The following is a 57,671-nucleotide window of genomic DNA, read 5'->3' on the forward strand; positions in this document are numbered from 1 at the left end:
TCCCTCACACGTGATTTTTCCATTAAGTGTTTCTGCATCGAGACGATCTGCAATAATTTGCTTGCAATGAATCGTCCCATTTGCTGCTTCGGCTTCTATCTGCTCCGCTTGACAATGTTGCATCGTCAGCTTCCCGTTTCCTGTCTTCACTTGTAGCTTGTTTGCTACTAAGTGTTCTCCGAAAAAGCTCCCGTTAACCAACTTCCCTCGAATCACTTCATACGATTGTGACGGAACGTGAAGAACAGCCTTTACTTTTATCAACTTAGGCTGAGTCGCTAAGCGTAACATTCCTTTGTGAACGTTACACTCCGTCTCTTTCAAGAAGGTTTTCTTCGCTTCTTCAGGATTATCGGCGCGGTAAACAGTCGCTTCACAACGGACTTGTGCATAAGGCTCATCCCAAGGTCGGATTTCGACTGAACCGTACGTAACGTCTACGTGAATCTCATCAATGGGCGCTTCCTCTAATAGAAACACATGGGAGATTTTTTCATACTTCGTCACCTCATGCTCAATGTCCTTTACCTTTTGGATCGCTTGGTTTAGAAAACTTGATAATCGTTCTTTTCGGGATCCGTCCTGTTCCTTTTTCTTGTGATCCTCTCCATTTGACAGAAACCATGTATCAAGTGAATCATCGTTTTCTTCTATGTGTTGAAGTTGATCCATCGCCTCTTCGACTGAAAGCTTTCCTTCTTGGACTAGACGCAAAATTCGTCTTCTCTCAGATGTTGACACGTGCAGTCCTCCCTTTAACGTTAAAATACTCCTCCATTTTCTTGTAGAACTTGAATTCCTTTTATCACGTTCCAAATGAGTATAATGAAATCGACGATAACCATGATGATGATAAACAAGACTCCTCCAAAAGCAAAAGCATCTGTACCAGCTATCGCCCCGCTAATCACAATGGCTATACCAATTATAAATAAAATAAAGGGTAGCAAATGTGATAAGAAAGCCGCCTTAGCATGGCGCTTCACATATTCACTCGATGTAATAAAGTACACGACGATCGGAAAGAGAAAGCCAGCAAAGAACAAACTAAAGTAGCAAAGTGACGCCAAAATTTGCCCTGTTCGTTCTGTTTTTGACATAAAACACCCTCCCTTCCTGTTCCTCTTTCACTATACGCGAAGGACAGGCGAAAGGTTTCATACCTGAATCAATTTCATAATTGCTCTTTTTAAAAATACACAGACCAGCAGAATAGTAGTTACTTAAAAATTTTCTTGATTCGTACCGCTTGAACAAGGTTGTTGATTTCCGCTACAGGCGGACGCTTTCCGGAGCGATACTTAGCAACATGAATTTGCATTACGTCGCATCATATAGCTACTGTGTAATGAGATTTCATTAATAAAGCAACAATCTTTTAGAAAACAGCCTTTATTTTTAAACATAGGGTCACAGTGTCACTTTTTCAGCAATCCGTGTCTTCATTCGTTCTTGATCTCGTTCTAGGACCGGTTTTAAGTAACGTCCCGTATAAGAGGCAGGGTTTTCAGCCACTTGTTCTGGTGTGCCAGTCGCGACAATCATCCCCCCTTTATCTCCTCCTTCAGGTCCGAGGTCCACAAGATAATCGGCAGTTTTGATTACATCTAGGTTATGCTCGATGACAAGCACTGTATCACCATTTTCCACGAGACGTTGCAAGACGACGAGCAATCGAGAAATATCGTCAACATGCAATCCTGTTGTCGGTTCGTCCAAAATATAAAGTGATCTCCCAGTCGATCTTCTATGCAATTCTGACGCTAACTTAACCCGCTGTGCCTCGCCACCAGAAAGTGTCGTCGCGGGCTGTCCAAGTCGAATGTACCCAAGACCGACATCAGCAAGCGTTTGCAGTTTGCGCTGAATGCGTGGAATGTTCTCGAAAAATTCAAGTGCATCCTCTACGGTCATCCCGAGCACGTCAGCAATTGTTTTTCCTTTGTACGTGACGTCAAGTGTTTCACGGTTGTACCTTTTTCCGTGGCACACCTCACACGGAACGTACACGTCAGGAAGAAAGTGCATCTCGATTTTAATAATACCGTCCCCACGGCATGCCTCACAGCGTCCACCTTTCACATTAAAGCTAAAACGTCCTTTTTTGTAGCCACGCACTTTTGCCTCATTCGTTTGGGCAAACACATCCCGAACATCGTCAAACAGACCCGTGTACGTGGCTGGGTTGGAACGAGGTGTTCTTCCGATTGGCGACTGATCAATGTCGATCACCTTTTCAAGATCGTCAAGTCCATCAATAGCTCTGTGCTGACCGGGTTTCGCCTTAGCTCTATTCAGTTTTTGGGCAAGTGCCTTGTGTAGGATTTCGTTCACTAACGTACTCTTACCAGAACCGGAGACACCTGTTACGGCAAGGAATAGACCAAGCGGAAATTGAGCAGTGACGTTTTGCAAATTGTTCTCCACTGCACCTTTAACTGTCACCATCCGTTTTTTATCGGGCTTTCGGCGTTTTTCTGGAATCGGGATGAACCTTTTCCCTGAAAGATACTGACCAGTTAACGATCCAGCATCGTCCATGACCTCTTGCGGAGTACCTGCCGAAACAATATCACCACCGTGTACACCAGCTCCTGGACCGACATCAATTAAGTAATCGGCAGCAAGCATCGTATCTTCATCGTGCTCAACAACGATTAGCGTGTTTCCGATATCTCTCATATTTTGCAACGTTTGAATGAGCCTGTCGTTGTCGCGTTGATGCAACCCGATGGAAGGCTCATCCAAAATATACAAAACTCCTGTGAGACGTGAGCCAATTTGTGTCGCAAGTCGAATACGCTGCGCCTCACCACCTGACAACGTGCCGGCGGACCTGCGCAACGTCAAATAGTCCAGTCCGACGTTACGAAGAAAGCCAAGTCGTTCGTCAATTTCCCTCAGAATGAGGCGAGCTATCTGTTGGTCTTTTTCAGAGAGTTCCAGCTGATGAAAGAACTCATACGCCTCAGTAATTGATAGCTCCGTTACTTGCCCAACGTGTCTCCCCCCTACTTTCACCGCCAACGTTTCGGGACGTAGCCGATGACCTTCACAAGTAGGACACGGTTGTTGCGCCATGTATTTCTCCATTTGCTCACGAATATAGTCAGAGCTTGTTTCCCGGTATCTACGCTCGACATTCGGAACAACGCCTTCAAACGCAATGTACTGCTCGCGAATTTGACCGAAGTCATTTTCGTAACGAAAGTAAATGTCTTCTTCCTTTGATCCATACAACAACATGTCGAGCTGCGACGTAGTTAGTTGGTGTAGCGGAACAGTGCGATCGATACCATGATGATCACATACTGCCTCTAGCATTCGCGGGTAATATTGAGAGCTTGTCGGTTCCCACGGTGCAAACGCATGCTTCTCAATAGAGACATCTTTATTAGGTATCACTAAATCGACATCAACTTCCAGCTTAGAACCGAGTCCATCACACTCAGGACAGGCACCAAAAGGAGAGTTGAACGAGAACATACGTGGCTCTAACTCACTTATCGAAAACCCGCAATGAGGACAAGAATGATGCTCGCTGAATAACAGCTCCTCTTCTCCAATAACGTCGATGACTACTTTACCGTCGGCCAGTCGCAGGGCTGTTTCTAATGAATCTGCTAGACGTGACTCTACTCCCTCTTTTACGACAATCCGATCGACAACTACTTCAATTGAATGCTTTTTATTCTTTTCTAGAGTAATTTCTTCTTCTAAATCCATCATCTCACCGTTCACACGAACGCGGACATAGCCTTGCTTTTTAATATCCTCTAGCACTTTAACATGAGTTCCTTTTCGACCTGAAACGATCGGCGCCAATACTTGAAACTTTGTGCGCTCAGGAAACTCTAAAATCCGGTCTGTCATTTGCTCAATTGTTTGGGATGTAATTTCGACACCATGAATCGGACAAATTGGTTTTCCAATTCGTGCAAATAACAATCGCAAATAATCATAGATTTCTGTAACCGTTCCTACCGTAGAACGCGGATTACGACTGGTCGTTTTTTGATCAATAGAGATCGCTGGGGACAATCCTTCGATCGCATCGACATCTGGTTTGTCCATTTGACCTAAAAATTGACGCGCATACGCAGACAACGATTCAACGTATCGGCGTTGTCCTTCTGCATAAATCGTGTCAAAAGCTAAAGAAGACTTCCCAGACCCAGACAATCCCGTCAACACGACGAGCTTGTCTCTCGGTATATCTATATCAATGTTTTTTAAATTGTGCGCGCGCGCTCCTCGTACGGAAATCGATGTTTGTACCACGATTGCCTCACCTCTCTGCCTTCAATTCCAATAACAAGTCTCGCAGTTCAGCTGCCCGCTCAAACTGCAAATCCTTCGCTGCTTGCTTCATTTCTTGCTCGATCTGTTCGATCATCTTCTCGCGTTCTTTCTTCGTCATCTTCGCAGGATTCGGTGCCGCCGGATACGCTTCCTCCACCTCGGCCACTTGGGTCGCCCGAATCACGTCACGAATTTCTTTCCGAATCGTTTGTGGCGTAATACCATGCTTCTCATTAAAAGCTTGCTGCGTTTCGCGTCGACGTCTCGTTTCATCAATCGCATAACGCATGGAATCTGTCATCTTATCTGCGTACATAATGACCTGTCCATTCGCATTCCGTGCCGCTCTACCCATCGTTTGTATAAGAGAACGATGCGAGCGTAAAAACCCTTCTTTATCGGCGTCCAAGATCGCAACGAGAGACACTTCCGGAATATCCAACCCTTCTCGTAACAGGTTAATTCCTACTAATACATCAAATGTTCCCATCCGCAAATCACGAATAATTTCGATTCGTTCTAATGTTTTAATCTCAGAGTGCAAGTAGTTCACCTTCACGCCTGCTTCCTTCAAATAAGCAGTCAAATCCTCAGACATCTTTTTCGTCAATGTCGTGATAAGCACGCGCTCGTTACGACTTACGCGATCTTGAATTTCCCCAAGTAGATCATCAATTTGACCTTCAATGGGTCTGACATCAATTGTAGGATCTAACAACCCTGTAGGACGAATGATTTGTTCGACCATTTCAGGAGTATGCTCGATTTCGAAAGGTCCCGGTGTTGCGGATACGTACAAGCTTTGATACACCTTTTCTTCAAATTCCCCAAATTGAAGCGGACGGTTGTCCATTGCAGACGGTAAACGGAAGCCGTGATCGACCAATACCTTTTTCCGTGCTTGGTCACCATTATACATACCGCGTATTTGTGGAAGCGTCACATGTGATTCATCCACGACGAGCAAAAAGTCCTCTGGAAAATAGTCTAACAACGTATACGGAGTTGCCCCCGCTGATCGTAATGTTAAATGGCGCGAGTAGTTCTCAATCCCCGAACAAAATCCCATTTCCCGCATCATTTCAAGATCGTATTGAGTTCTTTGCTCAAGGCGTTGAGCCTCTAACAATTTGTCCTCATCGCGCAATGCTTTCAGCTGTTCCTCAAGTTCTGCCTCAATATTCACGATCGCCTTTCTCATCTTTTCTTCTCGCGTAACGAAGTGAGATGCAGGGAAAATGGCGACATGATCGCGGTCTCCAAGAATCTCTCCTGTTAATGCATCCACTTCTCTTATCCGGTCAATTTCGTCGCCGAAAAACTCAATGCGAATACATTGTTCGTCGCGAGAAGCTGGAAATAACTCCACGACATCTCCGCGCACTCGAAACGTACCGCGTTTAAAATCAATATCATTCCGTTGATACTGTACATCTACCAGTCTTCTGAGCAACTGATTTCGCTCAATTTCCATTCCTACGCGCAAACTAACAACGAGATCCCGGTATTCTTCCGGCGAACCGAGACCGTAAATACAAGAGACACTCGCAATAATGATGACGTCTTTTCGTTCAAATAGAGAGGACGTTGCTGAGTGCCGTAGTTTGTCAATTTCGTCGTTAATGCTAGCATCCTTCTCGATATAAGTATCCGTCTGCGGTACGTACGCTTCCGGCTGATAGTAATCATAGTAACTAACAAAATACTCCACGGCGTTATTTGGGAAAAACTCTTTAAACTCGCTATAAAGCTGTCCCGCCAACGTCTTGTTATGCGCGATAACCAAAGTCGGCTTATTTACTTGCTGAATGACATTCGAAACTGTGAACGTTTTTCCAGTTCCAGTTGCCCCAAGAAGTGTTTGATGCTTTTTACCTTCTTGAACTCCTTGGACTAACTTTCGAATCGCTTCAGGCTGATCACCCTGCGGCTCGTACTGTGATTGCAAATGAAACGTATCCACCGACATACACCCAACTCCCTCCTACTCCGCTACACTCTTTCGTTATTATTAGTTTACCACAATGTTTTCCAATCTAACCACTAAAAACCGAACAAACATTCGATTTTATTGTAGCATACTGATTATGTTTTGCGAAAATAGTATGGCTTAAATGGACGATGGCATTTTGTGGCTTCTGTTTAGTTTAGGATTTTTTCGCATAATGTGTTGCTATTGACATGTACTGCGACATAATATACGCTCCGGAAATTCACTACGCTTTTTGAGAGTCACTATTCCATTATAAAAAGGTGTTTTCTAAAAGATTGTTGCTTTTTTAATGAAGTCCCATTACACAGTAGCTATATGATGCGACGTAATGCAAATCATATTGCTAAATATCGCTCCGGAAATACACTTCGCTTTCCGCGGGCTCGAGTCGAGCCTCCTCGCTCGCAAAGAACGCTCCCTGTGGAGGCCCACAGGACGTGGGTCAGAAAGGCGTTGCCACAGGACGTGGCGCTCTTAGCCTTTCCTCCTTTTCAGCGTCTTCGCTTTCCCGCAGGAGTCTACGTGTATTTCCTCCGCTAGTTTTGAACTTACATTGTACGAAGAAAATGCTGAGTTCATTCTTAAGGAGTGCACGTGTATTGTCTCGCTAGTATTAAACTTACTTACTTAATAAGGGAAGTTTTGTAATCGCTATCCATTCGTTGATTGCAGCGGAAATCAACATAGCATTACGTCGCATCATGAGATTACTGTATAGTAAAAACAACAAAGGATACGAAAAGAGCCTTATAAAAAAAAGCGTACAAGTCTCTAAAGAAGAGGACCTGTACGCTGTTATGATCTATATAGACGACTCCGCTTTCTCTTGCTGTAACTTCCATCGTCTCGCAAAATAAAACCCCACGGTTAACGACAGAGCATCTACCCAAACGAGTCCCCCACCATGTGTGTATCCTTTATAGGCTGAAGCACTGATAAGCGCGAGCGTGATGAGGAGACCTACGTAATGATTGTACGTAATCCGTGTAAAGAAGAAGACGAGTAACCCAGGAAGAAAAAAAGCAGCCATCGTTTTGTCCATCATGGTCATACGCCTCACCTACCTCCACATATTTTTTAGCTATTTACGAGGCCCGTTCCCGAACACGTCCTAACGCTACAGTAAAAATGCCGAGCTCGTGATGCTCCCCTTTATATAGAGCACGTTGCGCAAAACGAAGCTCACCGTTCACGTCTTGTACTTCTAGTTTACAGTACGTTCGATTATGCTGCAAAGCTTCATAAAATTCTTGATCATTTTTAACCGGTACTCCATTGGCTTTGAGGATGACTTCCCCAATTTCAAGTCCCATCTTTTCGGCAGGAGAATCTGGCAAAGTATCGAGAATTAATAGACCTCTGTCCCGTTCCGTAAAGTATGGTGTCTTTTGTTGATCTGCAACGCGCACCCTTGCTGTCGCTAATTCTCTACCTATTAATGCAAAGCTCACCGCTGCAATCGCTAAAGCAGGAATCCAAAACGATCCGATGGCAAGTACCAGGACTAAGCCAGCCACTCCGACGATTTGTTTACCTAATAACAGAATCCCTGCTGCCGGGAGCAATGTTTGGAAGCGTTGTTTAGCTCCTAGCAAAAACGGCACACAGATGAGTGTGAACGACTCTTCTCCTACAGTTAATATGGGCCAGCCATCAATCGGTATTTGTACAAGTCCACTAGGAAGTAATAAAAAGGCAGGCACAAGACCGATTTGGGCAAAGTGATGCGTACCGATAAACTTTCCACGCTTTCCCTTTGTAATCATCGGTGTAGTCACTCGATGCTGCTGTCGTTTGACCCAGAATCCTTCTATTAATAGAAGAAGTCCTACAAGACCTGCAACTGACGTCAACGCAACATCTGAAGGCATGTCCACCGTACCTAGCCATGGCAACTCAATTTCAAGAGCGGCTAAGCCTAGTACCAGAAACGTCGCCATTCCAATTGAGTAGGCACTCGATGCTAACCTTTGTCCGAACAGGACGAGAGACAATAATGCGATCACCCCATACAGAGCGAGCCAAGCGGTCGTGAAAGAAGCACCTAAGCCAATAAGTACGACTGACACCAGCACCGTCCCTAGTAAACTCCCTTTCCATAACTGACGCCATTCATGAAGTACATCATACGCTGCACTTTGGAAGGAAAAGCGCTCTCTCCTCACACGAATCCATCCCGTCGCTATGACAAACACCACAGCTACCCAGGTCAATGGGTGTATAAAAAACAACCCGATCGCTTGAGCAATCTCCCAAAACCACTCCGTACCCGTCAATTGTCTCACCGCCCTTCTGTTGTCTTCCTTCTATTCTAGCAAAAAGCATGGAAAACGGCTCGTCTATTTTAAAAATTCCCTCTATAGTCTCCGTTACTTAGGGAAATTTGCATAGATGCACGTGTTTCTCAAAGAACCGTCCGCTGGCTTCATACTGTCTGCTTTCATAATTCCTTCCAACTCATATCCGCATGCCTCTGCAACGTGACGACTATTTACATTTTCCTCGTCGCATTGAATCTCCACTCGCCTCATGCCCAATTTTGCAAATGCAAATTCAGTTAACACCCGGACAGCTTCAGAAATATATCCGTTTCCTGCGTACTGTTGGTGTGCCCAATACCCAATTTCACATTTCGGTATATCCCACCTCACATAGTGAAACCCTGTTGAACCAACAAACTGGGCATCCTCTTTACGGTAAATATGTAACCGAAAGTCTTCTCTCTTCACAAACTTTGCATAGCTCTCCCGAATATTCGCTTCTACTTCGTCTAACACAGGACGTTCTTTCGCAAACGGCATCCACTCATGCAAAGCATCAAATGAATCCTCAATTGCCGCGTATACCTCCTCCCCATCCCCTGGCAAACACGGTCTAATATATAGTCTCTCAGTCTCAATTCGTTCTGGAAAGTCACGCAAAATAGGGCGCATGTACACTTCCTCCTTTAGTAGATTGTGAAAATTCTGGTTATCTTCATAATGTAGTCTAAGATATTAAATTTCAACTATTCTATCATAAGCAGTAAGAGACAGGAATAGGTGGATTCCATCAAATTGAAAAAGCCACTTTCGAATAAGAAAGTGGCCTCACTATCTATTTATTAGACGATAGTCTTTTCAAAGCCATTTGCAAAGGCAAATCATACGTTGGATCTTCCATTCGTTTCACAACTGTTTCCTGTAATACCTGTACTGTCTCCGCATCCAGTTCCCCTGTCTCTGTCAACTTATTCGCCGCTTGAAACGCTTTGACAGCTAGACTGGTTCCTTCATCGAAATATCCATCTTCGCGTCCTGGAGCAAACCCTAAACTTTTCAGAAGAAATTGCGCACGGGCGACTTGTTCGTTGTTCATGTCTTGCGTTAACGTTTTCTCCGCTTGGACGGGTTGAGCTTGGAAGATGTCATGAGCCTTCACCTGCACATCTGGTTCTATTCCTTCACTGTGAATCCAGTTCCCGTCCGGGGTGAGCCATTTATAGAGAGTTAGTTTAATATTGCTACCATCTCCCATCGGCACAGCTTGCTGTACAGTCCCTTTTCCAAATGTTTTTTCGCCGATGAGAGTATAATCTCCCGTCTCCTTTAAAGCCCCTGCAAGTATTTCGGATGCAGAAGCACTTCCTTCGTCTATTAAAAGAGAAATTGGATACGGCTTAGCCTCTTCATTGTCCGAGAAGTACTGCATCGTTTTGCCACTGCGCTCTTCGATTTGAACATAGGGCTTCTCATCCGTAACAAGCTCGTCTAAAATCTCTTGTACGCTAGACAACAGGCCTCCCGGATTTCCTCTAACGTCTAGAATCAGTCCGTCCATTCCACTGTCTTCTAAGTTCTTCAATGCGGCTGTGAAATCTTCTCCTGTTTTCTCAGAAAACGATGTGACCTCAAGGTATCCAATGGTTTTGCCATCTTCTTGGAACGTTTTTGAGTAAACTGTCTCAATCGGAATTTCATCGCGTTTTACTGAAAACGACAAATTCTCTTTGACACCTTCCCGCTCAATTGTTAGTTCGACATCTGTTCCCTGTTCACCACGAATTTTTGAAGTCACATCATACAAATCTTGCCCGGTCACGTCTTCTCCGTCTACCTTAACAATGCGGTCATTCGGCTTTAACCCTGCCTCTTCAGCTGGAGAATTTTTAAAAGGAGAGACAATGACGATATCCCCGTTTATCTCACTTACTTCAGCACCAATTCCCTCAAAGGAAGATTCTAACGTATTCGAAAATTGCTCTGCTGTCTCCTCGTTCATATAGACAGAATAAGGATCCTCCAGCTCCGTGAGCATTCCTTGAATGGCACCTTCAACTAATTTATCATTACCCACTTCGTTTACGTACCGATCATGGATTAAGTCATATGCTTGGGCAATTTTTTGTAGCTCTTGGTTATGATCTTCACCACTGGAAGCTTGCTCATTGTTTTCGTTTCCTTGCCCCGTATTAAGAGACCCTCCTCCAATAGAGTTCCCAGCATACCAGCCCCCAGAGCCTGCCAATACGGTGGCTGCTATGGTCGTTAGTGCCCACTGTTTTGTCTTCACATTGAAGCCCTCCTTCGTCCTATAGGCACTATATGAGGACGGGCCCTGGTTTATGCGGTTGGAAGAGGACTAAGTGTGCCAATCTAGAAGTATCTTAATTCGCCTAGATGAAACACTTATATTGTCATGTCTACATATAGTGAGGAATCTGAATTCTATTACATCTATTTGAAGAACTCTCCTGCATTAAAACACTAACGCATTCGCAGCCGGCACTCTACCATCAACTCGTGCTGCCTCCTTCTCAAAACCACCAAGTATCGGATACAATCTCGTAAACGGTAGTGCCGACTTCCATTCCTCTGCTCCTGCCGGCGTTGCATAGAGTACATACAGCTTCCACTGCTCTCCCTCTGCTTTCGGAACAAGCGTACCGCTTCGCAAATAGGGCGCTGGTAGTGACGGCCCGTGTGGTAAGAAGAGGGCGTATGGTCTAGCTGTCTCTACTTTATTTTCTTTTGGAACCGGTGGTGATGGCACGGCATCCTTTGGCAACTGAAGTACGTTAGTCAAATCTTCGACCATTGCGCTCGCCGTTGGATCACCGCCAGCTCCTGGTCCACGTAGTAGCAATGATCCTACTAAACTACCTTGTACCCTGACCGCGTTGTCCACCCCATCAATCCCATAAAAAGGATGATCCTCAAAAATGGCGCTTACAACAACTTCTCCTTGAATGCCTGTTTGGGTCGGCAACAGCTTACCTACGTGACGAAGCCGCAATCCGAGTGTAGCTGCTAGTTCGTGCTGCTCAGCGTCAATCTTTGTAATGCCTTCTCGTTCTACTTGCGACCAAACTGGCTGTTCGCCAAAGACCGTTTCCGAAAGAATCATTAGCTTATAAAACGCATCGTATCCTTCCACGTCATTCGTTGGGTCGGCCTCTGCATATCCTTTTTCTTGTGCTTCTCTAAGTACCGAGGTAAAGGACGAACCGTTTGTCCGCATCTCGCTTAGGATGAAGTTGGATGTTCCGTTTAGGATGCCTTCGAGCTCAATTACCTCATTGACACGAAGCAGTTCTCGTAACGTGCGCATTACCGGAATTCCCCCAGCAACGCTTGCCTCATACCCAACGTATACACCTTTTTCCTCAGCAAGAGTACGTAGCGCCCTCCCTTTTGGCGCAAACATCACTTTGTTCGCCGTAACTACGTGGCATCCGTGCTCGATCGCTCGTTTCAAATACGTGTAGGCTGGTTCTTCTCCGACGATCGCTTCCATCACAACATCCACGTCCCGCTCTTTTAAGACCCGCTCCAAGTCGTGCGTCACTAAAACGCCTGCATGTACACGCCGTTCAATGTGAGGCTGGCGCACGACGATCGCAACGACGCGTACGGGACGACCGAAATGGGCTCGCAGGCGATCTTGGTGTTTATATATAGACCGGTAAATTCCTTGTCCGACGGTGCCAAACCCGAGCAAGGCAATTTGTAATGGTTTCATCTGCGCTCTCCTCCTTGTCTAGTGTGTACTCTCTTTTAAAGATGACTAATTAAGCTGTTATCGATCAAATCAACGTTTTTACACATCAAACCAGCTTGTTCGTCCATTATATTTCCATCTCCATCCAATAAATCTATCTTTTCCGCGTCATTCAGCCACTAAGCTGGTTCTCCTCTTTACACACACTTTTCTCCAAGGCTTCCGACACAAAATGGCCCCATCTCTCAAACTCTACAAGAAATCCGTCGTGTCCAAAAACAGTGTCTACTAAGTGAAACGTTCCATGATCGACTGCTTCCGCAAATGCCTGTATTTCTTCTGGTGGGTAAACAAGATCTTGCGTGTAACCTACGCATATGACGTTTGCGGTGATGAGAGTCGCGGCCTCTTGCCATCCGCCGCGTTCGCGTCCGATGTCATGGCTGTTCATCGTGTCTAACAATCGTACATAGCTGTTGGCATCGAATCGTTTTTGTAGTTTGTTGCCTTGGTATTCCAAATAGGATTCAACCGCATAAAACGGGAGTCCCTCATCATTCGCTTCTTCTTGCAAATGGCGCTGAAACCGTTCTTGAAAAAGAGCTCCTGATCGATACGTCACCATCCCAAGCTGTCTCGCAATAGAGAGGCCTCGCAAATTTTCATTGCCTTCATACTCGCCACCTCGAAATGCTGGATCAAGAAGAATTGCTTCCTTTGCCAAATGGTTAAAAGCGATGCCGTATGCAGAGAAGGCGGGTGTCGACGCCAACAACACCAATCGTTCTACAGTAGTAGGATACATAGTCGCCCACTCCACAGCCTGCATGCCTCCGAGTGAGCCACCGATGACCGCATGAAGCGTTTCAATCCCGAGTTTTTGCAATGCTCGTTTTTGCGTATGAACAAGGTCGCGAACCGTCACGTTAGGGAAATTGCCTCGATATGGAGTCCCTTGAGGAGATTGCGACGTAGGACCCGTCGAGCCTGCACAGCCCCCAAGTACGTTAAAGGTAATCACCTCATATTTTGTAAGATCAATAGATTTCCCTTCCCCGATCAAACCGCTCCACCAACCCGGCTCTTCACTAGTCCCGACCGTCTGATGCGTACCTGTCAGCGCATGACAAACGAGGACAACCGGAGCACCCTCACGTCCCACTCGCTCATAAGCTAACGTAACGTCAGGAAGGGTAGCGCCATTTTCTAGTACGATCTCTCCTATCGAAACCATTCCCTCAACGTTGTAACGAAAGTTTTTCAAGCTCAAGTCGCTTCAACTCTCTTCGCAAAATTTTCCCACTAATTTTCGTTTTCGGGAGAGACGACACGATTTGAATTTCTCGTGGTGCTGCGTGCCCGGCGAGGTGAGTTTTCACGTATCGATAGAGCTCTTCCTTCAAGCTTTCTGATTCTTCGTAGCCGTTTCGCAATACTAGAAACGCTTTGACGATTTCGCCACGAACAGGATCAGGCTTGCCGATCACACCAGCTTCTGCGACAGCAGGATGGGAGATGAGTGTACTCTCGACCTCAAATGGGCCAATTCGTTCTCCGGAAGAGTTGATCATGTCATCGCTTCGTCCTTGGAAGAACACGTACCCATCATCGTCTTGTCGTGCCAAATCTCCAGACACATACCAACCTTCAAATGGAAAATACGATTGGAATTTTTCTTCGTTTCGCCATACTTCCTTCATTAGAGCAGGCCAAGGAGCTTGAACGGCGAGGTGCCCGATCTCCCCTCTTGGCAATTCGTTCCCTTCGTCGTCTAATACAGCAACAGTAATGCCAGGAATCGCCCTACCCATCGAACCAGGCTTAATGGGTTGGGATGGTAAATTGGCTACGAGCTGAGCACCTGTTTCTGTCATCCACCACGTGTCATGAATGCGTAGGTTAAACGCCTTTTGTCCCCAGTAAATCACTTCAGGATTGAGGGGCTCTCCGACGCTCATAATGTGCCGAAGTGAGCTCAAGTCAAATTGATTTGTCAGCTCAGCACCTTGTGCCATTAGCATCCGGAACGCGGTCGGTGCTGAGTACCAAACCGTGACGCCAGTCTTCTCCAACGCCTGATACCAGCCTTCCGCAGTAAACCTTCCACTAACGATGACAATTTCCACACCGTGTAGCAAAGGAGCAAACACGCCGTACACCGTTCCTGTCACCCAGCCTGGATGTGCTGTGCACCAGTACACGTCATCTTCTCGTAAGTCCAACACCCATTTGCCTGTTTGGTATTGCTGAATCATCACTCGGTGTGCGTGGACGATCCCCTTTGGTTTGCCTGTTGATCCGCTTGTGTAATGAATGTTCAGACCAGAATCTAAAGACACCCAGCGCAAAATGTGAGGGTCTCTTTCCCCAGCTGCCAGTTCGCTCGGTAGCGAGAAAATTCCTTCCGCCTCGTTCGTCTTCTTACCATCTGTTAAAAATACGTGAGACAAGGCAGGTAATTCACCACGAGGCACACGCTTATAGAATGCCTCATTTGTAATTAAATACTTCCCTTCACAGTCGTTCATCCGATCGCGTACACCGTCCTCCATAAATGCCTCGAACAAAGGGGCTACGACTGCACCTAGCTTGATAGCAGCTAGCATCGCTACATATACACTTGGTTCTTTCGGTAGAAATACGAAAACAAAGTCGCCTTCTTGCACTCCGCGATGAGCCAAAACCGTCGCAAGATGATCTGTTTCCTCTTTTAATTGTGCATACGTTGTCGTTGTTTCTCGACCATCATCAGCAAGAAATCGCAAAGCAATGCGGTCTCCTTTTCCGTTTTCCACGTGTCGATCCACGCATTCGTGTGCCATGTTCACGTTCCCGGTAGAATACCAATTGAATTGCGTATGCACGTCCTCCCAGCGAAACGTCTCGCGAGTGTTCTCGTAATCTTGTAGTTGGAATTGTCCAGCTAATGGTGGGATAGATGTCGTCATCGTTACTTACTCTCCTTTTGCAAACGAAGCGTCGCTAAGATGTAGGCTTTTTGTTTTGCAAGTTCTTCACTACTACGAACCCGTGGTCTTTTTTGGTTGACCCGAATTTCTTCGTACAATGTTCCCGGCTGCCCTTGAAGAATGAAAATACGATCACACAAATAAAGAGCTTCATCAATATCGTGTGTCACAAGCACCATCGTCGTTTCACGTTCCTGCCAAATGTCTAACAGTAAATCTTGGAGCTGCATTTTTGTAAACGCGTCGAGTGCACTAAATGGTTCGTCTAACAATAATAGGTTCGGTTTTGTGATTAGGGCTCTAGCAATAGCAACACGTTGTGCCATACCACCAGATAAGTCTTTCGGGTAGTGCCCTTCAAAGCCTTCTAGTTGAACGATGCGTAGCAATTGCTGAACACGTTCTTTCACATCAGGTGTCGCTTTTAGTCCAAACGCCACATTATCAAATACCGTTAACCACGGCATAAGTCTTGGTTCCTGAAAGATCATGCCGATTTCTGGTGAGACAGTTCGATGAGGCTTACCAAGTAGGGTCATCTCACCTTCAAAGGCTGGATCAAGACCTGAAAGAACACGCAACAGCGTGCTCTTTCCACATCCACTTGTGCCAAGTATGCCAATGATCTCTCCTGTACCTGCAGAGAAGCGAACATTCATAAAACCTGCAGCGCCATCTGAAAAAGTACGCGATACGTTGTTGATGGTGAGCATAACCGTGTCCCCTTTCTACCTTTGATACTCGTAGCGGTCTTGCCAATGAAGAGCTCGATATTCTAGCAATTTTAATAGAGAGTCCGTAATCTTTCCTAATAGCGCAAACAAGACAATAGATGCAATAACCGTCTCAGGAGAATACGTATTTTGACCGAAAACAAGCAAGTACCCGAGTCCTTCACTAGCTCCCATCAGTTCTGCCGCTACGACGAACATCCAACCTAGACCTAAACCGCTTCGGATCCCGACTAGAAACATCGGTAGCGCTGCTGGCAATACAACATTCTTTGTCATTTGAAATTTTGAAAATCCGTACATTTTTCCGACCTCAATGAGCTTTCGATCAACGCCTTGAACACCAGAGACGATATTTAAGTACACCGGGAAGAATACACCAACAGCGATAAGTGTCACTTTAGACGGTTCACCAATTCCCATCCATAAGATGAAGAGGGGAACCCATGCTAATGATGGAATAGATCGGAAGGCTTGAATGAGCGGGTCCACAGCCTGTTCCACAATCTTCACTGTTCCGACGATCGAGCCTATAACTACTGCGCCTATAACACCGAGTACGAATCCTACGATGACTCGGTACATTGTAATCCAAGTGTGCCCCCATAAAGTGCCATCCTGTGCCATTTCCACCGTTTTTTCTACTACTGTAGTTGGCGCCGGTAACTGGTATTCGGGGAGTATTCCTAATGACGAACTCCCTTGCCAAAGCGCTATAAGAACAACAGGAAGAATCCAACCAATCCAAGATGAGGAGCGTGAAGACTTTTGTTTTTCGACCGTTTTTGTTTTCTTTAGTTCGCGTGCAACTTGCACCCGTTCGGTTTTACTCAACATCGTTTCGCCCTCCCCTCTACTGTCCTACAATGTCTTCAGTGAAGGAAGGATCGAGTAATTCATCTACTGTCTCTCCTACATTCACATCCGCTGGGATAACCTCTTGTGCTTGCAACACGTCACCTGCTGCTAACAGTGCTTGTCGTACATCATCATTTGGAACGATATTCGAAAAGTCGTTTCGCTCCATACTTTTGTTCGCAACTTCCACACTTAAATCAGCCGACTCTGCAAGGATACTAGCCGCTTCTTCAGGGTTTTCAAGTGTCCACGTTCGAGCTTGCTCATATGCCGCAAGTACTACATCCACGTAGTCTGGATAGGCTTCTTTGAATTCATCCGCTACGTTTAATGTTCCATACGTGTTAAATTCCGTGTTTCGATAAAATAGTTTGCCATTGGAATCCAATTCCACACGAGCCATGTGCGGGTCAAGTCCTGCCCACGCATCCACTTGATCATTTAGCAATGCTTGTGCGCCGTCACTATGCTGCAAGTTCACAATCTCAACATCACTAGCAGACAATCCAGCTTCTTGTAGTGCCTGTAATAGGAAGATATACGGATCCGTTCCTAATGTTGCGGCTACTTTAGCACCTTTCAAATCTTCTACAGACGAAATCTCACTGTCTTCTGTTGTGACCAACGCTGTCCACTCAGGCTTTGAATACAAGTACACGCTGGAGATGGGAGCTCCTTGCGCTTTTGCCATAAGGGCTGCCGCGCCTGCTGTTGAACCGAAATCGACGGAGTTAGAATTTAAGAATTCGAGTGCTTTATTGCTTCCCTGACTGAGCACCCACTCAACTTCAATCCCCTCATCTGCTAGGGCATCCTCTAAGTACCCTTTCTCTTTTAACACGAGACTTGTTGGTGAGTAATACGCATAATCCATTGTGATTTTGTCTGGTTTTCCGTCTCCACTAGCTTCACCGGAGCAACCTGCTAAAGTAATAAGCAAGAGAATAAATCCGATTCCTAAACCAAAACGTTTCATCATGATTCCCCCTTGTTTGCAATTCATGGATATAAGGCTAAAATCGTGACGTCCTAGTAATGAATCTCTACTAAAACCGTTCCGTCCATGGCGCAACCTCGAGCCACTCACGTCCGTGGGCGAACGCCTTTTTGACCCACATCGTGTGGGCCTAAAGATAGAGTCCTCCTCTATTAAAGGAGGACTCTTCCCATCTAATCATTACAGTTCACAAGCAAATGTAATAATCGATCCTCTGAGTCTTTGTGCTTCTTTATATGTGCAACGGTTATGCACGACATCAAGTCCTGCTGATTTTGCAATTTTTGCTGCTTCTGGAGAAATAACTCCTTCTTGTAACCAAAAGATTTTTGGCTTGACTTCCGCCGCTTCCTTCGCAATTTCAATCGCCGCCTCCGGACTGCGGAATACTTGCACGATATCAATTGAAAATGGAATGGAGCGCAAATCCGGGTAGGCTGTTTCTCCGAGTACTTCTGTTTCTCTCGGATTGACTGGAACCACTTTGTAACCGAGTCGCTGCATTTTTCGTGCCAGTCGGTGACTTGGACGTGAAGGATTGCTGCTAAGTCCCACGATCGCTAACGTTTTTTGGCGTTGAACTTCTTCACCATCGTGTACTTCTCGCTCAGTAGGGGATTGAAGTGCCCAGCGAATGACTCCTTCATCGTTGACAACCACTTCACCTTTCGTTTCACCTGTTACCGAAGTTCCTGTTGCCTCAAAAATGGCGCGGTCCAAATCGTTTTGTAAGTCTTCTACAGATTCAATGCCTACAGACAGACGAATGAGTTCTTCTGTGACGCCTGTTAACGTTAACTCTTCAGCACTTAGTTGTTGGTGAGTAGTGGACGCGGGGTGAATAATGAGTGACTTCGCATCCCCCACATTCGCGACGTGTGACCAGAGCGCAACGTTATCAATAAGCTTGCGACCGGCTTCCCTTCCGCCCTTAATTCCAAAGTTGACAATCGATCCGTAACCGTTTTGCAAATATTTATCAGCAAGCGCTTTAGACGGATGATCTTCTAATCCTGCATAATTGACCCACTCCACTGCCGGATGGTCAACGAGGTATTGTGCTAACTCTTTTGCATTGTCATTATGCTTTTGTACTCTTAAATGCAAGGTCTCAATCCCTTGTAAAAGAAGGAATGCATTTTGTGGACTTAAACAAGCTCCAAAATCACGTAACAGCTGCACGCGAAGTTTCGTACTAAAAGCTAAAGTACCAAAGTCTACCGCGTACCGAAGACCGTTGTAGCTTCTATCTGGCTCTATGAAATTCGGAAACTTCTCAGAATTCCAGTTGAAGCGGCCACCATCGATGACAACACCCCCGATGGCCGTACCGTGACCACCGATCCATTTAGTAGCGGAGTGGACAACGATATCTGCGCCCCATTGCAACGGTTTGCATGTATACGGTGTGGCAAATGTGTTGTCAATAATAAGCGGAATCCCATTCTCGTGGGCGATGTCTGCAACGGCTTCTACATCCAGCACGTGCAAGCTTGGGTTTCCGATAATTTCTGAGAAGAACCCTTTCGTCCGATCAGTAATAGCTTCTCGGAAGTTTTCTGGATCAGTTGGATCTACAAACTTCACTTGGATTCCGTAACGTGGCAAAGTAACCGCGAACAGGTTGTATGTACCACCGTACAGGTTCGTCGCAGCGATAATTTCATCGCCAGCACTTGCAATGTTCAAAATCGACAATGCAATCGCGCTCATACCTGAAGATGTGGCCACAGCTGCTACCCCGTCTTCTAAGAGCGCCATTCTTTTTTCGAACACATCAACGGTCGGGTTCCCGATACGAGAATAAATGTTGCCAGGCTCATCCAGTGAGAATAAGCTTTGAGCGTGCTCCGTGTTGTGAAAAACGTAGGAGGTAGTTTGATAAATAGGTACCGCTCTTGATCCTGTCGTCGGATCTGGCGATTGACCTCCATGAAGTAATACCGTTTCCAAGTTGTACGTGTCAGTTGATCTTGTCATGTTTGATCGTCTCCTTTATATTGAGTTTTCCGATATGAAAACTCTGTTTACTAGTTGGTAAATACCTGAAAAAACCTTCATCTTATTCAAAAAACCCCTCTTCACAGATCGAAGAGGGGTTTAGTAAAAAACACCTCTTCTCATCTCTCAGATATTTCTATCTGTAGGATGTAGCACCTTTTCAAAAGTTTTACCTTTTGACGGTTGCTGGGCATCGTAGGGCCTATTCCCTCCGCCGCTCTTGATAAGAAGAATCAAGTGTATTATTAAATTGTAAATTTCACATCTTGAACTGAATTATAAAGAACTATAAATCTTGCGTCAAGGGTTATTTTTCGAAAGATTTCACAATCGCATACTTCAATTGATCAACAACATCTTTCTGTTCCTCAATACCACATGATATGCGCACCATCGTCTCTGTAATTCCTAATTTCTTTTGTTCGGCTATCGGGAGAGCTCGATGACTAGCCACAGTTGGATACGAGACTGTGGTCTCTACACCGGCCAGTGATGGAACGATGTGAATCCAGTCTAACGCCTCGAAAAAGACAGGCATATTAGCCCCCTCTTGCAGTGTTATGGTGACGATTGCACCGTTTCCTTGAGGAGAAAGGTTACTTGGATAATATACAGTTTGCACTTCGTTCATCGTGGAAAACTCACGGGCAACAGCTTCTGCTACTGCACACTGTTGCTTCATACGGAGGGCTAACGTTTTACTGCCACGTACTGCTAACCACGCTTCAAACGGGCTTATATTTGCCCCTAGATTCACGACCTTCTGGCGAATCTTTGATAAGTAAGGTTCGTTAGCTACAGCTACGCCTGCTGTCACATCACTATGACCGCCAATGTATTTTGTAGCAGAGTGCACTGAAATATCAATTCCGACTTGTAAAGGGCGCACTAAATATGGAGTTGGAAATGTGTTGTCTATAATTGTAACAAGCCCACGCTCCTTTGCTAAAGAAGCTAGTTCTGCTAGATTTTCCACCCGCAACACTGGATTTGTAACACTTTCGGAATAGAGTACCTTCGTGTTAGGACGAATAGCTGCCGCAAAAGACGCAATACCTCCCTCAACAAACGACACACTAATTCCAAACTGGGCGCACTCTTCTGCCAGCAAGTGGTAGGAGCCTCCGTACACATCACGGGCTGCAACCATGTGATCTCCTGTTTTACAGACAGCAAGAAGACTTGCCAGGATCGCAGACATTCCAGATGAAGTAGCAATACCTCCATCCGCGCCTTCCCACTCGGCAACTCGACTCCCGAGCTCGTCTGTGTTCGGGTTACCCATGCGCGAATACAAATAGGAATGTTCTCCCGTATAATAGGATTCTAAATCAGCTAGCGAATGGAAAGTAAACACAGACGATTGATAAATAGGCGTTGCTTTACTATGAGTTGGACGTACTACAGGCACCTTCGGATGAACGACTGCTGTTTGAAATGACGGGTTTTTCATATAGATTTTACTCCTTTCGTAACCAAGGACAGCTTGAATACATCAAAAAAGAGCCTCCTCGAAGAAGAGCCTCTCTTCCCCTCATCAATCAGGTATTGGCACCTTGCATTGCAGGTTGCCGGGCATCATTGGGCCTGTCCCTCCGCCTCTCTAGATAAGAAGTGTTCCGTATGTGATTGAATTAAGTTGAAGTATACTAGAGTACCCTGTCCATGTAAAGTGCGATAGTGAAATTTATCTACGATGATAAGCTGCGTTCGAGTGTCTCCCCCCTGAACCAAAGTGGTTAAGTATGATGAAGGATTACAGTCGTAGGTCAAGGGCGCAAGATGAGTACTGTCCATCTTCATGATCATGGGTGAAGGTCTGATATTCATAGGCGACGATCCAAAGTTCAAACAGCATTTACATCAACCATTAAACAAAAAAGTACACCTACTCACTAGAATCATAGCTAGTAGGTGTACTTATTAATGCGTCTTGCTAAAATACCACGTATTACGTGAAGTTCTGTCTCCACTAGAAGATGCCATACTTCCTCGGGTCTACTGCATTATCTTTTCCAGGTGTCCACGGACCTTCGTGTAGCTCGAAATGTAAGTGTTGTCCGAAAGAAAGACCCGAGTTCCCCATGATACCAACTTGCTGCCCTTTCGCAACAGTTTGTCCTTGAACTACACTACGAGAACGCATATGGGCGTAGACGGTCGTATACTGCTTCCCATCTATATTATGGGAAATAAACACAACTTCTCCATAACTTGATGAATAGTACGAACGAATGACCACTCCATCAGCGGCTGCTACGATCGGGACAGTACCTCCTTTGGCAATATCTAGACCGTAGTGAACATCTCCCCCGCGCGGACCAAATCCAGAAGTGATGACCCCTTGTGTTGGGTTAGTAAAATTACCAGATGACACGGCAGGGAAACTGCTTGCGCTGCCGGTACTCGCCTGTTGTTGCTGCTGGCGACGTGCTTCTTCTAGTCGATCTTTCTCTAAACGAATCGCTTTATTTTGTGCGGCTTCTTGGGCTGCAAGCATCGCTTCTTCTTCTTCCATACTCATTACTTCCGTCTCAATCTTCTTCTCTTGAAGTTCCAGTGACTGAATCAGTTCATCTTTTTGTTGTTTCTGACTAGCTAGGCTAGCTTGTGCACTTTCTAAGTCTTTTTTGAGTGCTTCTAGCTCCACTAACTGATTTTCTTGTTCTGTTTGAAGACTTTCTAATTGCGCTTTATCTGCCTTGTGTTGTTCGACAATCTCTTGATCGGCGTCCAGCATAATAGAGACAGCAGACACCCGATTGACAAAGTCATTGAAGCTACTTGCGCCAAGTATTACATCTATGTAACTGATGATTCCGCCAGTTTGTTGGTAAGAGCGGGCTCTATCTTTTAGCAATTCACTTCTCGTTTCAATTCTCTTTTGAACCACCGAGATTTCTTCTTTTAATCGAGTGAGGTCTTTATTCGTTGCTTGAATTTCTCTGTCTTTTTCATTGAGTTGTTCATTCGTTTCAGAAATTTGGATGTCAAGTTGTTTCATTTCTTCAAAAACAGCTTCTTGCTCTTTTTGCAGACTCGCAATCTCGCTATTTTTCGCCTCAATATTTTCCTGTACATCCGAACGTTCCTCTTGGATTTCCTCACGCTCTTGTTCAAGAGTACCTAGTTCATCTGCTTGGACAAGGTTTAAGGGGGTTGTTGTCAGGGTACCTGTTACAATAAGTGTTATGACTATTAGGGGGATGAAAAACATCCGTCTCCAATTCAAAACAATCTCTCCTCTCCGTACGATCTGGTTACAGCTTGTCTATGTATATGGCATACACGCAGACGCTTCTAATTGTGCGCCAACAACCAACCCGTTGGCGCACTAGAGAGGCATCTCCTTTACACTTTCAAAAACTTACGAATGCTCATTACGCTTCCCCACACGCCAATAATCGCTCCTAAACTAGCAAGCAGTAAAGATACTTGGATGAGGAACGGACTAACCGGGAGCAATTCTATAAAACCGCCTTGTATTCGTGGGGATAGCCAATTGTATAGCGCGTCATAGCCGAGTACGATACTAAGAATGGGTACTAGACTTCCGAGAAAGCCTAGTAACAATCCTTCAAGAAAGAACGGCCAGCGAATAAAGGTGTTCGTTGCACCAACGAGTCTCATAATCTCAATTTCTTGAGAACGAGCAATGATCGTAATTTTAATTGTGTTTGAGATTAGGAACATAGCAGTGAACAATAGACCAACGATCAAAACGATCCCGACATTACGACTTGTATTAATCACAGAAAAGAGTCGTTCGACTTTTTCATCTCCATATCGTGCTTCTTGTACGTAGTCAAGCTCACTAATTCTGTTCGCTACTGCTTGTGTGTTTTGTGGATCCTCCGCTTTAACAACCAAGACATCGTATAGCGGGTTGTCTTGTTCAAATAGTTCAAACAACACATCTCCATCTGCTCCTAAACTATTAGAGTACTGCTCTAGCTGCTCAGCTTTAGACGAAAACTCTACGGACTTGACACCTGACAGCCGTTCAATTGTTTGCTGAAGGTTGTCAATTTCAGTCTGTTCTGTGTCAAGGGCGATGAACACGCTGACTTCCACATCTTCTTCTAAGCTCTTACTAAACTCGTTTAAATTCAGCATAATAACGACAAAAACGCCGACAAGAAGCAAGGTGACTGTTACTGCACTAATGGATGCAAACGTCATCCAACCATTCCGTGCCAGATTTTTAAAACTTTCCTTGCCATGTCTTCCGAGGGTGCTAAGCTTCATAGCCGTAATCCCCCCGTTCATGGTCACGCACAATTTTGCCGTTTTCGATCGCAATGACACGGCGCTTTAACGTGTTCACAATGTCTTTATTGTGCGTTGCCATCACGATGGTTGTCCCTCTTGTATTGATTTCCTCAAAAATTTTCATGATTTCCCAAGATGTGTCTGGATCTAAATTTCCTGTAGGTTCATCTGCAATAACCACTTTGGGCGCATTCACGATGGACCGTGCTATCGACACACGCTGCTGTTCGCCACCTGAAAGCTCAGACGGAATCATTCGTGCTTTATGCTTTAACTGCACTAAATCCAGCACTTCCATTACCCGTTTCTTGATCACTTTCGGATGTTCTTCAATCACTTCAAGAGCATAGGCAACATTTTCAAATACCGTCAGCTTCGGAAGCAACTTAAAGTCTTGGAACACGACCCCGATATTCCTTCGAAAAAGTGGCACTCGTTTGTTCCGTAGCTTTGACAAATTAAAACCGTTGACGACAATGGTGCCTTTCGAGGGTCGCTCTTCTCGATACATCATTTTAATAAACGTTGACTTTCCGGCCCCACTAGGACCTACGACATAGACAAATTCTCCTTGTTCGATGCGCACTTGGATGCCATTGACTGCAATAACACCATTTTTATATTTTTTGTACACATCTTGCATTTCAATCATGTACAATCACCTATTCTTATGGGGTCTGATTTCTTATGTGTAGTACAGGGTCGTCCATATATATATATATTTCTTTAAATTCGACAAACTTCGATATTCTTCCCTAAAATATCCAAATCATCTACACTCTTTTTTTAGTATACCATCACATCTAGTACAAAACCCGACAAAAATTATTACAGTTTCTTTTCAGTGTGTAAAATTCGACATTTTTCTTTGCGAAATAAACACTTATTTCTACATAGGAATATTTGCCCATAAAAAAAAGACTAGAGGGTTGCACACTCTCTAGCCTGATCGCGGATATCGGCTCCTGACCGCGGATATATTCCTCTGATCGCGGATATATTTCCCTGTTCGCGGATATCGGCTCCTGTTCGCGGATATCTGCCTCTGACCGCGGATATATCCCTCTGATCGCGGATATATCCCTCTGATCGCGGATATATTCCTCTGATCGCGGATATATCCCTCTGATCGCGGATATCTGCCTCTGACCGCGGATATATCCCTCTGATCGCGGATATATCCCTCTGATCGCGGATATATCCCTCTGATCGCGGATATATTCCTCTGATCGCGGATATATTCCTCTGATCGCGGATATATCCCTCTGATCGCGGATATATTCCTCTGATCGCGGATATATTCCTCTGATCGCGGATATATTCCTCTGATCGCGGATATATCCCTCTGATCGCGGATATATTCCTCTGATCGCGGATATATTTCCCTGTTCGCGGATATCGGCTCCTGTTCGCGGATATCTGCCTCTGACCGCGGATATATCCCTCTGATCGCGGATATCGGCTCCTGTTCGCGGATATCTGCCTCTGATCGCGGATATATTCCTCTGATCGCGGATATATTTCCCTGTTCGCGGATATCGGCTCCTGTTCGCGGATATCTGCCTCTGACCGCGGATATATTCCTCTGATCGCGGATATATTCCCCTGTTCGCGGATATCTGCCTCTGACCGCGGATATATCCCTCTGATCGCGGATATATCCCTCTGATCGCGGATATATTCCTCTGATCGCGGATATATTCCTCTAATCGCGGATATATCCCTCTGATCGCGGATATATTTCCCTGATCGCGGATATCGGCTCCTGTTCGCGGATATCGGCTCCTGATCGCGGATATCTGCCTCTACCGAATCATTACTTCATTCCTGCGAGCCACTGCACAACATTGTCCAAATCGCCGCCCTCAATTAGCCCTGGTGGCATTCCACCTCGACCATTTTCAATAATATTTCGTATCTCATCCTCGGAATATTTCCCTCCAACTTTTTGAAGGTTAGGTCCAGAAACACCCGCTAGGTTTTCACCGTGACATTGAATACAATTCCCCCCATACACTTCTTCAGCCGCATTTGCCACCTCTTTGGGGGCACTACTTTCGACCGTTGCATCCCCGTTCCCCGCTTCTTCAACTCCACCACACGCTGTTACTGTTAAGAGGGCACCGAACGTAAGTAACCACAACCGCTTATTCATTATAGTACCTCCAATTCAAATCTATTAAACAGATGTGCGCCCTGCATCTAGCCTCCCGAAGCATCTGTTACGCTCACAAAAGATTACGTATCCACCTTTCCCACAAATTCTCTCACCTTCTGAAAACACAGTCTGATAAACAACACAAGATTGAGTCGGGCGAATACCACCTGTATAGCCACTATACGTCTGTAATTTTGTCACATCGCGGTCCATTTTATGCAAAATCCTCCCGGGATCTCTGCTTCGTGGTTCGGATTATAGCGCTAAGCACCGACTCTCCGCATTCCTAAAATAAAAAAATCACAGCTATTATAGCTGTGACCGTAAGTAAGCATCTATGAAGGAATTTAGCTCTCCATCCATAACGGCTTGTACATTTCCCATTTCGGTATTCGTTCGGTGGTCTTTCACCATGGAATACGGGTGGAAGACGTAAGAGCGGATTTGGCTTCCCCAGCCAATTTCCTTTTGTTCTCCGCGAATTTCAGCCAGCTCTTTTGCTTGTTCCTCAATTCTAAGTTGATATAACTTCCCTTTAAGCATCTTCATCGCTTTTTCCCGGTTTTTAATTTGTGAACGTTCAGATTGGCACGTCACCACAACACCAGTAGGTACGTGTGTAATACGCACAGCAGAATCGGTCGTATTGATATGCTGTCCACCTGCCCCACTCGAGCGATACGTATCTATTTTCAAATCTTCAGTTCGTATATCGATTTCAATTTCCTCATCGAACTCCGGCATTACATCGCAGGAAACAAAAGAAGTGTGTCGTCTCCCAGAAGCATCGAAAGGGGAAATACGGACGAGCCTATGAACACCTTTTTCTGCTTTTAAATATCCATACGCGTTATGCCCCTTGATCAACAAAGTGACGCTTTTAATTCCAGCTTCATCCCCAGCTAAGTAGTCTAGCGTTTCCACTTTGTACCCTTTTTTTTCAGCCCAGCGTGTGTACATCCGAAGTAGCATCGAGCCCCAATCTTGTGACTCTGTTCCACCAGCTCCAGGATGTAATTCGATAATGGCATTGTTTTGATCATGGGGCTCACTTAACAGAACTTGCAACTCGTAATCGTTAACCTTTGCAAGTAACTCCGTTAATTCGCTTTCAAGCTCTTCTCGAAGCTCTATGTCGTCCTCTTCTTTCACAAGTTCATAGGTTACCTCGAGGTTTTCGTGTGCTTCCGCCATTAAATGAAACTCATCGACGAGTTCTTTTAAGCCATTTGATTCGTTAATGATTGTTTGCGCTGCCTGTTGATCGTCCCAAAAATCAGGTTGCACCATAATATCCTCAATCTCTGCAATACGCGCCTCTTTTACATCTAAGTCAAAGAGACCCCCTGAAGTCCGCTAATCGGTTAGCTGTTTTTTCGAGTTCATGCTTTATAACTGAAAGTTCCATATCAGTTCACCTCAACTGTTTGTTTGCTCACAGGTCATCTTATCATGTAGTGAGCGCTTCCGCTAATACTCTCCAAAAAAAGGTTGCATCTGAATGTCAGACACAACCCGCTTCCGCTTTTCGTCTGTCCAGCTCCAGGCGTTAGGGGACCGCACGTCGTTTCATCCCCTCCGTGAAAGTTAAAGTACAACTTTCTCTCCGGTGCTAAGACGAGTGGGTTCCCCTAGGCAAACGCCTTCCGCTTTTCGTTTTAAGCTAGCCGTCCGCAGCATTGTTTATACTTTTTACCGCTTCCACAAGGGCACGGATCATTACGTCCGATGTCATCACGTTCTGCTTTTACGAAAGGTTTTTTTCTTTGTTCACTCTCGCCATCAGCTTTCGGATTCACTGCTTGACCTTTCGCCACTTCTTGACGTTCTAAGTTTCGCTGAATTTCAGCTTTCATGACGTATTTAGCGACGTCGTCTTCGATAGCTGTTACCATTTGTTCAAACATCGCGAACCCTTCACTTTGGTATTCACGTAATGGGTTAATTTGACCGTAAGCACGCAAATGGATACCTTGTCGTAACTGGTCCATTGCATCAATGTGGTCAATCCACTTCGTATCAACAGATCGCAGTACGATGACTTTTTCAAACTCACGCATACGATCACCGAGGAGGTCTTCCTTTTCTTGATACTTCTCATCGGTTTTCGCAACGAGTAGACCTACAATTTGTTCTAAATCTTTTCCTTGCAACTCTGCTTCAGTTACGTCGCCTTCCTGGAGTAAATTCGCATTCACATAGTCCAGGAGCGCAGTTGTATTGAGTTCCTCGTCGTCATTTTGTGGCATGAATGCGACCACATTACGTTCGATGGAAGAGCGTAACATATCTTTCACAATGCCTTGTAAGTTTTCATTTTCCAAGACGTCCATCCGTTGTTTATAAATAATTTCGCGTTGCTGACGCAAAACGTCGTCATACTGCAAAAGCTGTTTCCGGGCATCAAAGTTATTTCCCTCTACGCGGCGCTGTGCAGATTCAACTGCTCGCGAAACCATTTTACTCTGGATGGGCTGCTCATCATCCATTCCGAGCTTCGCCATCATGTTGCGCATATTATCTGATCCGAAGCGACGCATTAACTCATCTTCCATCGACAAATAGAATTGAGTCGCACCAGGGTCACCTTGACGGCCAGAACGTCCACGCAATTGGTTATCAATCCGCCGACTCTCATGCCGTTCCGTTCCAACAACAGCTAAACCGCCAACTTCTTTAACACCTTCGCCAAGTTTAATATCAGTTCCGCGTCCAGCCATGTTTGTTGCAATCGTAACAGAACCCTTTTGACCTGCTGCCGCGATAATATCGGCTTCACGACCGTGATTCTTTGCGTTCAAAATGTTATGGGGAATGCGCTTTTTCTGAAGAAGACTTGAGATCAGCTCACTCGTTTCAATCGCAACGGTTCCGACGAGTATAGGTTGTCCTTTTTCATATCGCTGTGCAATGTCATTCACAACCGCACGGAATTTGCCTTCTTTTGACGCATAAATGAGATCCGCATGGTCTTGTCTGACAATGATTTTATTCGTCGGGATCACGGTAACGTACATGTTATAAATGTTCTTAAACTCTTCTTCCTCTGTTTTAGCAGTACCTGTCATACCGGCTAGCTTCTCATACATACGGAAGTAGTTTTGGAACGTGATCGACGCCATCGTCATACTTTCATTTTGAATATCGAGTCCCTCTTTGGCCTCAATGGCTTGGTGAAGACCGTCAGAATAGCGACGTCCTTTCATTAATCGACCGGTAAACTGGTCTACAATGACCACTTCGTTATCCTGCACCACATAATCCACATCGACTTGCATAGAAACATGAGCTTTCAAAGCCTGGTTAATGTTGTGATTTAATTGAACATGAGAAATGTCAAACAAGTTATCGATGCCAAAGCCTTTTTCTGCTTTCGAAATACCGTCTTCAGTCAATTGCACACCTTTGGATTTCACATCGTACGTATAATCCTCGTCTATCTTTAACGTCTTCACGAATGCGTTTGTTTGCAAATAGAGTTGTGCTGACTTTTTCGCGGAACCCGAAATAATGAGTGGTGTACGTGCTTCATCGATAAGAATAGAGTCTACCTCGTCAATCACAGCATAATGAAGTGGGCGCTGTACCATTTGTTCTTTATACAACACCATGTTGTCACGCAAATAGTCAAAACCTAGCTCATTGTTCGTGCTATAGGTTATATCAGCCGCGTAGGCTTCCCGTTTTTCATCTTTTGTTAAACCGTTGGTGTTCAGACCAACCGTTAATCCGAGAGCATCGTATAGCTCACCCATCTCGGTTGCATCACGGCTTGCTAAATAGTCGTTAACGGTAACAACATGCACACCTTTACCCGTTAAAGCGTTTAAATAAACAGGCATTGTGGAAGTCAACGTTTTCCCTTCACCTGTTTTCATTTCGGCAATATTCCCCTCATGAAGTGCTACGGCCCCCATGAGCTGCACTCGATACGGGTACAAGCCGAGCACACGTTTCGCCGCCTCACGGACAACAGCAAACGCTTCAACTAAAATGTCGTCAGTCGTCTCACCTTTTTGTAATCGCTGCTTAAAGTCTGCTGTTTTACTACGCAAATCCTCATCAGAAAGCTTCGACATATCATTAGCCAACGCTTCGATTTGGTCGGCAATTTTTTCTAACTTCTTTACTTCTCGTTTATTTCCATCAAAAGTTTTCTTTAAAATTCCAAGCATAAGTACGCTCCTTTAACAGTGCGTATTGCACCATTCCCTAGTTCGTCCATACTATTCATCTTATCATTGGAACAGTTTTGTGACAACTTTTGGTGGGGAGAAAAGGACTGCAAGATGAGGGTTCGTGTGGATGAATAATTAACTTTACCTATACCATTTTCCGAAAGAAAAAACCCCTTAAAGAAGGGGTCTTCTACTTAAACGTTCTGCTGTTTCATGTACCGTAGTACCGCCAAATCAATATAGCCGGTCTGTTGCTCTCTCATTTCAAAATTCTCTGCGTGCAAATACGTTTTGAACGCATCGGTCACTTTGTTTGTACTTGTTGCACTAGTAGCTAAATAGTCCAAGCGTATCAGTTCGTTTCGTAAATCGTCTTCCACTACACCCTCAATAGAAGCAATATCCTCTTGTAATGTTTTTTGAAAGTATAGTGCATGAAGCGTAACGAGACGTTTCAGTTCTTCAATTGGCTGTTCATGGTCCTCAACGCGTAAGTCGATGTATCTGTCATTAAATCCACCATACCCGCCTTGTTCCTTCACAACAAGCAGGGACGCAGATTGCATGCCTCGTTTGTCGCCACCAGCTTCTTGCCCTGATTCGAGTGCTGCTAAAAGGCGATCAGCGAGAGATCCCTTCGTGTTCGCAAATGTGTTCGCAAGCGCCTGAACTGTCGCCGCACTTACAAGAATATTTCCTTGAGCAGCAAAATGTTCTCCGGTGAGTCCGCCGGCCCAATCGTAGCATTCTTTACCGGTAAAGGTCGCTGTGTTCCCTTGACTGTCAACTATGCCAACCTGCCTTGACTCTCGTTGTTCATCCGGTTCTGTTAGTGCCTGCATCACGTCTTGCGCACTTTTACCTTCTTCAAGATAAGCTAAACCGTCGGGCCCATAAGAGGTGTTAGCGTACGATTGAGTGGCAATTGCCCCAACGCCCGCTTTCGCCCACGGAACGACCGATCCGACTCCCAAAAACTTTGACTGAACCGCAACACCCCATGCTTTTTCTTTCGGACAAAATCCTACTATTGAATAGGTCACGCTAATCCCTCCATAACACACGCTGTTAGTAGACACTTGGAACCTATATTTTTGCACTACCTTTCCAAAATCGCCTACACCCCACCTAAAAATACGGCACCGTAAATGAGAGAAAGTCCAATTACGTATGCGGGATGCCATTTTAGTCTTTGTAACAACAAGTAAGCAACGAGTACGATGCCTACAGTTTGCCAAATACCTGCTCCTTCATATGACGACAGAAAAAAGTCAAGCGTCATGACGCCGAGGAGTACAGCAATAACTGGTCGTACGTATTTAGTCATATTTTTCACTTTAGGAGAGTCTTTATATTTCACAATCAAACTCAACAAAGCGAGCATGAGAATAAGAGAGGGGGCTACAGTCGCAAACAGCGCTACAGCAGCTCCAAGAACGCCCCCCTCCGTGTACCCAATGTATCCAGCCATTTTTGTTGCAATGGGTCCTGGAAGTGCGTTACCTAGTGCCAAAACCTCTCCAAACTCACTTGTCGTCAGCCAACCATACCGGTCAACCACTTCCTTTTCTACAAGAGGAATGGAAGCAGGACCTCCACCATACCCAAGAATGCCAGGAAGGAAAAACGCCCAAAACAACTGAAGATACGTCATCCTGCTCTCTCCTTCCGAACTTCGCCAGTTCCTTTTTCTGCTGCCGGAGTAAACAATAACGCGCTCAAAAGAACGGCAAAAATGAGAATAGCCGGGTGAAGTCCGATCAACTGTAACAATATGGTAGAACCAGCAAGGAAGGCAACTGTCATTTTGACGCCGATTCCTGATGTCGATTTTTTCACAAAGTCCCACGTGAGCACTGCCAACATCACAGCAACAACTGGAACAACTGCAGCTGTCATTCCTTGTACCCACCGCTCGTCTTTAAACGTGTTTAATACTTGGAGGAGGGCGATCATGGCAATTACTGTTGGAAATGCAGTGGCTATGAGAGCTGCTAAACATCCAAAAACTCCTGAAACACGAAAGCCTATATAACCTGCTAATTTGGTAGCAATAGGGCCAGGCAGTGCATTACCTAGTGCCAGTACATCGCTGAATTCTTCGTCCGATAACCATTCATATCTTTCGACCACTTCTTTATGCACAAGAGGAATGGAAGACGGGCCGCCTCCAAAGCCAAAGATGCCTACACGAAAAAATGCGAGAAAGAGGTGCCATACCGTCATTCCACATACCTCCTTTCATTCATGCTGTATTATTTTACCAAGATGCGACAGACCCATCTGTTCGTGATTCGGTTCCTCCCATGAGGACACCTGTAGATGGGTCGCGCCAAATAATTTGTCCACGACCGAATCCGCCTCCATCTAACGCTACTTGGATGTTGTGGCCTTTTCGCGCTAATGCTTGAGCGAGGTGCGAAGGGAAACTAGATTCTACGAGTACGGTTTTGTCTTTCATCCATTGCCAACGTGGGGCGTCCAAATTGGCTTGCGGATTGAGCCCATAATCTACTGTGTTCATTACTACTTGCATATGTCCTTGTGGCTGCATATAGCCGCCCATGACCCCGAATGGACCGATAGCTTCGTCACCTTTTGTCATAAATCCAGGAATGATCGTATGGTACGTTTTTTTGCCTGGCTTCAATGCATTGGGATGCGTCGGATCGAGTGAAAAGTCATGTCCACGGTTTTGTAATGAAATCCCCGTTCCAGGCACGACAATACCTGATCCAAATCCCATGTAGTTACTTTGAATAAATGACACCATGTTGCCTTCTCCGTCTGCTGTTGCTAAATAAACAGTGCCTCCAGCCGGCGGTGTGTACGGCTCAGGCGTAATCGCTTCAGAGCCAATTTTGTTCCGTCGTTCCTGTGCATACTCTTCACTAAGTAGCGTTTCCATCGTGAGTGGCATATCAGCAGGCTCAGTTACAAACGCCTTGCCATCTGTAAAGGCCAATTTCATCGCTTCGATTTGCTGATGAACACTTTCGAGATCGTCGCGCCCTTTCGTAAATTCGTAGCCTTTCGCAATATTTAACGCCATGAGTGCCACAATCCCTTGCCCATTCGGCGGAATTTCCCACACATCGTAGCCACGGTAATTGACTTTAATTGGGTCAACCCACTCTGGATGATACGCTGCAAGGTCTTCCTTGCGTAAATAGCCACCGTGTTTACGGCTATAAGCATCCATTGCCTCTGCTAGCTCACCGCGATAAAAACTCTCTCCATTCGTCTCAGCAATTTTACGTAATGTCGATGCATGACCTTCTGAACGCCACACCTCTCCAATTTCTGGCGCTTTTCCAGCTGGCGCAAACGTGTCGAACCAAGGTTGGTACACTTCTTCATCGCCAAAAAGCTGTTGGAATTTCTTTGTAGCGAGCTTCCAATACTTACCGAGAACCGGACTAAGTGGATACCCCTCTTCCGCGTATGCAATCGCAGGTGCAAGAGATTCGGAGAGTGGGAGTTTCCCAAACTTCTTGGCAAGCTCAGCCCAAGCGGCGGGTGCACCAGGTACAGTGACGGGCGTCCATCCGAACGTCGGCATGGTTTCGTTGCCTTGCTCTTTTACAGCATCGATGGAGATAGATTGCGGAGCAGGTCCACTGGCATTTAACCCATGAAGCTTCCCTTTTACCCAAACGAGTGCAAACGCATCGCTACCAATTCCGTTAGACGTCGGTTCTAGAACGGTTAACGCTGCAGCCGTTGCAATGGCGGCATCAATCGCGTTCCCACCTTTTTTCATCACCTCAATGCCTGCCTGTGCTGCTAATGGTTGGCTCGTTGCTACCATCCCATTTTTCGCAAACGTAGTCGTACGCTGAGACGGATATGGGTAAGACAAATGGTCAAATTGCATCTAATCACTCCTCTAGTAGTGTACTAACTAATATATTATCAGAAAAAAAAGCTGACTCAACCGTCGAATCAGCTGGGTTTTGGCCCAAAATTGGAAAGGAATTCACTAATTACTGTTCCTATTATAGGGTAAGCGATTCCTCTACCTCATGACAAGCCACAAAATGTCCTGGACGTGCTTCGCGGAATACTGGCTTCTCCTGTCGACATTGTTCTGTTGCGATAGGACAGCGTGTGTGAAATGGACAGCCAGTGGGTGGATCTGCAGGGTTTGGAATGTCCCCTTCAAGACGAATACGCTCGCGCTTTTGCCCAGGTCGCGGTCTTGGAATGGCAGATAGAAGTGCTTTTGTATACGGGTGTAACGGTTCTTTGTAGAGATCCTGTGACGTAGCAAGCTCTGCTGTGTGTCCTAGATACATGACGAGGACACGGTCACAAAAATGCTTAACCACACCAAGATCATGGGCAATGAACAAATAGGTCAGATCATGCTTTTTTTGAATATCCTTTAGCAACTTCATTACTTGCGCTTGCACAGAGACGTCTAACGCTGATACGGCTTCATCACAAACAATAAAGGAAGGGTTTAACGCAATTGCTCGTGCAATACCGATTCTTTGGCGTTGCCCTCCACTAAATTCGTGAGGGTACCGTACTGCATGCTCCCTTTTTAACCCTACTTCTTCTAATAGGGAAAAAACACGTTCCTGTCGCTCTTGTTTCGTTAGTTTCGTATGAATAATAAACACTTCTTCTAATGCATCTCCAACACGTTGTCGCGGGTTTAACGAAGCGTATGGGTCTTGAAAAATCATTTGCATTTCTTTTTTGAACGCTTTCCGCTGTCGATCTGACAAACTTTGAATCTCTTTTCCTTCATAAAATACTTTTCCTTCTGTAATGCCCTCTAAGCCGAGAATCGTTCTGCCTAACGTCGATTTTCCACAGCCAGATTCGCCAACAATTCCAATCGATTCACCTTTTTGCACTTCAAGGCTAACGTGTTCGACGGCTTTGACATACCCTTGCGTCCTTTTTAAGATACCACCTTTGATGGGATAGTACTTTTTGACCCCATCAAGCGTTAGTAGAGGTTGGGGCGACTTCGTTTTGACTGCCATCTTCGTTCACCTCCTGCAACCAGCATCGTACAATGTGTTGGTTTGATTGGGGTCGTATCGTCTCTTTCGGTGAGTGCTTCCGGCAATGGTCTGTCGCAAACACACACCGTTGATGAAAACGACACCCTTCAATCTTTTCTTGAATAGAAGGAAGAGAACCTGGAATCGGCTCCACTTCAAATGTCTCGTCATCAATATCGGGAACAGAAGCAAGTAGCCCTTTCGTATACGGATGCTGTGGGGAAGCAAATACTTCCTCGACTGTACCTTCCTCCACTTTCTCCCCTGCATACATCACCATCACTCGATCCGCCACTTCAGCGACAACACCCATGTCGTGCGTTACCATGACGACACCCATGCCAAGGTCGTCTTTCAAATCCTGAATAAGATCCAAAATTTGCGCTTGGATGGTCACGTCTAGAGCAGTTGTTGGTTCATCTGCCATCAGAAGGGACGGATTACAGCAAAGAGCCATGGCGATCATGACCCGTTGCCTCATTCCACCACTTAGTTCGTGTGGATATTGATTCATCCGCTTTTCCGGATACGGGATGCCGACCTTTTTCAGCATTTCAATTCCTTTTTTGTGCGCTTCCCGTTTGCTTAACCGCTCATGAATCATAAGAGGTTCACGAATTTGGAAACCAATCGTTAGTACAGGATTTAAAGCTGTCATCGGCTCTTGAAAAATCATGGACATGTCTTTTCCACGTAATTTCCTACGCTTTTCCTCAGACAAATGAGTAATGTCTTCTCCTTGGAACTTGATCGTTCCTTCTCTTACCTGTCCGTTATCCGGTAGCAATCCCATAACAGAAAGAGAAGTGATACTTTTTCCACATCCTGATTCCCCGACGATGCACAACGTTTCTCCTTTATTAACTGAGAAGGAAACTCCTCGGACGGCGGCATATTCGCCGGTCCCCGTCCGAAAAGTTGTAACGAGTTGGTCTACTTGTAATAACTCTTCCATGGTATCCCTACTCTCTTGTAACGTTGTAAAGTGACCATTGACCTGTTGGCTCTAATTCAAGCCCTTTTACAGATTTATCAACAGCAGCAGCGATGACACCGTGATGCATAAGAATTGCTGGAGCATCATTTGTGATCAGTTTGTTCGCTTCCGTTAAAATTTCAATACGTTTATCCTGATCTACTGTTTCACGGGATTGTCTAATGAGTTCATCAAATTCTGGGTTGTTGTAAGCTGTTCGATTGGATGAACCAATATTGTCTGAGTGGAAGTTCGGATAGAAAAGTTCACTACCATCTCCCGTCACGTTAGACCAGCTTAGCGTCGTAATATCGTACTCACCTAAACGGGCTGTTTCTAAATATGTGCCCCATTCCATTTGCGTGATTTTCGTTGGAATTCCGGCTTCACTCAAGTTGGCCTGCACAATCTCAGCAATTTTCATTTGTGTTTCACGGTTCGGCGTCAAAATTTCCAGCTCTTGATCTCCGAATCCATTTTCTTCAACAATTTGCTTTGCCATTTCTGGATCGTATTCATACCCTGCTTCTTCTGCGGATTCATCATATCCGAAAAGTTGCGGACCGAGAATAGCGTTCCCACCATAGCCAAGTCCATTTAGCTGATTGACATATGCCTCACGATCAATGGCATACGCAACGGCTTTACGGAACTCTAGATTGTTCATTGGCTCACGCGTCATGTTAAATCCTAGGTAGTACATCGGTGTACCGTCTTTTGTCAAGATGTCTACTGAATCCATTCCTTCAAGTCTTGTCAGTTGCTCTGGCGGAACGGCGTCAATAAATTGCACTTCTCCAGAACTCATCATCGAGATTGCAGTGGAGTACTCTGGAACAACTTTGAATGTAACCTTCTCCAATTTTGGAGCTCCACGCCAATAATTTTCATTTGCTTCTAATACAATCTCATTTCCTTGCTCCCAAGAAACAAATTTGAATGGTCCTGTTCCTACAGGATTTTGCATGAGATCTTGGTTTTGATCAGCTTCAGGACTAACAATGGCTGCATTTGAGTGACCTAGTGCTGCGAGAAGCCCACCAAATGGATATTTTGTTTTGATTGTCACAACGTATTCGTCGTCGACAATGATTTCTTCAATAGGCTCCAACAATGAGGCACGAGGCGCTGCAGTGGCTGGGTCTCTAAATTTGTCAAAAGTATATTTTACTGCTTCTGCGTTAAATGGCGTTCCATCTTGGAATTCGATACCTTCTTTTAGTGTAAACGTCCACGTCAAATCGTCTGGCTGCTCATACGATTCAACTAGATTTGGTTCCATTTCCATCGTATCAGGATTCCGATTAAATAACGTTTCATAGATTTGTTCATTGACGCTAGAAGACACGGAGTCATTCGTTAAAATTGGCGATAATCCAACGGCATCTGTTGTAGCAGCATAAGTCAATTCATTTGCTACTTCACCAGCTCCTCCTTCTTCAGACGAAGAAGACCCTCCTCCAGAACATGCACTTGCAACGAGTAGTACTAGTGCCAAAACAGCCATTAACCATACTTTTTTCATATTACTTCCCCCTCATTTTTACTTACATATACATTGGACTGTGATAAATACTGCTGTTGTAAGCTGTCTCCACACATTGGTTTGCGTGTTGAACTTAAGTTTTTTTTATCCATTTACATTCATGTTTGGATCTAATGCGTCGCGCAAAGCATCTCCTACCACATTAAAGGCAAACACGACGAGCATGATGGCGATCCCAGGAACAATCGTCATATGCGGTGAAGTCCACATATAATCTTGTCCTAGAGCAATCATAGCTCCCCATTCAGGCTGCGATGGTTCCGCCCCTAAGCCAAGGAAGCTTAACGAGGCTGTGGAGAGAATCGCAGTGGCCATACGCATCGTAGCAAACACGATAATAGGTGCCAAACAGTTAGGTAAAATATGCTTCAATATAATTCTTGTATTACTGGCCCCAACTGTACGCATCGCTTGAACATATTCTTGCTTTTTCACAGACAAAACACTTCCGCGAACGATTCGTGCACATGTGGGTATCGACCAAATACTTATGGCAATGGCTACGTTTATAAGACTTGAACCAAGAACTGCAATGATCAGCATCGCAAGTAGAATACCTGGAAAGGCAAACAAAATATCTACTATTCTCATTAAAATGTTATCTAGCTTTTTGTAATATCCAGCTAACAACCCGAGAGCCGTTCCACCGATGACTCCTAGCGAAACTGCCGTAATCCCAACTAATAGCGAAATGCGGGCTCCGTACATAATCCGTGACCAAATGTCTCGACCGTAATTGTCTGTACCAAGCCAATGACCTTCTGAGAAAGGAGGCAATTCCGCATTAGCTAGTGTTTGACTATACGGATCGTAGCTTGTGAGGACAGGCGCGAACACGGCCATTATGATTTGGAGAACAATAACAAGTAAACCGAATACAGCCAGTTTGCTCGTCATCATTCTTTTCCACGTGGTCAACCATACTCGTTCCTTCTTCTGCTTTTGCGGTGAGACTTCTGCAATAGATGACATAGAAATCCTCCTCTCTATGTGTTTAGTCGTAGCTAATTCGTGGATCTACATACGTGTAGACAATGTCAACGATGAGGTTGACGATAACAAACAGCGCAGCTACTAACAAAACGGATCCTTGTACCATCGGAAAATCACGTGCGGCAATGGCATCGATCATCAATCTTCCAATACCGTTAATAGCAAATACCTTTTCGGTGATGATGGTACCTCCGAGCAAGAAACCGAAATTTAGACCGACTACGGTAATAACAGGAATCATGGCGTTTTTCAATGCGTGAACTGCAATAATAGATTTCCTTTTTACCCCTTTTGCTTTTGCTGTACGAATGTAGTCTGCACGAATGACTTCAAGCATAGATGAACGACTCATTCTGGCGATCATAGCAGCAGATGCAGTTCCGAGAGTGATCGCCGGTAGAATAACCTGCTGGAATCCTTGTGGTGTCCAAATCGGTCCATCAAGTCCACCAGCTGGTAACCAACCAAGATTTACTGAGAATACGAGAATAAGAATGGTACCTAGCCAAAAGTTCGGAATAGATACTCCCGCAAGTGCGAACACGTTGCTGGAGACGTCGAGCCAAGAGTTTTGTTTAAGGGCCGATACAATTCCGGCGATGACTCCGATGAAGACGGCGATCACCATACTTGCAATAGCCAAATTCACGGTGTTAGGAAAGCGGATAGCGATTGCATCAGCAACCGATTGATTCGTTTGGTACGAGTACCCTAGATCTCCTTGTAACAACCCAACAAGATAATCTTTGTATTGCACGAAGAAGGGTTCATTCAACCCGAGGTTTTCACGAATTGCTTCAATGTCAGACTCCGTTGCAGTCGGTCCTCCGATAATGGTAGCCGGATCCCCTGGCGCAATATACATACTGGAAAACACTAAGAAAGAAATCCCTAACAAAAGTAAAATCAATTGGAAAAATCGTCGTACAATGAGTGCCACCAAGTTAGTTCACCCCTTTACTTTACTGCGTTTAAGTAGCGTTTAGACACATAGTTATGATTTATCTTAAATATCCATCCTTTTGTAAGACAGAATTACAATTTCACCTCCAAAACGTAAGCATTTTTCAAGTTAATAGTCATTATAAAGGACTCACACCTTTCTGACTAGTCTTTTTTTAATGAAATATTAAATGTTCTGTTTTTTTATACACACGCGGCAACCCGATAGATGGTGTCAAACCTGACCCGAAGCTAGATAGCGGATCTAGTTGCTTTGCAAAAATTTCTTGTCAGTTTAGACATTGAAACAACGCATAAAGATACGAATCGACAAAACGAAGGAAAAGTCAATAAATTAATTTCGTTATGTAAAGTCAGAAGCAAAAGAAAAAAGCACCTTCGCGAGGTACTTTGTCATTTTTATAGCTTTAAACCATTTCGGCTCTTAAATCTCCTTAACAATATGTGACTCTCCACTCTCGTAATTCCCTCTAATGCATATAGCTCATTGTTAATAAACTTCTCTAAACTTACAAAATCTTCGACCAACACGTGCATATGTAGCGTACTGGGGCCTGTCATTTGATAACAACTAGCCACATTCGGATTATCAGCAAGCGCCTGGGCTACTTCGACTAAAGAACCAGGTTCACAATCTACTTCAAAGAATGCAGATACTTGTTTTCCGAATTTTTCCGAGTTCACCACGACGGTAAACTTTTCAATCACGCCTTCCCGTAGCAACTGCTGTACGCGTTCACGGACAGACACCCGAGAAAGGCCTAGTTCTTTGCCAATGTCTACATAGGAAAGCCGCCCGTTATCTGTCAACAACTGTAATATTTTACGATCCGTATCGTCTAGCTTCACACGACCACCTTACCTTTCGTTCCTTCCCAGCTATTCTGTCCATCATCGGTAGACGTTTTTATTATACACGTTACCTCTAGCTTGTTGTCCACGTTCCATTATACGAGGAAAATATATACTTATCTAAATACACTGAAAAATAAATAGAACAGAAAACATTCATGTGCTGGGCACTCAACCATGCATGGAAACTGGTCACAAAGCAGTCTAGTTGTGATCAAGGCGGTGTGAGCAGAGCCCCAGGTATGGGAGGGTTACCTATGCGATGTTCTGCTCGATTAGGTAACTGAAACACGGTTAGGGATTGGTGTCGCTCCGCCCCTTTTCCAAAAAAAAAGTCTTCCCAACAAGCAGCATGATAGGTAGTGGGAAACCTCCGCTGCATAGTTGGGGTAGACAAATGTGAAAGGAACGGTGGTTTGTTGGCCCACAATCCACCTAGGCTTATTATACCACAAACATACAAATTTATGGTAGCCAAATTTAGTATTGTTGAAATACTTAGATTTTTACACCAGAAGAAACCCCTCTAGAGATAAGAATGCTCCAGAGAGGTTCTTTAGTTTATGCTGTTTCGATTATACCATATTTTCCATCTTTCCGTTTGTATACGACGTTCGTACGATTGGTCTCTGCATCAGTGAAAACAAAGAAACTATGGCCCAGCAAATTCATCTGCAGAACGGCCTCTTCACTATCCATCGGTTTTAAATCAAACTGTTTCGTACGTACAATGTCAAAAGAACCGTCTTCTTCCTCCTCTTCCAAGACCCGAAGACGTTGTTCTCGCTCTTCAGCAACAATTTGTGCAAAAACTTCCTTTGGGCTACCCATTTCACGCGCTCTACGATTCACTCTCGTTTTATGCTTGCGAATTTGACGCTCCAGCTTGTCAATAATTAGGTCAATCGCTGCGTACATGTCTGCGTTATCTTCTTCCGCACGTAATAAAAGGTTAGGAAGTGGAATCGTGATTTCCACCTTTGCTGTTTTATCAGGCCGTACCTTTAAATTGACGTGTACGTTGGCATCCGGAGACTCGTTAAAATAGCGTTCGAGCTTTCCAACCTTTTTCTCGACGTATTCCTTAAGTGCTTCGGTGAGTTCCATATTTTCCCCACGAATGTTGTAGTTCATATAGCGAATGCCTCCTCCAAAGATGGGTATGTCATTCTATTTCTACACTACCCGTCCACATTCCTTTTTAAACATTAAGAAAAATTTGTCTATAGTTTGACGGCTTTGTGACGATTCGTTGAAAAGGGGGACTTGGGCTCGATTTTTGTGATGAAAACCAACTTCCCTTGGCTTTCTTTCCGAATGGTTGTTGTTTCTATACGATACACTTGCTCTATCCGATGTTCGGGCTCCTCTTTCCGACGTTCGGGTGCACCCTTACTTATACTCCAAAAAAAAAAAAGCCCTAACCAACAGTTGATTAGAGCCATCTCTATCGTTTTTTATCGTAAAACATGCCATCTTGTGCGGATGTGTTTGCATACGGGTTTACGTATCTTTGCTGAGATGTTTTTCTCTTCCGAAGAGATTTCACATCCATCTTAATGGTTTCTTGTAGCTCTTTCATTCGCATTTCTGCACGCTCATTTAAAGAGAGCACTCTTTGACCGAGTGACTGCTCTTCGCCCGTATATGGCGGTTGAACTTGAGGCAATAGGGTATCTCTTTCTTGTAGTAGTCCTTGAATTTCAGTAATGGTTTGATCGCGTTCTGTTTGGACACCAGGTTTTTCTAGTAGCTCTACTAATTTCTCAGTAGTTTCGTACAAAGCTTGGAGGGGTCCCATTACACTGTACCCGTGGTGCCCACGCCTTGCTTATTCACTTGGATTACTTGCTTCCATGTGTCGCGAAATTCCACTACGTAACCTTCTACCTCATCCAGAACTGCGGAATCATTTTGGATATTCGCTTCCATTAAACGGTGATTTATATACTCGTACATCGTCATCATTTGCTGGCTGATCGGAATGTCTATATTTAGCGTGATCATCAATTCTCTTATGACATTTTGTGCTTTTTGGATATTTGTATTTTTGTCCTGCATATTTTGTTCTACTAACGCTCGTTTGGCAAGTTTAATAAACTTTATGCATCCGTTGTATAACATCAAAGTCAGCTCACCTGGTGTGGCAGTCGTGACAGAGTTCTTCTTGTATTTTTGGTATGGGTTGTTGATCATTTATCTTTCCCCTTCTCCCTTTGTTACATGTATCCTCCGCCGAATTGTTGCGCTAAGTACGCAGACTGTTGACCCATTCTTTGGATAGCTGTTTCCATTGCTGTGAATTGGCGGTAATATCGATTTTCAGTGTCGATCAGGCGAGCCTCAAAGTCGGCGATTCGCGAATCCATATCTCTTAAGTTTCGTCCGAGTACAAAGGTTTCATTCGTCGAGAACTCTTTCCCTGCCTTTTGTTCAATTGAACGCATCGTCTCACCAGCTGTATCCCGCAGTCGATCAGCCAATCCTTTCGCTTCGGAACTATCGCTGTTTTTATTGAACAGTTCATACACGCTATTCGGGTCTTCGGAAATAGCCTCTCGTAGCTTTTCTTCGTCAATGATAAGCTTTCCACCATCACGGTAGTTTGAGCTCGTCGTAATTCCAATCTGTGTGAGCTGGCTATAGGCACCCTCGATCCCTGAAACAGGACTGTATAAATTACTTCTCATTTGGTTGAGTGCGCCACTCAAGACGGAGTCTCCACGCAAAGTCCCGCTCCGAGCTTTTTCTTCCCAAAGCTCTACCTGTTTCTCAGACATACTTTCTCTTTGTTCATTAGTCAGCGGCTGAAACTCACGATTTCGCTTTTCAGACACTTTACCGTTAACAAATTCGATGAATTCGTTGTATTTGTCCACAAACTTTGTGATGTTTTCCACAATTTTGTCTGTGTCCGCCGTTGAATTGAACGAAACTTCTCCGGTGGTCGTTTGTTTTAGATTGAGTTCTACGCCGTTGATAGTGAAAGTGTTGGAGGCACGTTCTGTTTCTAATCCATCATAAGAAAACTTGGCATTTTCACCTCTTGAACCCACACCCGCTTCCACTGCTTTTTGGTTACTTGAATTAAGATTTACCACATCCCAAAAGGAACCAGCATAAGCACTGCCTGCAGGCTGAGTAAGTTCTATTTCTACTCCGTTTGCATTGAGTCCTGTATTCTTTGCCGTTACGGAAACTTGCCCAGTAAATTCGTCGTAAAATGCACTGACACCGGATCCACTATTGATTTTACCTAAAACAGATTGGAGCGTTTCTTCTGCAGGGTCAAAGGTGAGCTTGAAAGCTTCTTCGTTAGTCTGCATCGTGCCGTCTTCTTTGATTGCTTTGATCACGATAGTTTGTTCGTCTGTTCCCATGGCGTCACTTAGCTTTGCTGAAGGATCCGTAATGGAGGTTGGGGCAAGACTTCTCATACTCGCCGCTTTCGCCAATTGATTGATTTGAATAGACCCAGAAAAATCACTAGTCGCGTTCACATTCCTTATGTCAAGCGCGTCAGAATTGGATACAGACACGTCTTTCTGGATGAACGTCGATTGCCGCCCAATACCAGAGAAAATTAGATCATCCAACTCTAAAAGCATTTTATTCACTTCACGGTAGTCGTCCCGCTGCCATTCTGTATATGTCTTCTCTTGTTGCAACTTTTCTAGTGGCATTCGTTCGGCACGCATTAAATCTGATACAATGCCGTCGATATCCAATCCTGTTGCCAGACCACTAATTCGCACGTGCTACTCACTCCCTCAGAATGCTCTTCTGCTACACATTTTCATCCAACAAAATCCCCATATTCTCAAGCTTTCCCACTCGGTTCACTATGTTGTCCACCCGTTCTAGATGATGGAAAAGGACGAAGCTACAGATTCGACTGAGTCGATCCTCTCCATAGTCGCCTCTGTTCAGTTATCTCTATTCGTTATATCGACATAACTGGCTACTTGTAAAGGGGGTTTTCGTTGAATTTGCTTAAAGGGGGTGTGATCTGCAAAAAAGAATGGGTTTTCTTCACAAGACTGCCTGCGCCTCATCTTACGTTAAAAGGATATATGCGCTTTACTCTTGAATATAATACAGAAAAGGAAGGGGGAAGTATGAGAGTGATTCGTAAAAAGAGATCCATCATCGCGGGCCTGTTTAGTATTCTTATTATCTTTTCTATACTGACTAATCCAACTAAGAAGGACTATCTTCTTTTCAGTGAAGAGACTACTGGGATAGTGACACCAGCAACTGTAGAAATCGAGAGAATCAATTTTTATTTGTTTTCCACCTATGCGCCTATGAGACCACTCGATCATTATGGGATTGTTCATCTCGGTTTTATGGGGAAGTTCTTCCAAATATCTGATGGGCAATTCGATCATCCATGGTGGCTGGAGTTTTTTAATTAGAGGAAAATGCTAAAGAGCTTGGAGTATTTTTCTCCAAGCTCTTTTTTACGACAAAATTCGGGGCGTACCTGTTCCTATAGCATTACCTGATCGCGGATATATTCCCCTGATCGCGGATATATTCTCCTGATCGCGGATATCTGCCTCTGATCGCGGATATCTGCTCCTGTTCGCGGATATATTCTCCTGATCGCGGATATCTGCTCCTGGCCGCGGATATCTGCTCCTGATCGCGGATATATTCCTCTGACCGCGGATATATTCCCCTGATCGCGGATATATTCTCCTGATCGCGGATATCTGCCTCTGACCGCGGATATCTGCCTCCGATCGCGGATATCTGCCCCTGATCGCGGATATCTGCCCCTGATCGCGGATATCTGCCTCCGACCGCGGATATCTGCCCCTGATCGCGGATATCTGCCTCCGATCGCGGATATCTGCCTCTGATCGCGGATATCTTCTCCTGACCGCGGATATCTGCCTCTGATCGCGGATATCTGCCCCTGATCGCGGATATCTGCTCCTGATCGCGGATATCTGCCTCTGACCGCGGATATCTGCCCCTGATCGCGGATATCTTCTCCTGACCGCGGATATCTGCCCCTGATCGCGGATATCTGCTCCTGATCGCGGATATCTTCTCCTGACCGCGGATATCTGCCTCTGATCGCGGATATATGCTCCTGACCGCGGATATCTGCCTCTGATCGCGGATATATGCTCCTGACCGCGGATATCTGCTCCTGATCGCGGATATCTGCCTCTGACCGCGGATATCTGCCCCTGATCGCGGATATCTTCTCCTGACCGCGGATATCTGCCTCTGATCGCGGATATCTGCTCCTGTTCGCGGATATATTCTCCTGATCGCGGATATCTGCTCCTGGCCGCGGATATCTGCCCCTGATCGCGGATATCTGCTCCTGATCGCGGATATATTCTCCTGATCGCGGATATCTGCCCCTGATCGCGGATATCTGCTCCTGATCGCGGATATCTGCTCCTTTTTGGGTGAGGTGTCTGTCCCTCGATGACGTTTACGCTTCCGGCACTATTGTTATACATGTTTTTTAACCGGTATTTAGGGGATTTCGTTTAGTGGCGGGAAATAGAAGGACAGTTTTTTAAAAAATGCTAGCCTCGACTTTAATATCGAAGCTAGCCTTTTTGATAGTTGAATGAGTATTGGACCCTATCTAATTATCCGTACTGTATAACAAGCCGTTTATACCCCAATAGGCTCCATCGGCCCAAACTGCTCCGTAAAAATCCGACTTTCCGGAACACCGATCTCCCCTAACAGCTGGCTAACATGTCCGATCATCGCCACAGGTCCACACAGTGCTACATTAAACTCTCCTTCTGGCAAAAAGCGTTCTAGCAGTTCCTTCGTGATATGACCTGTGAAAGATACGCTTTCATCCATTGGTGTTGTCGCGTCGGATATTCCGAAGACTGCATTGGCATTCGGCATTTCCGCCACGAGACTTTCTACTTGTCCTTTAAACGCCATGACTTGTAAGGAGCGTGCCGTTTGAATCCATGTAACAGAATGGTTTGGGTCGTGAAGTTTGATAGCTTGAAGCATCGCAAACAATGGTGTAGCCCCAACTCCTCCGCCGATGAACACGATCGGTTCGTTGCTTTCCATATCGATTGCAAACGTTCCGGCTGGTGCACTTAACTCGATCTTGTCACCAACTTTTACGTTGTCATGTAAATATTGAGATACGTCCCCTTTTTGTTCTTTTTTCACGCTGAATCGGTAACTGGAATCACCCGATAAGCTCGTTAAACTGTAGTGTCTGTTTGCCCAGTATCCACCTTCCTCTGCTTTGACTCGAACGGTGATGTACTGTCCTGGGGTGAAGGAAGCGACTGTATTCGTATGGATCGGGTCAACTTCGAATGTGGTGACCTCTTCGCTTTCCCGAATAATTTTGCTAACAAGGAATGGCTGGAACCCTTCCCATCCGCCTTGTTGCTGTTCGGTTTCTTCGTAAAGAGCTTTTTCTGCATCGATAAATACTTGGGCTAGTGCTCCGTATGTTTCGCCCCAAGCGGTGATAATATCGTCTGTCGCAGCGTCTCCGAGTACATCTTTAATTGCTCGCAGCAAATATTCACCGACGATCGGGTAATGTTCTGGTTTCACCTGCAAACTTCTATGTTTGTGTGCAACAAGCTCTACTGTTCCTTGCAAAACACTCCAATCGTCAATGTTTTGCGCAGCCGCTAATACTGCGTGAGCCAATGCTCTAGGCTGCTGTCCTTGTGCTTGGTTTTTTGCGTTAAAAATGTTTTTCAAATCGGGATAGTCTGCAAAAAGTGTTTTGTAAAAGTGTGTGGTGATCGTTTCGCCATGTTCCACTAATACTGGTACTGTTGCCTTCACTGTTTCTCGAGTTTGTTGAGATAACATGCGTTCACCCTCCGTTTAGATAATGTGTATGTTAAGTACATCTTTATCGTACTCCGTTTATTCCCCGAAAGATATATAACAAATACATCTTTAATAAAATCGCCACATTTTCGGAACGTGTCGATTTGGCGTATAGTAAGGATGAAAGGCTAAGTTCGCGACGTCCTATCGCAACGCCTTTCTGACCCACGTCCTGTGGGCCCAAGAATTCGTTCGAAAAGGTGACCGACATGCGCTTAACGCAATACACAGATTTCTCCCTCCGCGTCCTCATTTACTTGACAGCGCTATCCGAGGAGGAGCGAGCAAACATTCAACAGATTGCTGACGCTTATAACATTTCTAAAAATCATTTGATGAAAGTGGTTCACCAGTTGGCAAAACTCGGCTATGTGGAGTCGACGCGCGGACGGGGTGGTGGGATTCGATTAAATAAACATCCGCGTGACATTAATATCGGAGAAGTCGTTCGTGTAACAGAAGACGATTTTCATTTAGTGGAATGCTTTGACCGTGAAAAAAATACGTGCGTCCTCTCGCCATCGTGTCGATTGAAGGGCGTGCTGTATGAAGCGTTACAGGCGTATTTGGCTGTGTTAGATGAGTATACGTTAGAGGATTTGACTCGGAATCGAGGAATGTTGCGAGAATTGCTTGGGGGTTTAGGAAATGAAGGGTAAAGGTATGCAGTTCATGTACAAGCACCCTGAGTGATTGGGTGCTCCACTACGTTTCGGTGCAGCTATCCGACGTTCGCGATCCGCTATCCGATGTTCGCGACACGCTATCCGACGTTCGCGGCTCGCTATCCGATGTTCGCGACTCGCTATCCGATGTTCGCGACACGCTATCCGACGTTCGCGGCTCGCTATCCGATGTTCGCGACACGCTATCCGATGTTCGCGACACGCTATCCGACGTTCGCGACACGCTATCCGACGTTCGCGACACGCTATCCGACGTTCGCGACACGCTATCCGACGTTCGCGGCTCGCTATCCGATGTTCGCGACACGCTATCCGATGTTCGCGACTCGCTATCCTGTGTTCGCGACCCACTATCCGACGTTCGCGGCTCGCTATCCGACGTTCGCGACACGCTATCCGACGTTCGCGACACGCTATCCGATGTTCGCGACTCGCTATCCGACGTTTACGACCCGCTATCCGACGTTCACGACACGCTATCCGATGTTCGCGACACGCTATCCGACGTTCGCGACACGCTATCCGACGTTCGCGGCTCGCTATCGGACGTTCGCGACACGCTATCCGATGTTCGCGACACGCTATCCGACGTTCGCGACCCACTATCCGATGTTCGCGATCCGCTATCCTGTGTTCGCAGCACGCTATCCTGTGTTCGCAGCACGCTATCCGACGTTCGCGATCCGCTATCCTGTGTTCGCGACCCGCTATCCTGTGTTCGCAGCACGCTATCCGACGTTTACGACCCGCTATCCGACGTTCGCGACACGCTATCCGACGTTCGCGATCCGCTATCCTGTGTTCGCGACTCGCTATCCGACGTTCGCGACACGCTATCCGATGTTCGCGACACGCTATCCGACGTTCGCGACACGCTATCCGATGTTCGCGACACGCTATCCGATGTTTGGGGTCGACTCCCGTTAAAAATTGGGTTCCCTACCCTAGCCCTCGCATCAACAGCGGGATTCGCGCTCCATACCTCGCAATCAACGCTTCGTTCCGGTCGTCAGCTCCTTCGATGTTCCCGCTTAAAAATATGGGAGCCTCTATTCCTTGGTCGGCTAGCCAGCCAATTGCTTCTGCAAACATCGCTTGCAAAATGGCGGCCCCGATTACTGTTGATGTCGGGGTGAACGGGACGGGTACTTTTGGATGTTGTAGCACCGCATCCCCTGGCACTGATGCGTTATCGATCACCAAGTCGCCTACCTCATACAATCGCTTGCCGGAGCTATGTCTTGATGGTTGTAGAAGCGAGTATTCCTTGGAAGTAATGACAATGACTGGAATCCCCTTTTCCTTTGCCCTCATAGCTACGTCAATAGGGACTGGGTTTCGTCCTGATGTGGAGATCACGATGCACAGATCCCCTTCTTGAAAGTCCACCTCATTCAGAAAAGTATCCGCATAGCCTTCTTTTCTTTCCAATTGGGAAGAACGGACAGCCCCTTCGTGCAGCATGAGTGGCTCGTGTAAAATGGGCGAGATGGGCACGAGTCCGCCTGCACGATAGAACACGTCTAACGTCAACAGGTGAGAATGTCCGCATCCGAACAAGTGAATGATGCCCCCATGTTGAATGGCTTTTCCAATCCATCGACCTGCTTGTAAAACCTCTTTAGACTCCATAACGTCCATGCGTTTCTGTAGCTCTTTTGCATAAGTAGTTCTCATGCTATCGGCTCCTTTCTGCTCGTGCCTTTTGCAACATCCGTACCATCCGCTTCACCGCTTCCTCTACGATGATCTCTCCCTTTTCCCTCGTAGCCTTCGTTGCTTCACCGAGAACCGCCGTCTCCGTAAACGTACTCCACGGGGTCGGAGTGTAGTCTGCCTCTTCAGGAATAACTGGATAATCATCAATAGCTAAAGACATATCCACTTCTTCCTCAGCCAAATAAAGCATGATCGAAGTTTCAATTTCACATGCGTGCACGTAACTCGCATGAACAGGGTCAGACTCGCGTACTTGTGCAGAAGTTTCGCGCAAACCAGGATAAAAAAACGTATACGTGACGAGATCAGGGTGACGGCTCACTAATGTGCGAGCCGCTTCTTTTATGGCCACAGCATTTCCTAAGTGAGCATTGACGATTCCCAAAATTCGGATCCCTTTTGCGTACAAACTTTCACCGAGCTCTACGATGAATGGAATCAACACGTCATTTGAAATGGATAAGCTCCCCGGGAAGTCTTGCAGGCTCCATACTTGTCCGAACGGTAATGTTGGCAAAACGTATGTGTTGGAAAGACGGTTTGCTAGTTTGTGGCTTAAGCGCTCTGCCAACACGTTATCTGTATCTAACGGCAAGTGAGGTCCGTGTGCTTCAACCGCTCCGATTGGTAGTAACACAATCGTTTCGTCGTTCAATTTACTTTGAATAGTCGTTGAAGTTTCTTTTGCCCAACGCATATCAGTCACTCCTTCCACGCAAAGCATCTTGCCGGGTTTTCTACAAAAAACTTACGGATTAGACGCTCACCATCAAATCCAGCTCGTTCGGCTTCTTCTTGAAATCTCGGTACCCAATTCGCTACAATGTGCTGCAACCCGAGTCCGTAATCATAATGACTATAATAGGACTTTCTAGCAGTATCACCACTTACTAAAACATGATCTTCGTATCCTCTTTTAACAAGTTCTAAAATACATTCGATCCTTGTACTTTCCGGAGCATATTTGATCTTCCCAATCCCATCGAAAGAAAGATAAGCGCCTGTTCGTGCCACCTGCTCATGCACATACGAGTCTGGATTACGATCCATATGCCCAAAGCTCACAAACTCTAGCGGCACCCCTTCCTGGCGTAAAATCTCAATTTGCTCTAAAGCCATCGTGCCGACTTCGGTATGCGAATGAACGGGTGCCTTCGTTGCGTGATGAGCACGGGCTACCGCTCGGATGGTTTTCTCTTCTAAAGGGGTGATGCGGTTGTAGCCAGTTCCGAACTTCACCTGCCCAGCTCGAAACTGAGTCCCTTCTAACCCTTCCTCTACTTCGCGCACAACAAATTCAGTAAGCTCGTTTATCTCACTGGCTTCAATCCACTCTTCAAAAGTACCTCGATACCCAAGCACTCCTTGTAGGTGCTTAGGTATCGCTGCCTTCCACAAAAAGCTTTTATTAAAGCCGGCCGTACCGACAATGTGAATGCCTGTTTCTTCAGACAAAGTAGCTACAGCCTCGACATCTCTTCCGTAATCGACAGCGGTGGCGTCTATAATTGTTTGCACTCCGGCTTGTTTCACGTCTGTCATTTCCAGCTTTGTCTTCGCTGGGTCATCCAATAACAAATCGTCTTCTCCCTTTTCTACCCAATAAGGAGGACGACAAACGAGATGCTCATGACTATACGTGAATCCTAGTTCTGTTGGTGAAATGTCTCCTCGTAATGTACGGATAAAATTCATCGTTATTCCCTCCAAATAGTTCGGCGGGGACTAGGAGTACCCACCGAAATTTACTATGCGTTTTAGAAAAACAGTCCTGATAACAACCGAATGATCGGGCCTAAGATGAACATGTCAGAGTCTGCTGCCCACATCGCGGTGTCTGGAATTGTGCTAGCGATGAGGAAGCGCACCATAATGAATTGCCCCCACGCAACAACAGTTGAGGTGATAAATCCACCAAGCAAGGCACCGCGTACGCCACCTGTTGCATTTCCGAATACACCTGCCGTTGCCCCATGGAAGAACAGCACGATCATTGTCGGGACAAAGATGTACGCCACTGTATTCCCGATCACGACCAACCAGAGAAGAGCACCGACAAAGGCACCTAAAAACCCTAGAATGACTGCGTTCGGTGCATATGGAAAAACGACAGGTGCGTCTAGCGCTGGCTTTGCTCCAGGTACAATTTTCGTCGCGATCCCTTTGAAGGCAGGAACGATTTCACCGATGAACATGCGCACCCCCATCAAAACAACTGCGATCCCAGCAGCAAATGTAAACGCTTGAATTAAAGAGTACACTATGAAACTTTGCTCTCCCGCTTGTGCGATCAACGCTTCAGAACCCTCCGTTCCTTTGAAAGAAACGACTAGCGCACCAACAAAGAATAAAATCCCCATCGTTAATGCGGTAATCACGTTGGAATCACGTAGAAACTCAAGTCCCTTTGGCAATTCAATTTTCTCAGAATCATTCTCTTTATTCCCTAGCCATTTCCCAGCCCAAGCCGCAAGCAAAGCAACGGAAGCAGACGTATGACCGAGGGCAATGTTGTCATTCCCCGTAATTTTGCGCATGTACGGCTGGGTAATAGCAGGCTGCAACGTCCAGTAAATCCCCATAATAATAGATAGAAAGATAACAAGTGGCCAAAACGGTACAGCGCCAGCCTCATGCACAACAACTCCCGCAAAAATCGTTGTCGTCCAAAACATCATATGTCCAGTCAGATAGATAAACTTAAAACGTGTGAAGCGAGCAAGCAACACGTTGATCAAAAATCCAATTGTCATCGCAAGTGTAATTGCACTGCCGTATTCCGATGTGAACGCTCCTTCTCCCATAAACTCCCCTAAGGAAGAGGTTTCAAGCCCAAATACCTCCTTCCACATCGGTTCAAAAACGACTAATGCACCAACGATAATTCCAGAACCCGCTCCAATAATTAAAAAGCCGATAACTGCTTTTAAGGTTCCACCGATTAACTGACTGGCCGATTTCTTTTGCAAAAGTAGACCAACAAGGACAATAATCCCCAACATAATCGCTGGTGTTCCGAACAAGTTACTGGCTAACCATTGAATAAATTCCATTTCTCTTCCCCCTCTGTTTTCTTACGATTAGTTATCCGAGATGACTAGATAGAGCTGTTTGAATCTCATTTTTGTCAAAATAGTTATTCACGATCATGACCTTTGCACGAACCCCTTGCAAAGACGCTGATAGTTCTTGGCTCGTGACAATATAATCTGCATTCATACTAGAAGCCGTAGATACATCTGTGTGCTCCACATCTGCAGACACGCCCAGTTCTTGTAGCACTTCCTCGACGGTCATTCGTAAAATTAAACTCGTTCCTTGACCTAATCCGCACACACATAAAATTTTCATGCCTTCACCCCATCTACTAGATTTTGAATATCTTCATATTGTCTCGCTTGCTTTAATGCTGCGATCTTTCCTGCATCTCCGCAAAGCGCCATTAAACGACGCAATAGCGTTAAGTGCTCCCCGTTAGAAGATGCCCCTAACCCAAACACTAAATCGACTGGATCATTTTGCCGATGCCCGAATACGACTGGTTTTTTTAACTGTACAAGAGAGACAGCAGCTTCCTTCACTCCGTCTTCAGGACGGGCGTGAGGCATGGCAATAGATGGCGCCAATACAAAATAAGGGCCGTTTTTTTGAAAAGATTGCACCATCGCTTTTACATAGTTGTTTGTTGCTGTATTTTGTTGTTCCAAAAGCTTTCCAGATGCGACAATCGCTTCTTCAGCTGTTTGACAGTCCACCTGAAACGTAACGAGATCTCTTCCTAAAAACTGCATACCTGACGCCTCTTTCTTTTATATAGAGTGAACCTCCATTTTAATAAGGAGTTGGATTTTATTGTTATGACTTGCTAACACTTTGCTGAATATAGGCGTATAACTCTTCTCTCGATTGGGCTTGTATCCATTGGTCTGGAATGCCTTCTTTGAATACATCTCGCAGTTGGCCAATTGCATGCAAATGAGCTTCTTGATCGACTGGCGCGAGCACTACGAGACAACGTACCTGGTGTTTCTCTTTTTCTGAGAAGGCTACCGATTCGTCTAGCAGTAGTAAACTGAACCCAAGCTCGCGAACGCCTTCCTCTGGTTTGCCGTGGGGAAATGCAACCCCCGGTGATAGAACAATATAAGGTCCGTGAGTTGTGACGTGGTCAATCATCGCTTCCACGTACGATTCTGAAATCATTTCTTTTTGAACAAGTGGCTCGGCTGCTAACTGAATCGCCTGTTGCCAATTTTCTGCGGACGGTAGCTTTTGTACGACATCTTCTGTTAGTAGAGAAAAGAGATCTCTCTTCGCACGGTGTATGACTGGTGTTCCTTGCTGGCTAGTTGCCCATTCTTGAAGCACCTGCCGGAACCTCGCACGATCTTTTACCATGGCGTAGCTTTCCAACTGATGCATCAAAGCATCCACTGCAGATTCTGTTACTGTAGAAGGTTTTCCACCCGGATACATCGTGCGAAAGATTTGCTCTACCTGATCGTCCTTTATGATAGGATCCACGTAAAACGTTGGTACGTCTTGCTTTGGCAAAGGAACCGTCGTCACGATAACATCTACATTCAAATGCTCCCGCCGTTCAAACTGCCGCTTCGATACGACTTCGACTATATCTATATCTGTGAACACGTGCTCGAGCTTACTTTTCAAAAATTGACTCGTTCCGACACCATGAATGCAAACAATCATCATTCGTTTTCGTTTCGTAAGCTGAACCTCATCTTTTCGTAGCCAGCCACCAAAGTGCAAGGCAATAAGCGCAATTTCACTATCAGAAACGCTTCTTCCAGCTAAATTTTCAAACACAGGGATCACACGCTTTGTAAGTTGGAATATATCCCGATACTTTTCCTGAATGTGCTCTGTAAGCGGTACTTCTTCTTCCAATCCAAACCGCACTCGTTGCAAACAAGGCTTCAAATGGACGAGCAGCTGGTGTTCCAAAGACTCTTGGTTAGAGAAGACAATACAAGCGTACATTTGGAATTCCTGTACCATTTTCCGAATCACCCATTTAAGTGGTTGATCCTCATCCTCTACCTTTACTGTCTCTACTTTCGTGCTTAGGATTAGCTGCGTGATGAAAGCAGTCTCGCCATGAGAAAACGTCGATCCAAGTATGTCCGGTAACTTTGCACAAACTTGTTTGGCGGATTGAAACGCTTTTGTTTGTGAAAGAATCGCGATCTCCTCTTCAGAAAGATGTATACCCGCTCCTTGCTGAATTCTTCGTGACACAAGGACGATCTTCAAGGCAAGCTGTGACAACGCTTCATCCGCGAATCTGGCACCATACTCCCTTTCCGCCTCTGTCAGTAACTGCGTGATCAGCTTGCTATCCTTTTGTACGGAGGAGAATTTCGCCGCACGTATAGCCAGCAACAGCCATGGCACACGGTCAACCGCGTTAAAGTCGGGTGGCAAAATGGAGAACAGCAACCGACGCTGTTTGGACTCTTCTCCCTCGACGACATATCCGCGGCCACGCACCGATACGACTTCTAGCTCGTACTTGGCAAACAAACTCCGCACTTTATGCAGATCTTCTAACACCGTGTTCCGGCTCACTTCTAAACTCTTGGCCAAATCCTCAACATGTACGGATTCCGCAGCACATAGCAGGAGGAACACCATGCATGAGACACGCTCTTCGGGAGATAAGATGTACGTGACCGTAGAAGCTGGAGACAGACTCTGCAATGCCGTCTTTGTTTGTTCATCCAATCCGTATCCCACACCACGTAAATGCACGACCGGCGATAGGTGTTGATCCCGCAACCACTCATTCACCTTATCTAAATCGTGATACACCGCCCGACGTGAAATAGAGAAACGAGATGCCAATACAGAAACAGATAACGGCTGCTCTGAAACGTGCAGAACCTTTAACAACTCATAACTTCGCTGATCCATCTAGTCACCCCCTCAAGTCGTACTGTGATTCGACAAATTTCGGGTCGTACCAGTTCTTGTGAGAAAACAGTCTTGCTAGTTTGGGCCCACACGTTGTGGGTTAGAAAGGCGTTGCGCTCGCAAGGAGGCGAGTGTGCCTATGTTTCGCGAACTTAGCCTTTCCTCCTCAATTATATGGAAAGGCCCCCTGATTCAATAGACCAAATGTTGCACAAAGGGTTGTGCGGGGATTGGGTGGCGGCTGGTTGTGGTTGGAAGTACGAGAGATTTATGTATGTAAAAAGGTAGCTGGTTTTTACACCTAGCTACCTTCTACAGGGAAGCTCCCTAACCTAAATTATTGCCTTCAAATCCGTCCGGATCTGACCGCAAATACCCAGTCTCTCCTCCGCGTTCGTACGATTCCACTACGGTGCCTTCAGCTGTCGTATAGCCACTTACTTCATGCGGGGCTACAAGGTGCACACCCGGATCTTCCAAGGTAAAATCTGTCGGCGATACTAGAGCTCCAACACCTTCGAAGGCTTCCGCTACATCAGCAACTGCACCAACTCCTAGGAAGGTGAGACCCAGCATCGTAGCACTTTTGAAAAACTGTGTATCATCTCCGACCATTATCGAGTCTACAAGATTGAAAGCATGTCGAATCGGGGCTGTTAGAATAGAAAAAACAGTGCCCAATATCGTTTTCTTTTCTATACGACTAAGTTGAGAAATGGCTATTCGCAGTTTGGTTTCACGAGCAGCCAATTGTACGTTTGCTTTGCCTGCATAATATTCCATTACCTTTAATTTATTCATTTCCTCACGGTGAAGCCTAGGAAACATCTTTTGATAGCGGAGCTGCCTGTCACCCAATCGCGTCATCCATCTTTTCGTTTGTCTTGCTGAATGCTCTAAATCCTCATAATACTCAGCAGCAGATCGGGTCACATAAAGCTCATGCAAATACTTTAATAACCTGCTTAAAGCCTTCGGGTCGATATTGCGCGCTTCGTATTCCTGCTTTTCTTCCTCAAATTGCGCCTCCAGATGTGGGGCAATTTTTTTTCATCTATGTACGAGCATTGCAAACTGTTTTGTAGTGTCACGATGCTAAAGTCTAAACACATAGTGAGATCCTCGTGAAATTCTTGATATACGCGCCTTACTTTGTAAAAGGTCAGCCCTTTCGGTAAAATACTTAAAAACCCATTCGCATACATCCGCATTAGCTTTCTCCGCTCTTGTCTCTTACGCACTCCTTGACGAATAAGAACAATCACGGCAAATAAAATAAACATAGTAAACAATTCCATACACATCACCTACCAATAATTAAAATCGGCCATCATTACTATTACTATCGGACTACAAAACGGATATTTGAATGGAAGTGGAAACTTTTACAGATCATGAAGACAAAGATTGTTCACACTGCGCACTTATTACAGTTAACTACAAGCCTATATTTACGGAGTTTTTTGTGATACGATAAAGAGCACTTGGAGTGAAGTGGAAACGATGCTAAATTCCTCGAAAAAATACTAATAACTTCTCTCTGTAATGGATATAACTAGAAAAAATCAGAGTTGAGTATACAAAAGGAGTTCATGCATGAAAGAACTACATTCATTTGGTTGGTACGCGTCACGCGTTGCAAAAAAATTACCAAAACACGTTTTAAAGCCGGTACCTTC

At 45.3% G+C, this 57,671-nt stretch carries 50 protein-coding genes and 2 riboswitches (2 of these 52 cut by a window edge); of the genes, 4 read left to right on the forward strand and 46 right to left on the reverse strand.

Annotation, left to right across the window (positions count from 1 at the left end; genetic code table 11):
• The 36 genes from HHK01_RS13045 to HHK01_RS13220 all read right to left on the reverse strand — a co-directional run.
• A protein-coding gene (locus tag HHK01_RS13045) for a DUF4097 family beta strand repeat-containing protein (RefSeq protein WP_170008182.1) crosses the window boundary here: on the reverse strand, nt 1-741 show its 5' portion. The gene continues 333 nt to the left of window position 1, outside the view; only the first 741 of its 1,074 coding nucleotides appear in the window; its start codon is at nt 739-741; its stop codon lies beyond the left edge, outside the window.
• A 20-nt stretch (nt 742-761) separates the two neighbouring features.
• Nucleotides 762-1,100, reverse strand: a complete 339-nt coding sequence (locus HHK01_RS13050; protein WP_170008183.1) for a magnetosome magnetite crystal formation protein family — start codon at nt 1,098-1,100, stop codon at nt 762-764.
• 310 nt (nt 1,101-1,410) lie between these two features.
• Nucleotides 1,411-4,281 (reverse strand): excinuclease ABC subunit UvrA, encoded by a 2,871-nt coding sequence (uvrA, locus tag HHK01_RS13055; RefSeq protein ID WP_170008184.1) that lies wholly within the window; start codon nt 4,279-4,281, stop codon nt 1,411-1,413.
• Between the two features lie 7 nt (nt 4,282-4,288).
• The gene (gene uvrB, locus HHK01_RS13060) at nt 4,289-6,271 is read right to left on the reverse strand and encodes an excinuclease ABC subunit UvrB (RefSeq protein ID WP_170008185.1); all 1,983 of its coding nucleotides are present in this window, start codon (nt 6,269-6,271) and stop codon (nt 4,289-4,291) included.
• An 826-nt stretch (nt 6,272-7,097) separates the two neighbouring features.
• A complete protein-coding gene (locus HHK01_RS13065) occupies nt 7,098-7,346 on the reverse strand; it encodes a CsbA family protein (protein ID WP_407646911.1) in 249 nt (82 codons plus the stop codon).
• Between the two features lie 34 nt (nt 7,347-7,380).
• Nucleotides 7,381-8,580: a PDZ domain-containing protein gene (locus HHK01_RS13070; RefSeq protein WP_170008186.1), complete on the reverse strand. Its 1,200-nt coding sequence runs from the start codon at nt 8,578-8,580 to the stop codon at nt 7,381-7,383.
• Between the two features lie 84 nt (nt 8,581-8,664).
• A complete protein-coding gene (locus tag HHK01_RS13075) occupies nt 8,665-9,228 on the reverse strand; it encodes a GNAT family N-acetyltransferase (protein ID WP_170008187.1) in 564 nt (187 codons plus the stop codon).
• A gap of 163 nt (nt 9,229-9,391) precedes the next feature.
• The gene (locus HHK01_RS13080) at nt 9,392-10,846 is read right to left on the reverse strand and encodes a S41 family peptidase (RefSeq protein WP_228027571.1); all 1,455 of its coding nucleotides are present in this window, start codon (nt 10,844-10,846) and stop codon (nt 9,392-9,394) included.
• 186 nt (nt 10,847-11,032) lie between these two features.
• Complete coding sequence (locus tag HHK01_RS13085; protein WP_170008188.1) at nt 11,033-12,295, reverse strand: homoserine dehydrogenase; 1,263 nt, start codon at nt 12,293-12,295, stop codon at nt 11,033-11,035.
• Nucleotides 12,296-12,446: 151 nt separating this feature from the next.
• The gene (gene metX, locus HHK01_RS13090; RefSeq protein ID WP_228027572.1) at nt 12,447-13,538 is read right to left on the reverse strand and encodes a homoserine O-acetyltransferase MetX; all 1,092 of its coding nucleotides are present in this window, start codon (nt 13,536-13,538) and stop codon (nt 12,447-12,449) included.
• A complete protein-coding gene (gene acsA / locus HHK01_RS13095; protein WP_170008189.1) occupies nt 13,513-15,222 on the reverse strand; it encodes an acetate--CoA ligase in 1,710 nt (569 codons plus the stop codon). The genes metX and acsA overlap by 26 nt, the downstream gene beginning before the upstream one ends.
• Nucleotides 15,223-15,224: 2 nt before the next feature.
• Entirely contained in the window at nt 15,225-15,956 is a 732-nt protein-coding gene (locus HHK01_RS13100; RefSeq protein ID WP_170008190.1) for an ABC transporter ATP-binding protein, read from the reverse strand.
• A 15-nt stretch (nt 15,957-15,971) separates the two neighbouring features.
• Nucleotides 15,972-16,811, reverse strand: a complete 840-nt coding sequence (locus HHK01_RS13105; RefSeq protein WP_170008191.1) for an ABC transporter permease — start codon at nt 16,809-16,811, stop codon at nt 15,972-15,974.
• A 16-nt stretch (nt 16,812-16,827) separates the two neighbouring features.
• The gene (locus HHK01_RS13110; RefSeq protein ID WP_170008192.1) at nt 16,828-17,811 is read right to left on the reverse strand and encodes an aliphatic sulfonate ABC transporter substrate-binding protein; all 984 of its coding nucleotides are present in this window, start codon (nt 17,809-17,811) and stop codon (nt 16,828-16,830) included.
• A 198-nt stretch (nt 17,812-18,009) separates the two neighbouring features.
• Nucleotides 18,010-19,809, reverse strand: a complete 1,800-nt coding sequence (locus tag HHK01_RS13115; RefSeq protein WP_170008193.1) for a PLP-dependent aspartate aminotransferase family protein — start codon at nt 19,807-19,809, stop codon at nt 18,010-18,012.
• A 137-nt stretch (nt 19,810-19,946) separates the two neighbouring features.
• A riboswitch (SAM riboswitch) is annotated at nt 19,947-20,060 on the reverse strand.
• Nucleotides 20,061-20,137: 77 nt separating this feature from the next.
• Nucleotides 20,138-21,283 (reverse strand): trans-sulfuration enzyme family protein, encoded by a 1,146-nt coding sequence (locus HHK01_RS13120; protein WP_170008194.1) that lies wholly within the window; start codon nt 21,281-21,283, stop codon nt 20,138-20,140.
• Between the two features lie 78 nt (nt 21,284-21,361).
• Nucleotides 21,362-21,444, reverse strand: a riboswitch (SAM riboswitch).
• A gap of 358 nt (nt 21,445-21,802) precedes the next feature.
• On the reverse strand, nt 21,803-23,062 hold the full coding sequence (locus HHK01_RS13125; protein WP_228027573.1) for a murein hydrolase activator EnvC family protein: 1,260 nt from the start codon (nt 23,060-23,062) through the stop codon (nt 21,803-21,805).
• Between the two features lie 119 nt (nt 23,063-23,181).
• Nucleotides 23,182-24,078, reverse strand: coding sequence for a permease-like cell division protein FtsX (gene ftsX, locus HHK01_RS13130; RefSeq protein ID WP_170008195.1), 897 nt, complete (start codon nt 24,076-24,078; stop codon nt 23,182-23,184).
• Nucleotides 24,068-24,754: a cell division ATP-binding protein FtsE gene (gene ftsE / locus HHK01_RS13135; RefSeq protein WP_170008196.1), complete on the reverse strand. Its 687-nt coding sequence runs from the start codon at nt 24,752-24,754 to the stop codon at nt 24,068-24,070. Before ftsE ends, ftsX begins: the two co-directional genes overlap by 11 nt.
• Before the next feature lie 1,164 nt (nt 24,755-25,918).
• A complete protein-coding gene (gene cccB / locus HHK01_RS13140) occupies nt 25,919-26,257 on the reverse strand; it encodes a cytochrome c551 (protein WP_170008197.1) in 339 nt (112 codons plus the stop codon).
• A 312-nt stretch (nt 26,258-26,569) separates the two neighbouring features.
• Nucleotides 26,570-27,668 (reverse strand): peptide chain release factor 2 gene (prfB, locus tag HHK01_RS13145; protein WP_228027574.1). Its coding sequence is split into 2 segments (ribosomal slippage): nt 26,570-27,604 and nt 27,606-27,668, totalling 1,098 coding nucleotides; the frame shifts between segments, so codons are not numbered across the junction.
• Nucleotides 27,669-27,918: 250 nt separating this feature from the next.
• The gene (gene secA / locus HHK01_RS13150) at nt 27,919-30,435 is read right to left on the reverse strand and encodes a preprotein translocase subunit SecA (RefSeq protein WP_170008199.1); all 2,517 of its coding nucleotides are present in this window, start codon (nt 30,433-30,435) and stop codon (nt 27,919-27,921) included.
• A 197-nt stretch (nt 30,436-30,632) separates the two neighbouring features.
• Nucleotides 30,633-31,481 (reverse strand): DUF1028 domain-containing protein, encoded by an 849-nt coding sequence (locus tag HHK01_RS13155; protein ID WP_170008200.1) that lies wholly within the window; start codon nt 31,479-31,481, stop codon nt 30,633-30,635.
• A gap of 74 nt (nt 31,482-31,555) precedes the next feature.
• A complete protein-coding gene (locus HHK01_RS13160) occupies nt 31,556-32,092 on the reverse strand; it encodes a chromate transporter (protein WP_170008201.1) in 537 nt (178 codons plus the stop codon).
• On the reverse strand, nt 32,089-32,664 hold the full coding sequence (locus HHK01_RS13165; RefSeq protein WP_170008202.1) for a chromate transporter: 576 nt from the start codon (nt 32,662-32,664) through the stop codon (nt 32,089-32,091). The genes HHK01_RS13160 and HHK01_RS13165 overlap by 4 nt, the downstream gene beginning before the upstream one ends.
• A gap of 34 nt (nt 32,665-32,698) precedes the next feature.
• Nucleotides 32,699-34,315 carry a gamma-glutamyltransferase family protein gene (locus HHK01_RS13170; protein ID WP_170008203.1) on the reverse strand — a complete coding sequence of 539 codons (1,617 nt, stop codon included), beginning with the start codon at nt 34,313-34,315 and terminating at the stop codon, nt 32,699-32,701.
• Nucleotides 34,316-34,436: 121 nt separating this feature from the next.
• Nucleotides 34,437-35,438: an ABC transporter ATP-binding protein gene (locus tag HHK01_RS13175; protein WP_170008204.1), complete on the reverse strand. Its 1,002-nt coding sequence runs from the start codon at nt 35,436-35,438 to the stop codon at nt 34,437-34,439.
• Nucleotides 35,395-36,414: an ABC transporter ATP-binding protein gene (locus tag HHK01_RS13180; RefSeq protein ID WP_170008205.1), complete on the reverse strand. Its 1,020-nt coding sequence runs from the start codon at nt 36,412-36,414 to the stop codon at nt 35,395-35,397. Before HHK01_RS13180 ends, HHK01_RS13175 begins: the two co-directional genes overlap by 44 nt.
• A 7-nt stretch (nt 36,415-36,421) precedes the next feature.
• Complete coding sequence (locus HHK01_RS13185; protein WP_170008206.1) at nt 36,422-37,960, reverse strand: glutathione ABC transporter substrate-binding protein; 1,539 nt, start codon at nt 37,958-37,960, stop codon at nt 36,422-36,424.
• 105 nt (nt 37,961-38,065) lie between these two features.
• Entirely contained in the window at nt 38,066-38,953 is an 888-nt protein-coding gene (locus HHK01_RS13190) for an ABC transporter permease (protein ID WP_170008207.1), read from the reverse strand.
• 22 nt (nt 38,954-38,975) lie between these two features.
• Nucleotides 38,976-39,917, reverse strand: coding sequence for a nickel ABC transporter permease (nikB, locus tag HHK01_RS13195; RefSeq protein ID WP_170008208.1), 942 nt, complete (start codon nt 39,915-39,917; stop codon nt 38,976-38,978).
• Between the two features lie 419 nt (nt 39,918-40,336).
• A complete protein-coding gene (locus HHK01_RS13200) occupies nt 40,337-40,786 on the reverse strand; it encodes an Lrp/AsnC family transcriptional regulator (RefSeq protein WP_170008209.1) in 450 nt (149 codons plus the stop codon).
• Nucleotides 40,787-41,350: 564 nt separating this feature from the next.
• On the reverse strand, nt 41,351-41,923 hold the full coding sequence (gene hpf, locus HHK01_RS13205; RefSeq protein ID WP_170008210.1) for a ribosome hibernation-promoting factor, HPF/YfiA family: 573 nt from the start codon (nt 41,921-41,923) through the stop codon (nt 41,351-41,353).
• A 313-nt stretch (nt 41,924-42,236) separates the two neighbouring features.
• Nucleotides 42,237-42,590: a flagellar protein FliT gene (locus HHK01_RS13210; protein ID WP_170008211.1), complete on the reverse strand. Its 354-nt coding sequence runs from the start codon at nt 42,588-42,590 to the stop codon at nt 42,237-42,239.
• Nucleotides 42,590-42,985, reverse strand: a complete 396-nt coding sequence (fliS, locus tag HHK01_RS13215) for a flagellar export chaperone FliS (protein WP_170008212.1) — start codon at nt 42,983-42,985, stop codon at nt 42,590-42,592. The genes HHK01_RS13210 and fliS overlap by 1 nt, the downstream gene beginning before the upstream one ends.
• 23 nt (nt 42,986-43,008) lie before the next feature.
• Complete coding sequence (locus tag HHK01_RS13220; RefSeq protein WP_170008213.1) at nt 43,009-44,544, reverse strand: flagellar hook-associated protein 2; 1,536 nt, start codon at nt 44,542-44,544, stop codon at nt 43,009-43,011.
• A gap of 228 nt (nt 44,545-44,772) precedes the next feature.
• Between HHK01_RS13220 and HHK01_RS13225 the strand changes: the two genes are divergently transcribed.
• Nucleotides 44,773-45,207, forward strand: coding sequence for a hypothetical protein (locus HHK01_RS13225; RefSeq protein ID WP_228027575.1), 435 nt, complete (start codon nt 44,773-44,775; stop codon nt 45,205-45,207).
• Between the two features lie 45 nt (nt 45,208-45,252).
• On the opposite strand, the gene HHK01_RS13230 is transcribed toward HHK01_RS13225, so the two are convergent.
• Nucleotides 45,253-46,275 carry a hypothetical protein gene (locus HHK01_RS13230; protein WP_170008214.1) on the reverse strand — a complete coding sequence of 341 codons (1,023 nt, stop codon included), beginning with the start codon at nt 46,273-46,275 and terminating at the stop codon, nt 45,253-45,255.
• 160 nt (nt 46,276-46,435) lie between these two features.
• Complete coding sequence (hmpA, locus tag HHK01_RS13235; RefSeq protein ID WP_170008215.1) at nt 46,436-47,632, reverse strand: NO-inducible flavohemoprotein; 1,197 nt, start codon at nt 47,630-47,632, stop codon at nt 46,436-46,438.
• Between the two features lie 230 nt (nt 47,633-47,862).
• Here hmpA and HHK01_RS13240 point away from each other — a divergent pair, with 230 nt between their 5' ends.
• Nucleotides 47,863-48,312, forward strand: coding sequence for an RrF2 family transcriptional regulator (locus tag HHK01_RS13240; RefSeq protein WP_170008216.1), 450 nt, complete (start codon nt 47,863-47,865; stop codon nt 48,310-48,312).
• A gap of 30 nt (nt 48,313-48,342) precedes the next feature.
• Entirely contained in the window at nt 48,343-49,266 is a 924-nt protein-coding gene (locus HHK01_RS15630) for a hypothetical protein (protein WP_228027576.1), read from the forward strand.
• Between the two features lie 12 nt (nt 49,267-49,278).
• Here HHK01_RS15630 and HHK01_RS13250 read toward each other — a convergent pair whose 3' ends face one another.
• From HHK01_RS13250 to HHK01_RS13285, 8 genes are all read right to left on the reverse strand, one after another.
• Nucleotides 49,279-50,016 (reverse strand): SIS domain-containing protein, encoded by a 738-nt coding sequence (locus HHK01_RS13250; RefSeq protein WP_170008217.1) that lies wholly within the window; start codon nt 50,014-50,016, stop codon nt 49,279-49,281.
• A gap of 1 nt (nt 50,017) precedes the next feature.
• Complete coding sequence (locus HHK01_RS13255) at nt 50,018-50,755, reverse strand: creatininase family protein (RefSeq protein ID WP_170008218.1); 738 nt, start codon at nt 50,753-50,755, stop codon at nt 50,018-50,020.
• A 5-nt stretch (nt 50,756-50,760) separates the two neighbouring features.
• Nucleotides 50,761-51,753 carry a phosphotriesterase family protein gene (locus HHK01_RS13260; RefSeq protein ID WP_170008219.1) on the reverse strand — a complete coding sequence of 331 codons (993 nt, stop codon included), beginning with the start codon at nt 51,751-51,753 and terminating at the stop codon, nt 50,761-50,763.
• A gap of 62 nt (nt 51,754-51,815) precedes the next feature.
• The gene (locus tag HHK01_RS13265) at nt 51,816-53,111 is read right to left on the reverse strand and encodes a PTS ascorbate transporter subunit IIC (RefSeq protein WP_170008220.1); all 1,296 of its coding nucleotides are present in this window, start codon (nt 53,109-53,111) and stop codon (nt 51,816-51,818) included.
• 31 nt (nt 53,112-53,142) lie between these two features.
• Nucleotides 53,143-53,409: a PTS sugar transporter subunit IIB gene (locus HHK01_RS13270; protein ID WP_170008221.1), complete on the reverse strand. Its 267-nt coding sequence runs from the start codon at nt 53,407-53,409 to the stop codon at nt 53,143-53,145.
• Complete coding sequence (locus tag HHK01_RS13275; protein WP_170008222.1) at nt 53,406-53,849, reverse strand: PTS sugar transporter subunit IIA; 444 nt, start codon at nt 53,847-53,849, stop codon at nt 53,406-53,408. The genes HHK01_RS13270 and HHK01_RS13275 overlap by 4 nt, the downstream gene beginning before the upstream one ends.
• Nucleotides 53,850-53,913: 64 nt before the next feature.
• The gene (locus HHK01_RS13280) at nt 53,914-55,992 is read right to left on the reverse strand and encodes a BglG family transcription antiterminator (RefSeq protein WP_170008223.1); all 2,079 of its coding nucleotides are present in this window, start codon (nt 55,990-55,992) and stop codon (nt 53,914-53,916) included.
• A gap of 327 nt (nt 55,993-56,319) precedes the next feature.
• Nucleotides 56,320-56,940, reverse strand: a complete 621-nt coding sequence (locus tag HHK01_RS13285; RefSeq protein WP_170008224.1) for a hypothetical protein — start codon at nt 56,938-56,940, stop codon at nt 56,320-56,322.
• Between the two features lie 648 nt (nt 56,941-57,588).
• On the opposite strand from HHK01_RS13285, the gene HHK01_RS13290 reads away from it, so the two are divergent.
• Nucleotides 57,589-57,671, forward strand: partial view of a Delta(10) desaturase DesB gene (locus HHK01_RS13290; RefSeq protein ID WP_170008225.1) — the start only. It continues 1,018 nt past the right edge of the window; 83 of the gene's 1,101 nt are visible here — the first part of the coding sequence; its start codon is at nt 57,589-57,591; its stop codon lies off the right edge, out of view.

It is taken from the genome of Bacillus fonticola, assembly GCF_012955605.1.
GTDB classification, from domain to species: Bacteria; Bacillota; Bacilli; order Bacillales; family JC228; genus Bacillus_CG; species Bacillus_CG fonticola.

What these genes read in the sequence shown, in the direction of transcription:
- HHK01_RS13050 (WP_170008183.1), bottom strand. Translation starts at nt 1,100, where the DNA reads ATGTCAAAAACAGAACGAACAGGGCAAATTTTGGCGTCACTTTGCTAC.
- uvrB (WP_170008185.1), bottom strand. Translation starts at nt 6,271, where the DNA reads ATGTCGGTGGATACGTTTCATTTGCAATCACAGTACGAGCCGCAGGGT.
- HHK01_RS13065 (WP_407646911.1), bottom strand. Translation starts at nt 7,346, where the DNA reads ATGACCATGATGGACAAAACGATGGCTGCTTTTTTTCTTCCTGGGTTA.
- HHK01_RS13075 (WP_170008187.1), bottom strand. Translation starts at nt 9,228, where the DNA reads ATGCGCCCTATTTTGCGTGACTTTCCAGAACGAATTGAGACTGAGAGA.
- HHK01_RS13085 (WP_170008188.1), bottom strand. Translation starts at nt 12,295, where the DNA reads ATGAAACCATTACAAATTGCCTTGCTCGGGTTTGGCACCGTCGGACAA.
- acsA (WP_170008189.1), bottom strand. Translation starts at nt 15,222, where the DNA reads ATGACGACATCTATCCCACCATTAGCTGGACAATTCCAACTACAAGAT.
- HHK01_RS13100 (WP_170008190.1), bottom strand. Translation starts at nt 15,956, where the DNA reads ATGCTCACCATCAACAACGTATCGCGTACTTTTTCAGATGGCGCTGCA.
- HHK01_RS13105 (WP_170008191.1), bottom strand. Translation starts at nt 16,811, where the DNA reads ATGTTGAGTAAAACCGAACGGGTGCAAGTTGCACGCGAACTAAAGAAA.
- HHK01_RS13110 (WP_170008192.1), bottom strand. Translation starts at nt 17,811, where the DNA reads ATGATGAAACGTTTTGGTTTAGGAATCGGATTTATTCTCTTGCTTATT.
- HHK01_RS13115 (WP_170008193.1), bottom strand. Translation starts at nt 19,809, where the DNA reads ATGACAAGATCAACTGACACGTACAACTTGGAAACGGTATTACTTCAT.
- HHK01_RS13120 (WP_170008194.1), bottom strand. Translation starts at nt 21,283, where the DNA reads ATGAAAAACCCGTCATTTCAAACAGCAGTCGTTCATCCGAAGGTGCCT.
- ftsX (WP_170008195.1), bottom strand. Translation starts at nt 24,078, where the DNA reads ATGAAGCTTAGCACCCTCGGAAGACATGGCAAGGAAAGTTTTAAAAAT.
- ftsE (WP_170008196.1), bottom strand. Translation starts at nt 24,754, where the DNA reads ATGATTGAAATGCAAGATGTGTACAAAAAATATAAAAATGGTGTTATT.
- cccB (WP_170008197.1), bottom strand. Translation starts at nt 26,257, where the DNA reads ATGAATAAGCGGTTGTGGTTACTTACGTTCGGTGCCCTCTTAACAGTA.
- secA (WP_170008199.1), bottom strand. Translation starts at nt 30,435, where the DNA reads ATGCTTGGAATTTTAAAGAAAACTTTTGATGGAAATAAACGAGAAGTA.
- HHK01_RS13160 (WP_170008201.1), bottom strand. Translation starts at nt 32,092, where the DNA reads ATGACGTATCTTCAGTTGTTTTGGGCGTTTTTCCTTCCTGGCATTCTT.
- HHK01_RS13165 (WP_170008202.1), bottom strand. Translation starts at nt 32,664, where the DNA reads ATGACGGTATGGCACCTCTTTCTCGCATTTTTTCGTGTAGGCATCTTT.
- HHK01_RS13170 (WP_170008203.1), bottom strand. Translation starts at nt 34,315, where the DNA reads ATGCAATTTGACCATTTGTCTTACCCATATCCGTCTCAGCGTACGACT.
- HHK01_RS13175 (WP_170008204.1), bottom strand. Translation starts at nt 35,438, where the DNA reads ATGGCAGTCAAAACGAAGTCGCCCCAACCTCTACTAACGCTTGATGGG.
- HHK01_RS13180 (WP_170008205.1), bottom strand. Translation starts at nt 36,414, where the DNA reads ATGGAAGAGTTATTACAAGTAGACCAACTCGTTACAACTTTTCGGACG.
- HHK01_RS13185 (WP_170008206.1), bottom strand. Translation starts at nt 37,960, where the DNA reads ATGAAAAAAGTATGGTTAATGGCTGTTTTGGCACTAGTACTACTCGTT.
- HHK01_RS13190 (WP_170008207.1), bottom strand. Translation starts at nt 38,953, where the DNA reads ATGTCATCTATTGCAGAAGTCTCACCGCAAAAGCAGAAGAAGGAACGA.
- hpf (WP_170008210.1), bottom strand. Translation starts at nt 41,923, where the DNA reads ATGAACTACAACATTCGTGGGGAAAATATGGAACTCACCGAAGCACTT.
- HHK01_RS13210 (WP_170008211.1), bottom strand. Translation starts at nt 42,590, where the DNA reads ATGGGACCCCTCCAAGCTTTGTACGAAACTACTGAGAAATTAGTAGAG.
- fliS (WP_170008212.1), bottom strand. Translation starts at nt 42,985, where the DNA reads ATGATCAACAACCCATACCAAAAATACAAGAAGAACTCTGTCACGACT.
- HHK01_RS13230 (WP_170008214.1), bottom strand. Translation starts at nt 46,275, where the DNA reads ATGTATAACAATAGTGCCGGAAGCGTAAACGTCATCGAGGGACAGACA.
- hmpA (WP_170008215.1), bottom strand. Translation starts at nt 47,632, where the DNA reads ATGTTATCTCAACAAACTCGAGAAACAGTGAAGGCAACAGTACCAGTA.
- HHK01_RS13240 (WP_170008216.1), top strand. Translation starts at nt 47,863, where the DNA reads ATGCGCTTAACGCAATACACAGATTTCTCCCTCCGCGTCCTCATTTAC.
- HHK01_RS13250 (WP_170008217.1), bottom strand. Translation starts at nt 50,016, where the DNA reads ATGAGAACTACTTATGCAAAAGAGCTACAGAAACGCATGGACGTTATG.
- HHK01_RS13255 (WP_170008218.1), bottom strand. Translation starts at nt 50,755, where the DNA reads ATGCGTTGGGCAAAAGAAACTTCAACGACTATTCAAAGTAAATTGAAC.
- HHK01_RS13260 (WP_170008219.1), bottom strand. Translation starts at nt 51,753, where the DNA reads ATGAATTTTATCCGTACATTACGAGGAGACATTTCACCAACAGAACTA.
- HHK01_RS13265 (WP_170008220.1), bottom strand. Translation starts at nt 53,111, where the DNA reads ATGGAATTTATTCAATGGTTAGCCAGTAACTTGTTCGGAACACCAGCG.
- HHK01_RS13270 (WP_170008221.1), bottom strand. Translation starts at nt 53,409, where the DNA reads ATGAAAATTTTATGTGTGTGCGGATTAGGTCAAGGAACGAGTTTAATT.
- HHK01_RS13275 (WP_170008222.1), bottom strand. Translation starts at nt 53,849, where the DNA reads ATGCAGTTTTTAGGAAGAGATCTCGTTACGTTTCAGGTGGACTGTCAA.
- HHK01_RS13280 (WP_170008223.1), bottom strand. Translation starts at nt 55,992, where the DNA reads ATGGATCAGCGAAGTTATGAGTTGTTAAAGGTTCTGCACGTTTCAGAG.